This window comes from Plantactinospora sp. ZYX-F-223 (genome assembly GCF_039649625.1).
Taxonomy (GTDB): domain Bacteria; phylum Actinomycetota; class Actinomycetes; order Mycobacteriales; family Micromonosporaceae; genus Plantactinospora.
This window is the reverse complement of record NZ_JBDJAV010000007.1, coordinates 1-57,671: the sequence shown is the minus strand read 5'-3', so window position 1 is coordinate 57,671 and position 57,671 is coordinate 1. Positions and strand designations below refer to the sequence as shown.

46 protein-coding genes and 1 riboswitch (1 of these 47 running past the window's edge) are annotated in these 57,671 nt (G+C 72.4%); of the genes, 20 read left to right on the top strand and 26 right to left on the bottom strand.

Features of this window, described 5'->3' with window-relative positions; all coding sequences use genetic code 11:
- Positions 1 to 100 carry the final stretch of a polysaccharide lyase family 8 super-sandwich domain-containing protein gene (locus tag AAH979_RS09245; RefSeq protein WP_346257642.1) on the top strand. Its footprint begins 2,444 nt before the window's first position, so 100 of the gene's 2,544 nt are visible here — the last part of the coding sequence; its start codon lies off the left edge, out of view; the stop codon is at positions 98 to 100.
- A 47-nt stretch (positions 101 to 147) separates the two neighbouring features.
- On the opposite strand, the gene AAH979_RS09240 is transcribed toward AAH979_RS09245, so the two are convergent.
- The 4 genes from AAH979_RS09240 to AAH979_RS09225 all read right to left on the bottom strand — a co-directional run bounded on the left by AAH979_RS09240 (position 148) and on the right by AAH979_RS09225 (position 2,667).
- Positions 148 to 711 carry a dihydrofolate reductase family protein gene (locus AAH979_RS09240; protein ID WP_346257641.1) on the bottom strand — a complete coding sequence of 188 codons (564 nt, stop codon included), beginning with the start codon at positions 709 to 711 and terminating at the stop codon, positions 148 to 150.
- 23 nt (positions 712 to 734) lie between these two features.
- The gene (locus AAH979_RS09235; protein ID WP_346257640.1) at positions 735 to 1,199 is read right to left on the bottom strand and encodes an SRPBCC family protein; all 465 of its coding nucleotides are present in this window, start codon (positions 1,197 to 1,199) and stop codon (positions 735 to 737) included.
- Between the two features lies 1 nt (position 1,200).
- Positions 1,201 to 1,542 carry a metalloregulator ArsR/SmtB family transcription factor gene (locus AAH979_RS09230; RefSeq protein WP_346257639.1) on the bottom strand — a complete coding sequence of 114 codons (342 nt, stop codon included), beginning with the start codon at positions 1,540 to 1,542 and terminating at the stop codon, positions 1,201 to 1,203.
- Between the two features lie 195 nt (positions 1,543 to 1,737).
- Positions 1,738 to 2,667 (bottom strand): chlorophyllase, encoded by a 930-nt coding sequence (locus AAH979_RS09225; protein WP_346257638.1) that lies wholly within the window; start codon positions 2,665 to 2,667, stop codon positions 1,738 to 1,740.
- 174 nt (positions 2,668 to 2,841) lie between these two features.
- On the opposite strand from AAH979_RS09225, the gene AAH979_RS09220 reads away from it, so the two are divergent.
- Complete coding sequence (locus AAH979_RS09220) at positions 2,842 to 3,420, top strand: TetR/AcrR family transcriptional regulator (RefSeq protein WP_346257807.1); 579 nt, start codon at positions 2,842 to 2,844, stop codon at positions 3,418 to 3,420.
- A 127-nt stretch (positions 3,421 to 3,547) separates the two neighbouring features.
- Here AAH979_RS09220 and AAH979_RS09215 read toward each other — a convergent pair whose 3' ends face one another.
- Positions 3,548 to 4,597, bottom strand: a complete 1,050-nt coding sequence (locus AAH979_RS09215) for an SEC-C metal-binding domain-containing protein (RefSeq protein ID WP_346257637.1) — start codon at positions 4,595 to 4,597, stop codon at positions 3,548 to 3,550.
- A 149-nt stretch (positions 4,598 to 4,746) separates the two neighbouring features.
- Between AAH979_RS09215 and AAH979_RS09210 the strand changes: the two genes are divergently transcribed.
- From AAH979_RS09210 to AAH979_RS09200, 3 genes are all read left to right on the top strand, one after another.
- Positions 4,747 to 7,989 carry a family 78 glycoside hydrolase catalytic domain gene (locus tag AAH979_RS09210; RefSeq protein WP_346257636.1) on the top strand — a complete coding sequence of 1,081 codons (3,243 nt, stop codon included), beginning with the start codon at positions 4,747 to 4,749 and terminating at the stop codon, positions 7,987 to 7,989.
- A 102-nt stretch (positions 7,990 to 8,091) separates the two neighbouring features.
- Entirely contained in the window at positions 8,092 to 10,872 is a 2,781-nt protein-coding gene (locus AAH979_RS09205; protein WP_346257635.1) for a family 78 glycoside hydrolase catalytic domain, read from the top strand.
- 138 nt (positions 10,873 to 11,010) lie between these two features.
- The gene (locus AAH979_RS09200; RefSeq protein WP_346257634.1) at positions 11,011 to 12,471 is read left to right on the top strand and encodes an MFS transporter; all 1,461 of its coding nucleotides are present in this window, start codon (positions 11,011 to 11,013) and stop codon (positions 12,469 to 12,471) included.
- Between the two features lie 57 nt (positions 12,472 to 12,528).
- Here the strand turns inward: AAH979_RS09200 and AAH979_RS09195 are convergent, their stop codons facing one another.
- The gene (locus AAH979_RS09195) at positions 12,529 to 13,596 is read right to left on the bottom strand and encodes a TetR/AcrR family transcriptional regulator (RefSeq protein WP_346257633.1); all 1,068 of its coding nucleotides are present in this window, start codon (positions 13,594 to 13,596) and stop codon (positions 12,529 to 12,531) included.
- Positions 13,597 to 13,714: 118 nt separating this feature from the next.
- On the opposite strand from AAH979_RS09195, the gene AAH979_RS09190 reads away from it, so the two are divergent.
- Both AAH979_RS09190 and AAH979_RS09185 read left to right on the top strand, forming a co-directional pair.
- On the top strand, positions 13,715 to 14,908 hold the full coding sequence (locus tag AAH979_RS09190; RefSeq protein ID WP_346257632.1) for a cytochrome P450: 1,194 nt from the start codon (positions 13,715 to 13,717) through the stop codon (positions 14,906 to 14,908).
- A 147-nt stretch (positions 14,909 to 15,055) separates the two neighbouring features.
- A complete protein-coding gene (locus tag AAH979_RS09185; protein WP_346257631.1) occupies positions 15,056 to 19,738 on the top strand; it encodes a family 78 glycoside hydrolase catalytic domain in 4,683 nt (1,560 codons plus the stop codon).
- Positions 19,739 to 19,796: 58 nt separating this feature from the next.
- On the opposite strand, the gene AAH979_RS09180 is transcribed toward AAH979_RS09185, so the two are convergent.
- Positions 19,797 to 20,840: a LacI family DNA-binding transcriptional regulator gene (locus tag AAH979_RS09180; RefSeq protein WP_346257630.1), complete on the bottom strand. Its 1,044-nt coding sequence runs from the start codon at positions 20,838 to 20,840 to the stop codon at positions 19,797 to 19,799.
- A gap of 298 nt (positions 20,841 to 21,138) precedes the next feature.
- Between AAH979_RS09180 and AAH979_RS09175 the strand changes: the two genes are divergently transcribed.
- The 5 genes from AAH979_RS09175 to AAH979_RS09155 all read left to right on the top strand — a co-directional run bounded on the left by AAH979_RS09175 (position 21,139) and on the right by AAH979_RS09155 (position 26,437).
- A complete protein-coding gene (locus AAH979_RS09175) occupies positions 21,139 to 22,656 on the top strand; it encodes a sugar ABC transporter ATP-binding protein (RefSeq protein ID WP_346257629.1) in 1,518 nt (505 codons plus the stop codon).
- A 76-nt stretch (positions 22,657 to 22,732) separates the two neighbouring features.
- Positions 22,733 to 23,794: an ABC transporter permease gene (locus AAH979_RS09170; RefSeq protein WP_346257628.1), complete on the top strand. Its 1,062-nt coding sequence runs from the start codon at positions 22,733 to 22,735 to the stop codon at positions 23,792 to 23,794.
- Entirely contained in the window at positions 23,784 to 24,812 is a 1,029-nt protein-coding gene (locus AAH979_RS09165) for an ABC transporter permease (RefSeq protein ID WP_346257627.1), read from the top strand. The genes AAH979_RS09170 and AAH979_RS09165 overlap by 11 nt, the downstream gene beginning before the upstream one ends.
- Positions 24,813 to 24,891: 79 nt before the next feature.
- Positions 24,892 to 25,953, top strand: coding sequence for a rhamnose ABC transporter substrate-binding protein (gene rhaS / locus AAH979_RS09160; protein ID WP_346257626.1), 1,062 nt, complete (start codon positions 24,892 to 24,894; stop codon positions 25,951 to 25,953).
- Between the two features lie 268 nt (positions 25,954 to 26,221).
- Positions 26,222 to 26,437, top strand: a complete 216-nt coding sequence (locus AAH979_RS09155) for a LuxR C-terminal-related transcriptional regulator (RefSeq protein WP_199853049.1) — start codon at positions 26,222 to 26,224, stop codon at positions 26,435 to 26,437.
- 50 nt (positions 26,438 to 26,487) lie between these two features.
- On the opposite strand, the gene AAH979_RS09150 is transcribed toward AAH979_RS09155, so the two are convergent.
- The gene (locus AAH979_RS09150) at positions 26,488 to 27,846 is read right to left on the bottom strand and encodes an aldehyde dehydrogenase family protein (protein WP_346257625.1); all 1,359 of its coding nucleotides are present in this window, start codon (positions 27,844 to 27,846) and stop codon (positions 26,488 to 26,490) included.
- 187 nt (positions 27,847 to 28,033) lie between these two features.
- Positions 28,034 to 29,491: an MFS transporter gene (locus AAH979_RS09145; protein WP_346257624.1), complete on the bottom strand. Its 1,458-nt coding sequence runs from the start codon at positions 29,489 to 29,491 to the stop codon at positions 28,034 to 28,036.
- A gap of 193 nt (positions 29,492 to 29,684) precedes the next feature.
- On the opposite strand from AAH979_RS09145, the gene AAH979_RS09140 reads away from it, so the two are divergent.
- A complete protein-coding gene (locus tag AAH979_RS09140) occupies positions 29,685 to 30,524 on the top strand; it encodes a hypothetical protein (RefSeq protein ID WP_346257623.1) in 840 nt (279 codons plus the stop codon).
- Positions 30,525 to 30,601: 77 nt separating this feature from the next.
- Here the strand turns inward: AAH979_RS09140 and AAH979_RS09135 are convergent, their stop codons facing one another.
- Positions 30,602 to 32,506, bottom strand: a complete 1,905-nt coding sequence (locus AAH979_RS09135; RefSeq protein ID WP_346257622.1) for a hypothetical protein — start codon at positions 32,504 to 32,506, stop codon at positions 30,602 to 30,604.
- 329 nt (positions 32,507 to 32,835) lie between these two features.
- Complete coding sequence (locus AAH979_RS09130) at positions 32,836 to 33,888, bottom strand: LLM class flavin-dependent oxidoreductase (RefSeq protein ID WP_346257621.1); 1,053 nt, start codon at positions 33,886 to 33,888, stop codon at positions 32,836 to 32,838.
- A 300-nt stretch (positions 33,889 to 34,188) separates the two neighbouring features.
- Between AAH979_RS09130 and AAH979_RS09125 the strand changes: the two genes are divergently transcribed.
- From AAH979_RS09125 to AAH979_RS09115, 3 genes are all read left to right on the top strand, one after another.
- Positions 34,189 to 35,613 carry a hypothetical protein gene (locus AAH979_RS09125; protein WP_346257620.1) on the top strand — a complete coding sequence of 475 codons (1,425 nt, stop codon included), beginning with the start codon at positions 34,189 to 34,191 and terminating at the stop codon, positions 35,611 to 35,613.
- A gap of 34 nt (positions 35,614 to 35,647) precedes the next feature.
- Positions 35,648 to 36,865: a hypothetical protein gene (locus tag AAH979_RS09120; protein ID WP_346257806.1), complete on the top strand. Its 1,218-nt coding sequence runs from the start codon at positions 35,648 to 35,650 to the stop codon at positions 36,863 to 36,865.
- A gap of 77 nt (positions 36,866 to 36,942) precedes the next feature.
- Complete coding sequence (locus tag AAH979_RS09115) at positions 36,943 to 38,208, top strand: hypothetical protein (RefSeq protein WP_346257619.1); 1,266 nt, start codon at positions 36,943 to 36,945, stop codon at positions 38,206 to 38,208.
- A gap of 78 nt (positions 38,209 to 38,286) precedes the next feature.
- On the opposite strand, the gene AAH979_RS09110 is transcribed toward AAH979_RS09115, so the two are convergent.
- Positions 38,287 to 39,432: a DUF5685 family protein gene (locus AAH979_RS09110; RefSeq protein WP_346257618.1), complete on the bottom strand. Its 1,146-nt coding sequence runs from the start codon at positions 39,430 to 39,432 to the stop codon at positions 38,287 to 38,289.
- Between the two features lie 61 nt (positions 39,433 to 39,493).
- The gene (locus AAH979_RS09105; RefSeq protein WP_346257617.1) at positions 39,494 to 40,672 is read right to left on the bottom strand and encodes a low temperature requirement protein A; all 1,179 of its coding nucleotides are present in this window, start codon (positions 40,670 to 40,672) and stop codon (positions 39,494 to 39,496) included.
- 178 nt (positions 40,673 to 40,850) lie between these two features.
- Between AAH979_RS09105 and AAH979_RS09100 the strand changes: the two genes are divergently transcribed.
- Positions 40,851 to 41,984, top strand: coding sequence for a serpin family protein (locus tag AAH979_RS09100; RefSeq protein WP_346257616.1), 1,134 nt, complete (start codon positions 40,851 to 40,853; stop codon positions 41,982 to 41,984).
- A gap of 35 nt (positions 41,985 to 42,019) precedes the next feature.
- Here the strand turns inward: AAH979_RS09100 and AAH979_RS09095 are convergent, their stop codons facing one another.
- The 6 genes from AAH979_RS09095 to AAH979_RS09070 all read right to left on the bottom strand — a co-directional run bounded on the left by AAH979_RS09095 (position 42,020) and on the right by AAH979_RS09070 (position 48,032).
- A complete protein-coding gene (locus AAH979_RS09095; protein WP_346257615.1) occupies positions 42,020 to 42,598 on the bottom strand; it encodes a gluconokinase in 579 nt (192 codons plus the stop codon).
- Positions 42,588 to 43,817 (bottom strand): D-mannonate dehydratase ManD, encoded by a 1,230-nt coding sequence (gene manD, locus AAH979_RS09090; RefSeq protein WP_346257614.1) that lies wholly within the window; start codon positions 43,815 to 43,817, stop codon positions 42,588 to 42,590. Before manD ends, AAH979_RS09095 begins: the two co-directional genes overlap by 11 nt.
- A gap of 55 nt (positions 43,818 to 43,872) precedes the next feature.
- Complete coding sequence (gene dgoD, locus AAH979_RS09085; protein ID WP_346257613.1) at positions 43,873 to 45,021, bottom strand: galactonate dehydratase; 1,149 nt, start codon at positions 45,019 to 45,021, stop codon at positions 43,873 to 43,875.
- 11 nt (positions 45,022 to 45,032) lie between these two features.
- Entirely contained in the window at positions 45,033 to 45,857 is an 825-nt protein-coding gene (locus AAH979_RS09080) for a carbohydrate ABC transporter permease (RefSeq protein ID WP_346257612.1), read from the bottom strand.
- Complete coding sequence (locus AAH979_RS09075; RefSeq protein WP_346257611.1) at positions 45,857 to 46,783, bottom strand: sugar ABC transporter permease; 927 nt, start codon at positions 46,781 to 46,783, stop codon at positions 45,857 to 45,859. The genes AAH979_RS09080 and AAH979_RS09075 overlap by 1 nt, the downstream gene beginning before the upstream one ends.
- A 70-nt stretch (positions 46,784 to 46,853) precedes the next feature.
- Entirely contained in the window at positions 46,854 to 48,032 is a 1,179-nt protein-coding gene (locus AAH979_RS09070; protein WP_346257610.1) for a sugar ABC transporter substrate-binding protein, read from the bottom strand.
- Between the two features lie 243 nt (positions 48,033 to 48,275).
- Between AAH979_RS09070 and AAH979_RS09065 the strand changes: the two genes are divergently transcribed.
- Complete coding sequence (locus AAH979_RS09065; RefSeq protein WP_346257609.1) at positions 48,276 to 49,037, top strand: FCD domain-containing protein; 762 nt, start codon at positions 48,276 to 48,278, stop codon at positions 49,035 to 49,037.
- Between the two features lie 162 nt (positions 49,038 to 49,199).
- A complete protein-coding gene (locus tag AAH979_RS09060; RefSeq protein WP_346257608.1) occupies positions 49,200 to 50,324 on the top strand; it encodes a 5-methyltetrahydropteroyltriglutamate--homocysteine S-methyltransferase in 1,125 nt (374 codons plus the stop codon).
- A 36-nt stretch (positions 50,325 to 50,360) separates the two neighbouring features.
- Here the strand turns inward: AAH979_RS09060 and AAH979_RS09055 are convergent, their stop codons facing one another.
- Positions 50,361 to 50,630, bottom strand: a complete 270-nt coding sequence (locus AAH979_RS09055; RefSeq protein WP_346257607.1) for a hypothetical protein — start codon at positions 50,628 to 50,630, stop codon at positions 50,361 to 50,363.
- Between the two features lie 76 nt (positions 50,631 to 50,706).
- Entirely contained in the window at positions 50,707 to 50,988 is a 282-nt protein-coding gene (locus AAH979_RS09050; protein WP_346257606.1) for a hypothetical protein, read from the bottom strand.
- Positions 50,989 to 50,995: 7 nt separating this feature from the next.
- A riboswitch (guanidine-III (ykkC-III) riboswitch) is annotated at positions 50,996 to 51,055 on the bottom strand.
- 153 nt (positions 51,056 to 51,208) lie between these two features.
- On the opposite strand from AAH979_RS09050, the gene AAH979_RS09045 reads away from it, so the two are divergent.
- A complete protein-coding gene (locus tag AAH979_RS09045) occupies positions 51,209 to 52,339 on the top strand; it encodes a magnesium and cobalt transport protein CorA (RefSeq protein ID WP_346257605.1) in 1,131 nt (376 codons plus the stop codon).
- Between the two features lie 30 nt (positions 52,340 to 52,369).
- Here AAH979_RS09045 and AAH979_RS09040 read toward each other — a convergent pair whose 3' ends face one another.
- The 5 genes from AAH979_RS09040 to AAH979_RS09020 all read right to left on the bottom strand — a co-directional run bounded on the left by AAH979_RS09040 (position 52,370) and on the right by AAH979_RS09020 (position 57,409).
- On the bottom strand, positions 52,370 to 53,530 hold the full coding sequence (locus AAH979_RS09040; protein ID WP_346257604.1) for a magnesium and cobalt transport protein CorA: 1,161 nt from the start codon (positions 53,528 to 53,530) through the stop codon (positions 52,370 to 52,372).
- Between the two features lie 272 nt (positions 53,531 to 53,802).
- Positions 53,803 to 54,078 (bottom strand): ubiquitin-like small modifier protein 1, encoded by a 276-nt coding sequence (locus AAH979_RS09035; protein ID WP_318397787.1) that lies wholly within the window; start codon positions 54,076 to 54,078, stop codon positions 53,803 to 53,805.
- Between the two features lie 3 nt (positions 54,079 to 54,081).
- The gene (locus AAH979_RS09030) at positions 54,082 to 55,167 is read right to left on the bottom strand and encodes an exo-alpha-sialidase (protein WP_346257603.1); all 1,086 of its coding nucleotides are present in this window, start codon (positions 55,165 to 55,167) and stop codon (positions 54,082 to 54,084) included.
- 109 nt (positions 55,168 to 55,276) lie between these two features.
- Positions 55,277 to 56,107 (bottom strand): isocitrate lyase/phosphoenolpyruvate mutase family protein, encoded by an 831-nt coding sequence (locus AAH979_RS09025; RefSeq protein WP_346257602.1) that lies wholly within the window; start codon positions 56,105 to 56,107, stop codon positions 55,277 to 55,279.
- Between the two features lie 60 nt (positions 56,108 to 56,167).
- Positions 56,168 to 57,409, bottom strand: a complete 1,242-nt coding sequence (locus tag AAH979_RS09020) for a sialidase family protein (RefSeq protein ID WP_346257601.1) — start codon at positions 57,407 to 57,409, stop codon at positions 56,168 to 56,170.
- Positions 57,410 to 57,671 lie beyond the last annotated feature (262 nt).

The following is a 57,671-nucleotide window of genomic DNA, read 5'->3' as shown; positions in this document are numbered from 1 at the left end:
CGACGACGGGATCCGGGTCCGCCGGATTCCCGGCAGCACCCGGATCGAGGCCCGCACCCGGCAGGCGTACGGTCGCAGCTTCCAGGTGACCCTGCGCTGACCTACCCCAACCGGACGGTGGTGCGGCTCCGTCGAGTGATCTTCGTGCTACCCGACCGATGTCGGAGTCTTGTCCAGCGTGTAGTCGAGCAGGACGAGCCGTCGGTCGAGCACCTCGGTGGCGGCGAGCCGCAGATTGAGGTCGGGCAGGCCGACCAGCATCCGTTGCTCGCCGGTCTCGCCGAGTACCTGCGGGAACACCAACAGGCGCAGCCGGTCCACCAGGCCGAGCCGGAACAGGCTGCGGACCAGCGAGATGCTGCCGATCACCCGCAGCGGGTCGCCGGGAGCGGCCTTCATGGCGGGTACGGCCACCTCGACGCCCTCGGCCACCACCGAGGTGTTGCGCCAGCTCAGCGGCGACCGCAACGACGTGGAGAAGACCACCTTGGGCAACTCCGCCATCCGCTTGGCCGACGGGTCGTCGCCACCGCTGTATTCCGCCAACGCCCGGTAGGTGTTGGCGCCCATCAGCATCACCTGCGGGCGGGCCGACTGCTCGTCGATCCACGCTTGCAGGTCGGGACCGTCGTAGCCGAAGTAGGCGGGGGAGTCGCGCCCCCGCAGCCAGCCGTCGACGGTGCTGAACAGGTCCACTGTCAGTTCTCGCATCGGGTTTCCCCGTTCCGTCCGCGTCAGGAGAGCTTCGTCAGGTACGCGGCCAGGGCGTCGTACGACTCGCGGGCACCGTCGGCCATCCCGGAGGCGGCCATGCCGTCGCGCTCCTCCTTCGTGTCGAACCGGGTGACGCTGGTGACCGTCGTCCTGCCGTCCTGCTCGGTCAACTCCAGCGTCTCCACGCAGACCTTCCCGGGCATGCCCTCGAACTCGAAGGTCTGCACGATCCGCTCCGGCGCCTGGATCTCCCGGTATTCGCCGCGGAACGCGTACTGCCCGTCCGGGGCGTGCTCGACGAAGCGGTAGCTGCCGCCCGGCCGGAAGTCCATCTCGCAGTCGAGCGGGTTGCCCCGCCCCCACCAGTGCTTGACGTGCTCGCACTTCGCGTGCGCCTCGAAGACGAGCGCGCGCGGCGCCTCGAACACGCGCACCATCTTGATCTCCAGGTCGGACGGCAGGGTCACCGTCAGGTTCTCGCTCATCTCACTCCTCCGTCGGTCGTTTTCTGTTGCTCTGTAGCTGTCGCAGGTACTCGCCGAGCTGGTCGTAGCGCTGCTCCCAGAACCGCTGGTAGCCGGCTACCCAGTCGGCGACCTCGTGCAGCGGCTCCGCGTCGAGCCGGCACGGCCGCCACTGCGCCTCCCGGCCCCGCGTGATCAGCCCGGCCCGCTCCAGCACCTTCAGGTGCTTGGAGACGGCCTGGAGGCTGATCGGGAACGGTTCGGCGATCTGGTTGACCGTCGCCTCGCCCTCGGCCAGTCGGGCCAGGATGGCCCGTCGGGTCGGGTCGGCGAGGGCGCTGAACACCTCGCTCAGCCGGTCCACTGTCTCCGCCCTTCTCAACCGCTCGGTTAATCAACTCGTAGGTTGAATATGCCGCCTGCGGCGGCCGGTGTCAAGCCCCGTGGGCGGCTGGATCGAGCGGAGTGCGGGTCGCAACCGATCTCGGTGGCCCGGCGGTACGCCGCGGCGGACGGCGGCCGCCCGCCCCGGAGGGGACGGGCAGCCTCGTCCGGAGCGTTACTTGGCCTCGACGCGGCCCAGCGGGTCGGTGCCCTCCGTCAGTTCGGCGCTCGCCACGGCCCAGCCGGTGTCCGTGGGGTAGAGCGCACTGCGGAGGAAAGCCCAGGTGAGTCGTTGGATCAGGGCGACCCGTTCGGGGCTCTCGTCCGTCGTCTCGGTGGAGGCGTACCCGGAGATCCCGCCCAGCGAGTGCTCGGCGCCGAACAGGGTGAGCAGGCTCTTGGCCCCCGGGCTCAGGAAGTACGGATCCGTGAACCACTCCGGCCCCCGGACGGTGAGGGCGGACTGGTCCTTGTCGCCCGCGACCACCAGGGCCGGTGTCGTCATCCCGGTGAAGTCCGGGTTCATGAAGGAGAGGTGCGCGGCGGCGAACGGCGTCAGGTCGGCGCCGCCGGTGCCCGGCAGGGCAAGCAGCACGCCGGCCCTGATCCTCGGATCGGACAGGTCAACGCCGGGCACGCCTCGGGCGTCGAGGACCCGCGCGCCCAACAACATGCTGGCCGTCTGGGCGCCCCAGGAGTGGCCGGCGGCGGCGATGCGGCTGTGGTCGAGACGCCCGGCGAGGCCGGGAACGCCGGCTTCGATCCGGTCCAGTTGGTCGACGATGCGGGTCAGGTCCTCGACCCGGAAGCGCCAGATCTCCGGGTAACGCGGGTCGTCGGGCGTGACGTTCAGGGTCCGTGAGTCGAGGTGGGTGGGCTGAATGACCGCGAAACCGTGCGCGGTCCAGAAGTCGACCAGCGGGGCGTAGCTGTCCAGTGACCCGCCGAAGCCGTGTGAGAAGACGATGATGGGCAATCCGTCGCCGGTCACCGGAGCCGACACCCGCACCTGGAGGTCCTCGTCCCGGCCCGGGGCCGGTAGCAGCACCGGGCGTACCGAGACGACGGGGACGGGCCTGCTGACGACTTCGTCGGGGTGGCGCATGAGCTTCTCCTTGCGGGTGACGGACGGGAAAGTGGCGTGCGGGGCGGTGCGTGGCCTGGTCACGGGGCGCCCGCTCTGGCACCATGAATACCGGATCCATGTTCCGTTTCAACAATACGGAACCGCGTTCCGGTTAGCAAGACGAGTGACGGAGGCAACGGCGCAGTGACTGAGATCGGCAGCGGACCAGCATCGTCGGCCCGCCGGAAGCGGGCCGACGCCCGGCGCAACGAGGAGACCCTGCTCGAAGCGGCCGCCGCGGCCTTCGTCGCCTCCGGCGTCGACGCGCCCGTGCGGGACATCGCGGCCAAGGCCGGCGTCGGGGTGGCGACGATCTACCGCCATTTCCCGACCCGGGCCGATCTCGTCGTCGCCGTCTACCGGCACCAGGTCGAGGCATGCGTCGAGGCGGGCCCGGCGCTGCTGGCGAGTGGCGACTCAGCGCACGGCGCCCTGGCCCGGTGGATCGATCTCTTCGTCGACTTCCTGGTCACCAAGCACGGCCTCGCCGAGGCGCTGCAGTCCGACGACGCCACCTTCGCGACCCTGCACGACTATTTCCTCGACCGACTCGTGCCGGTCTGCGCCGAGCTGCTCGACGCCGCGGTCAGGGCGGGTGAGATCCGGCCCGACATCGAGGCCCTCGAACTGATGCGGGGCGTCGGCAACCTCTGTATCGGCGCGGACAAGGACCCCCGGTACGACGCCCGTCGCATGGTGGAGGTTCTCCTCGCCGGACTACGCCTGCACTGAACCTTTTTCAACCTCCCCTTGCGGTCCGGCGGACCGCAAGGTCGGACGCAGTGCGTGAGCGCCGCGCGGTCCAGGTTGAAAAAGGTTCACTGATCGACCAGGTCGATCCACCGGCCCGGCCGGAGAGCTAGGCGCGGGTACGCGGCAGGCAGCACTTCTTGTACTTGCTGCCCGAACCGCACCAGCACGCCTCGTTCCGCTCCGGCGGCCAGGAAAGCTGCCCGCCCCGCTCGGCCAACTCCGCCGCGTAGCCGGACCGGGCCGACTCGTCGGTCGGAGCCGCGCCGGTGCGCGCGGCGTAACCGGACAGCCCCTCGGTCGAGCCGCGCAGTGGGCCGAGCCCGACCCGACCCAGGTCGGTCAGCCGGACCAGTTCCCGCTGGACCCCGGCCCGGTGCTCGGCCCAGTTCCGGCCGACCGCCTCGGCCAGGTCTGGCCAGCGCGACAGCAGCGCATCGAACTCGTCCTGCGGCAGGAACAGCCGTGCCTCCGGCCCCGGCTCGGCCGCCGCCGTGGTCGCGCTGCGGAACAGTTCGTTCTCCAGCCGGTCGGCCAGGTTGTCGTTCTGGTCGTGCGGCAGGTCGAGTTCGCGGCGTACCCGGTGTCGCTGTTGCAACAGGAAGAAGAGCAGCCCGGAGGCTTCCTGCACGGTCGGTTCGGCGGTCACCGTGGCGTCCGTAGTGTCCTCCGCGGGGCCCTCCGCCGGGGTGGTCCGGTTGCGCAGGGCGGTCTCGACCGCCTCGGTCAGCCACTGCTCGGCCAGGTCGGTCCGGCCACCGACGTCCAGTGCGGCACTGAGGTACGCGGCGGCGTCGGGCTGGGAGTCGAGGAGCGGGCGCAGCGCGGTGAGCTCGGCGAGCGCCTCGTCGGCGCGGCCGGCCCGGAACAGGATCCGGGCGTGCAGGGCCCGGGCGAAGCCGGCGTCCGGCTCGGTGCTGTCCCGGTACGCCCCGACGGCGCGGTCCGCGTACCGCTGCGCGGCGTCGAGTTTCGCCCTGGTCTCGGCGATCTCGGCGGCCAGCGTCAGGGCCCGGCCGGCGTCGGCCGGATCGGCGAGCCGCCCCTGCTCGACCGCCTCGGCCAGCTCGGCGGCGATGCCCAGCGGGTCGGCCGCGCCGAGCGCGGACTGTCGTAGCTCGGTCAGGTCTGCGCTGGTGAGAACGTCTTTCGTCGGCACGGCTTCACCGTACTGCGGTGGCCGGGCGGAACCCGCCTGGTCAGGGGTGTAACCCGCCACACGTGGCCGGATCCGGCCAACCGCCGCGTCTTCCGGTGGAGCGGCCAGCGGCGTTAACCTGCCTGAAACGATTCAGGCAGGAGGCACGGGTGAGCCAGCCCAGCGCCGAGCACACCGCCGATCCGGGTCCCGAACTGTCCCGCCGAGGGCTGCTCGGCAGCGGGGGTGCCCTCGCCCTCGGCGCCACTGCCATCGCCTCCGGAGCCGGCCTCGTCGGCACCGCCGCCCCGGCGGCCGGCAAGCCGACCGGAACCCTGGCCCCGACCGGACTGCTCACCTCCCTGCTGGACGATCCACTGGGGATCGCCGCCGCGCACCCCCGGCTGAGCTGGATCGTGCCGGCACTCGGCCGGGCGCCCCGGCAGTACGCCTACCAGGTGCAGGTCGCGCACACCACGACCGAACTGTCCCGCCGGGGCGGGGTGGTCTGGGACAGCGGCCGGGTCGTCTCGGCCGACTCCACCGCCGTGCCGTACGCCGGGCCCCCGCTGCGGCCCGGCTCGGTCTACCACTGGCGGGTGCGTACCTGGGCGGGTCCGACGCGGGTCTCGCACTGGTCCGCGCCGCAGCGGGTGGTCACCGCCGCCGGGGACACCTGGGTGGCCGAGCCGGTCTGGGCGCCGGACGACACCGTCCGGCTCGGCGACGGCAGCTTCGAGGTGTCGGTCACCATCACCTCGGTCGCCGCCAGCCTCTGGTTCCGGGCCCAGAGCACCGCCAACAACTATCTCTGGCAGCTCCGGGCCGGCACCCCGGGGGTGCTGCGTACGCACGTGCAGCGCAACGGCAGCTACACCGTGCTGGCGGACCGGCCGCTCACCGCGCCGGTCCCGGTGGGCACCCCGGTGCGGCTGCGGGTCGAACTCGCCGGCCCGACGATCCGGACCTACCTCGACGACGTGCTGATCGACACCACTGTGGACGAAACGTACGCCGCTGGGAGCATCGGGTTCCGCAACGGGAGTACCGAATCCCAGCGGTTCCACTCCGCCAGGTTCACCGATCCGACCGGCGCGGTCCTGGTCGACGAGGACTTCTCGACCGGAGCGGGGGTGTTCGGCCCGACGGGCACGGTCGTCGGCGGTGACCTGGTGATCGACCGGGGCCAGTCGGTACTGGCGACGCTGGGCGAGAGCAACGACTGGGCGCTGCTGCGTACCGAGGTGGTGTTGCCGGGCAGGCGGATCGCCGCCGGCTACGTCTACGCGACCGGCCAGTCGCCCGAGCCCACCCGGCAGTACGTCTACCAGCTCCGGCTCAACGACGAGATCGTCGGGGTCGGTCCGGTCCGGGCGATGGCCGGCGAGGCCCGCTACGCCACCCACGACGTGACCGACCTGCTCCGGCCGGGCCGCAACGCGCTCGCCGCGCTCTGCTACTCCACTCAGGAGCGCAGCTTCCTCGCCCAGCTCGTCGTGGTCTACACCGACGGCACCCGGCAGGTCTTCGGCACCGGCGCCGGCTGGCGGGCCCGCCGGGCCGGGGCGTGGCGGCCACCGGCCGGGCACACCGGCGGCGGCTTCTACCAGGCGCCGCAGGAGTATCTGGACGCCCGTCGCGAGCCGGTCGGCTGGACACGCGCCGGGTTCGACGACTCCGGCTGGCAGCCGGCGGTCGCCGCCCCGCTGACCCGGCCGCTGGCACCGGCCTGGGTCGGCAACATGGAATACCGCTACCTGCGGCCGGTCGCGGTGCACCGGCTCGAACCGGGCCGTTGGCTCTTCGACCTCGGGCGGGAGGTGGTCGGCGGACTCCGGCTCTCGGTGCGCGGGGTCGACGGGCAGACCGTCGAGGTCCGGCTCGGCGAGGAGCGCACCGAGACCGGCGCCCGGTACCACCTGCGGGCCGGGCAGACCTATCGCGAGGTCTGGACCCTGCGGGACGGCTGGCAGCGGCTCGAACACTGGGGGTACCGGGGATTCCGCTGGATCGAACTGGTCGCCGACCCGGCGCTGGAGCTGTCCCGGGCGGTCGAGGCGGCGGTGCTGAAGCTGCCCTGGCGGGACGGGGACGCGGCGTTCTCCAGTTCCGATCCCGATCTCGACCGGGTCTGGGCGATGTGCCGGTACTCGATCGAGGCGACCCGGCAGGACCTCTACCAGGACACCCCGACCCGGGAACGCGGCCCGTACGAGGGCGACGCCATCATCAACCAGCTCTCCGAGTACGCCACCCAGCGGTCGTACGCGCTGGCCCGGTACTCCACCTCCTATCTGGTCCGGCGGCCGACCTGGCCGGCCGAGTACCGGTTGCAGACCGTACTCACCGCCTGGCAGGACTATCTGGCCACCGGTGACCCGTCGAACCTGGCCGCCGACTACGACCTCTTCGTGCAACGGCAGCTCGACGAGGCGCTGAACGCCGCCGGGCTGGTGGAGAAGAATCCGGGCGGCTCCAGCCAGTCCAACGCCGACCTGGTCGACTGGCCGGCGAGCAACCGGGACGGGTACGTCTTCACCCGGGTCAACACCGTGATCAACGCGTGGCAGTACGCCGCCTTCGAGGCGCTGTCCCGGATCGCCGGGGTGCTCGACCGCCCCGCCGACCAGCGGCGGTACGCCGAGCTGGCCGCCCGGCTGCGCGCCGCGCTGAACGCCCAACTGCTCGACCCGGTCGCCGGTGCCTACCGGGACGGGCTCGGCACCGACCACCGGGCACAGCACGCCACGGCGTTTCCGCTGGCCCTCGGGGTGGCGGCGGAGCCGCACGTCCGGGCCCTGGGGGAGGGGCTGGCGGCCGGGGGGATGCGGGTCAGCGTCTACGGTGCGCAGTTCCTGCTGGAGGCGCTCTACCGGGCCGGCCTGGCCGACGCCGCGCATGCGCTGCTGACCAGCCGTGGACAGTCCTCCTGGCTGCACATGATGGACGACCTCGGCGCCACCGTCGTGATGGAGGCGTGGGACCCGTCGATCAAGCCGAACACCACGTTCTCGCACGCCTGGGGCTCGGCGCCGGCCAACATCGTGCCCCGGTTCGTCGCCGGGGTCCGCCCACTCGCCCCCGGTGCCCGGGAGGTGCTGGTCGCCCCGCAACCCGGCCCGCTGCGCTGGCTGCGCGCGACCGTCCCGACGGTACGTGGCCCGGTCCAGGTGCGGCTCGACCGGGGATCCGGGCCGCATCCGACCGGCACGCCGTACCTGTCCGTCACGCTGCCGCCGAACGTCACCGGGCGGATCGAACTCGACCTGGCCCAGTTCGGCGTCTCCGAGGCCCGGAGGGTGCGGGTGCGCTCCGAGGGGCGGGCGCCGGAGCGTGCGGTGGTCGCCGGCCGGCTCGTGCTGACCGGGGTCGAGCCGGGCACGACCGTGCTCGGCTGGCCGGGCCGGCACTGACCATTTCCCGCCTGGACAGCGCGGCGCGTCCGCCCCGTCCTTCGGCTACGGCGCCAGCCAGCCGTCCCGGCAGAAACCGTCCACCGCAAAGAGGAGCGCCACATGTCACGACGCCGACGATCCGCCCGGCTGAGGACCGCCCTGGTCGTCACCGCCGTACTCGTGCCGGGGAGTGTGCTCGCCGGAGCCCCACCGGCGCTGGCGACCCGGGGACACGCGCCGGCCACCCCCACCGGCCTGACCGTCGACGACCGGGTACGGCCGTTGAACGTCGAGGGCACGCCCCGGTTCGGTTGGCTGCCCCGGGACAACGACCCGGGTGAGACCCAGACCGCGTACCGGTTGACGGTCTCGGCGGCCGACGGTGACCTGCTCTGGGACTCCGGCAAGGTCCGCTCCGCACAGCAGTCCTACGTCCCGTACGCCGGACCGGCGCTGGCGCCCGGCGCGGCGTACCGGTGGACGGTGCGGACCTGGGACCGGACCGGGCGCAGCTCGCCGGCCGGCAGCGGCAGCTTCGAGACCGGCATCTCCGACGCCCAGTGGGAGGGGGCGAACTGGATCCGCCGGGTCACCGGGGACGCCGACGACTACACGCTGGCCCGCACCGAGGTCCCGATCGGGCACAGCCGGGTGGTCCGGGCCCGCGCCTACACCGCCGCCGACCACACCTACGAGCTCTACCTGAACGGCCGCCGGGCCGACCGGGGCACCTCGTTCGGCTATCCGGGTGAGGACTACTACCAGGCCGCCGACGTCACCGACCTGGTCCGGGCGGGCAAGCCGCTCGCGGTCGGGGTCCGCTACCACTGGTACGGCAGCGGCCAGGGCCGCCCCGCCGGGGCCCCCGGGCTGCTGCTGAAACTGGTCGTCGAGCACGCCGACGGCACCCGGCAGGTGATCGTCACCGACGGGTCGTGGCGGGTGGCCCGGGACAGCTTCTTCCCGGCCGGCTCCGCCCGGCGCAACGGCGAGGGTGACCGGATCGAGCGGCAGGACGCCCGCGCCGAGATCCCCGGCTGGACCGCGCCCGGTTACGACGACTCCGCCGCGCCCTGGGCGCCGGCCGTGGTCGTCGGGGCGCACCCGACGGCGGAGTACCCGCGGCTGATCGGCCAGGAGACCCGACTTGCCGAGCGGACCGTCCGGCCGGTCGCGCTGACCACCGCCGCCGACGGCACGGTGGTCGCGGACTTCGGCGTGGTCGTCCCGGCCCGTCCGGCGGTACGGTTCGACGCCGGGGTCGCCGGCCGGACCGTACCGATCCGGGCCGGCTACAACCTGAACCCGACCACCGGCCGGGTGGAGACCTCCACCCTGCTCTCCCAGGGCACCGACATGAGCTTCCCCTACACGCAGAAGGACGGGAAGCAGGAGTTCCGGGCCTTCACCCACCTCGGCTTCCGCTATCTGGAGATTCCGGACGCGGGCGAGCGGATCGACCGGGACGACGTCTCGGCGGTGCTGGTGCACACCGACACCCCGGCCGGCCGGGAGGCCCGCTTCCGCAGCTCCGACCGCACCCTGAACGAGGTGTGGGAGATGCTGAAGCGGTCGGCGATCTATTCGGTGCAGGAGGCGTTCGTCGACACCCCGACCCGGGAGAAGGGCCAGTTCCTCGGCGACGCGGCCGACATCTCGTACGCCACCATGGGCGCCTTCGGCGAGCGCGACGCCACTCAGCAGGCGATCCGCGAGTTCCTCTACTCCGCCACGCGCTTCTGGAACACCGGCAACGACCTGGGCCGCTACAACGCGGTCTATCCGAACGGCGACGGCAAGCGGGACATCCCCGACTACTCGCTGATGTTCGTGGACTGGGTCTGGCGCTACTACTCCGAGACCGGGGACGCGGGCCTGCTCGCCGAGGCGTACCCGTCGATCCGGAACACCGCCGACTACGTGCTCCGGCACATCCCGGCCGACGGTCCGACCGCCGGCCTGGTCACCCGGCTCTCCGGCGGCAGCGGCGCCTACCAGTACGGCATCGTCGACTGGCCCGAGCCGGGCCGGTTCGGCTACGACATGACCGCCGCCGCCCGGACCACCATCAACGCGCAGGGCGTGGACGTGCTGCGTACCGCCGGGTGGATGGCTGAGGCACTGGGCCGGCCGGCCGAGGAGGCAGCCGGTTACCAGGCCCGGGCCGACGCGCTGGTCGACACGATGAACGCCAAGCTGCGCCGCCCCGACGGCGTCTACGTCGACGGCCTCGCCGCCACCGGCGAGCAGAGCGCGCACGCCGGCCAGCACAGCACCTCGTACGCGATCGCGCACGGGGTGGCGCCGGAGGCGGACCGTCCGGGGCTGGCCGCCCACCTGGCGTCGATGGGCATGAAGCAGGGGCCGATGACGGCGCACTGGCTGCTGGCCGCGCTCGGCGAGGCGGGCCGGGCGGATGCCGTACTCGACCTGCTGACCAACCCGGACGACCTGGGCTGGGCGAACATCCTCGCCCAGGGCGGCACCTTCACCTGGGAGGCCTGGACCCTCGACCCGGGCACCAACTTCAGCCAGTCGCACGGCTGGGGTGCGCAGGCCGTCGTCGACGTCCAGGAGACCCTGCTCGGGGTGCGTACCGCGAGCCCGGGCGCCGGGCGGGTCGAGATCGCGCCTCCGGCGACCGGCCTGGCGTACGCCGCCGGCACCGTGCACACCCAGCGCGGTCCGGTGGCCGTGGACTGGCGCCGCACCGCTGCCGGGCTGCGGGTCGAGCTGGAGGTACCGGTCAACGTGACGGCCCGGGTGGCGCTGCCGGTGGTGCCCGGCAGGTCGTACCGGGCGGCCGGGCCGAGCCGGGCGACCTTCGTCGGCATCGAGGAGGGTCGGGCCGTCTTCGAGGTCGGCTCCGGCCGCTCCGTCTTCCAACCGTCCGGCCGCTGATCGCGTCTCCCGCCGTGGCCCGACCCAGCATGTCCTGGGCCGGGCCACCGGGTGGGTGGCGCGGCCGTCGGACCCCGCGCCCGAGCGCTGGCGAAACTGCTCGACATCAACCTTGGTTCAGGTCATAGGGTCATGGGCATGAGCGTGATCCGGGGGGATCGGAAGACCTTCTACCAGCTACTCGCCAACACCCTGTTGGTGTCGGTCATCAACTTCACCGTGTGGTTCGCGATCACCTTCTACGTCTACCTGCAGACGCGGTCGGTCTTCGCCACCGGGGTGATCTCCGGAATCTTCCTGGTGCTGACGGCGTTGACCGGCATCTGGTTCGGCAGCCTCGTCGACCACCACTCGAAGAAGACGGTGATGCAGGCGTCCGCGCTGGTGTCGCTGGTGCTGTACGCGCTGGCTTTCGCCGTCTACCAGGTGACGCCGGAGGAGTCGTTCGCCGACCCGACCAGCGTTGCGCTGTGGGTGATGGTCGTGCTGCTGATGTTCGGGGTCATCGCCGGCAACATCCGGACCATCGCGTTGCCGACCCTGGTGACCGTGCTCATCGAGGAGGAGACCCGGGACCGGGCCAACGGGTTGGTCGGCACCGTCTCGGGGGTCACCTTCCTGGTGACGTCGGTGATCAGCGGCATCCTGGTGGCGATCGGCGGGATGCTCTGGGTGCTGGCCCTGGCGTTGGTGGTGCTGGCGGCGGCCCTGCTGCACCTGGCCCTGGTGCCGGTGCCGGACCGCCCGGCGGCACCGGCCGGCACCGTCGGGCCGGCGCCGACGGGTGAGCCGCCGCTGACCGGCGAGCCGCCGCTCACCACCGGTCCGGCGCTCACCGCCGAGCCGGCGGTCGCGGCGAAGCGCAAGGTGGACCTGCGCGGCACCATCCGGGTGGTCGGCGAGGTGCCGGGGCTGACCGCGCTGATCCTCTTCTCGGCGTTCAACAACTTCCTGGGCGGCGTCTTCATGGCGCTGATGGACGCGTACGGGCTGTCGCTGGTGTCGGTGCAGACCTGGGGACTGCTCTGGGGACTGTTGAGCACGGGCTTCATCGTCGGCGGGCTGCTCATCGCCCGTACCGGTCTGGGTAAGAACCCCGTCCGGCTGCTGCTGCTGGTCAACCTGCTGCTCTGGACGGTCACCCTGCTGTTCCCGCTCCGCGCGTCGATCGTCCTGCTGACCGTCGGGCTGTACGTCTACATGCTGGTCGTGCCGTACGCGGAGGCCGCCGAGCAGACGGTGCTGCAGAAGGTGGTGCCGTACGAGCGGCAGGGCCGGGTCTTCGGCTTCGCGCAGAGTGTCGAGCAGGCCGCCTCGCCGCTGACCGCGTTCCTGATCTCGCCGATCGCGCAGTTCGTCTTCATCCCGTTCATGACGGACGGGGCGGGTGCCCGGACGATCGGCGGCTGGTTCGGTACGGGCGCCGCCCGCGGGCTCGCCCTGGTGTTCGTGCTGACCGGGATCGTCGGCCTGATCGCCACGGGGCTGGCGCTGCGCAGCCGGCCGTACCGCCGACTGAGCCGGCGGTTCATGGCCGGGCCGACGACCGGGCCGGAGCCGAACGAGCCGGAGCTGAGCCCGTCCGGCGTCAGCCAGTAGCGCCGACCACCAGCCTGGCGGCTTGTCCGGCGCGGGCAGTGCCGGGATTCCCCGCCGTCAGCCGGCGGCCACCGCATGGCAGGCGCCGTAGCCGTCGGCCCGGGCGACGATCCGGCCGGCTTCGACGCGTACCGCGCTCTCGGTAGCGTCGCTGCACGCGGCGACTCCGGCGGCGGCGGCCAGCGCGCCCGACTCGTCGTGCACGACCTGGAGCCGAGGCCAGACGGATGCCGGAACGGCGGCCCGGAGGCAGCCGCGTAGCTCGGTCACGGTGAGCCGGGCCAGCGGGCCGAGCTCGCCGGGGTTGCCGGTGACCAGCACGGCCGTCACGTCGGCTTCGGCCGGCGCGGCACGGCGTGCTTCCTCGACGGCGGTCAGGCGGTGCAGGCCGAGGATCGCGATCACGCCGTCCCCGGTCAGCCGGGCCGGCTCGTCCCGTAGGGCGTCGGTCCCGGCCGGCGGGGTCCATGGTTGGTCCGCCGGACGGGCGGGGGAGACGTGCGGCAGGTGCGGCGGCGCCCACTCGTCGGCCAGGTCCAGGTCGGCGAGTTGTTCACAGGCGCGGACGACCGTGAACGGCTCGCCGAAGCCCGGTGCGGCGGCGGCGAGCTGGCCCGCGCCGTGCAGGGTGGTCAGCGCGGTTTCGGCGGCCCGGACCATCCGGGCCGACGCCCGGCCCGGCCCGAGTTGCTCCAGGGCCAGGCCGAGCACGATCGCGCTCAGCCCGGTCAGTTGGGCGAACGGAAGGCTGGTCCGTTCGTCGGCCAGGATCTCGGGGACGAGGTCGCGGCCGAGCCGGGAGGCGCTGTGCCGGTCCTCGGTGGCCAGCGGTAGCCGGGCCAGCCAGGCCCGCGCGAAGTCGCCCAGCGCCGCGCCGGCCGTCCGGGCGGTCGGCCGGTACTCCGGTGCGCCCGCCGCCTCGGCGGCCTCGGCCAGTACGGCGAAGTAGAGGGCGCGCTTGCTGGGGAAGTTGGAGTAGACGGCACCCCGGGTCAGGTCGGCCCGCTCGGCGATCTGATCGATCTTGGCGTCCCGGAAACCGCGCTCGGTGAACTCGTCGCGCGCCGCGGCCAGCACCCTGGCGCGGTTGTGCTCCTGCATCTCGATCCTGTTGCGCCGGACCATCGTCCCCTCATCCGTTCCGCCTCGTCGCCGGCCGTTGCCCACCGGGCGTGGGTAGGATACCGTCGCCATCCAGATGGTAAGAACATCTGACATCAACATCTGAATTGAGGAGTGCGGCATGGCAGAGATTCCGGAACTCAGGCTCGCCGACCCGGCCACCCTGGCCGACCCGTTCGGGGCGTACGCGCGGGCCAGGGAGCAAGGCCCGCTGGCCCGGCTGGTGACGCCCGGGTTCGGCACCATGTGGGCGGTCACCCGGTACGCGGACGTGAAGGCGATGCTCACCGATCCCCGGTTCGAGCTGAACTCCTCCAGCTACCAGCGCCTCGACGTCCCCGAGCACTGCCGCAGATACCTGCGGACCATGCAGGAGATGGAGGGGGAGGAGCACGCCCGGCTGCGCCGGCTGGTCTCACCCGCCTTCACCGCGCGCCGGGCTGCCGAGTTCAGGCCGAGGATCGTCCCCATCGTGGACAACCTGCTCGACGAGCTGGCCGGCCGGGCCGACGACGGCGTGGTCGACCTGCTGCCCGGGTTCGCCGGGCCGCTGCCGATGGACGTGATCTGCGAACTGGTCGGCATCCCGGCGGCCGACCGGGGCCGGTGGCGCGAGTACGGCGCCGCGGTCGCTGCCGGGCACGGCCCGGCGTTCGTCGCCGCCGTTCCGGCGATCATGCGCGACGCGGCGAACGCCGTCGCCGGGCGTACCGGCGGGCCCGGTGTCGACCTGCTCGCCGAGTTGATCGGCATCCACGCCGAGGACTCCGACCGGCTCAGCGAGACCGAGCTGGTCACCCTGGTCTGGCATCTCGTGCTCGCCGGACAGACCCCGACCAACGTGATCACCAACGCCGTCGAGGCGCTGCTCCGGCATCCCGACCAGCTCGCGGCGCTCCGCGCCGACCCGGGCCTGCTGCCCGGCGCGGTCGAGGAGCTGACCCGCTGGTGCGGCCCGCAACTGCTGAGCCTGCCCCGCTACCCCCGGGAGGACGTCGAGATCGCCGGTGTGCCGATCGGCAAGGGCGAGCCGGTCACCGCGATGCTCGCCGGCGCCAACCGGGACCCCCGGGCGTTCGCCGAGCCGGACCGGCTCGACCTGCGTCGCCCCGCCGGCCGGCCCGCACACCTGGGGTACGGGCACGGGCCGCACTTCTGCCTCGGCGCGGCGCTGGCCCGGGTGCAGATCGAGGTCGCGCTCGGCGCACTGCTGCGCCGATTCCCGGGACTCGCGCTGGTCGAGGGCGGAGCCCGCCGGGTGCCCGATCCCGGGACCTGGCGGCTGACCGAGCTGCGGGTGGCACTGCGCCCCTAGCGGCCCGGCATCGCCGGTCTGGGCGGGAAGGCTGGCCGGATGTGGCCACCGCCAGCCATTGAGTCCGGCCGGGGCGGCTGGTCAGGATCGTCTCAGTGTCCGTCCATTGAGACGTCTCATCAGCCATGCGGGAGTGGGGAGTCGGCGATGTTGCTCACCAGGTTGCCCCGGTCGGGCTTGTCGGCGGTGCTCGCGCTGCTGCTGGCGCTGCCGCTGGCGGCGGTCGCCGGGCCGGCGCCGGCCACCGCGGGGACTTCGGGCCCGGAGGTGACGGTGGCCGGTCTGACGACCGAGCGGGCGACGGATCCGATCGGAATCGACGTCGAGCGCCCCCGGCTGGGCTGGACGATCGACTCCAGCCGGCGTGGTGTGGTCCAGCAGGCGTACCAGGTGCGGGTGGCCAGCAGTGCGAGCCGGCTCGACCGGCCCGACGTCTGGGACAGCGGCCGGGTCACGTCCCGGAACAGCACCCTCGTCCCGTACGCCGGGCCGGCGCCGCAGCCGCGCACCCGGTACGCCTGGCAGGTGCGGATCTGGGACGAGACCGGCCACGCCTCCGGCTGGAGCGAGCCGGCGTACTGGGAGACCGGGGTCGGCGGGCCGGACGGCTGGCAGGGCGACTGGATCGGGCTGGCACCGCCGACCGAGTCCTGGGTGGACTACACGGTGCAGACGACCGTGCGGGTGGAACGGGACGCGGCCGGGATCTTCTTCCGGGCCAGCGGGGCGGGCAACGCGTACATGTGGCAGTTCTCCACCACCAATGGCAGCGCGAAGCTGCGCCCGCACGTCCGGGTGAACGGGGCGTGGACGGTGCTCAAGGAGGTGTCGCTGGCTGCCGTCGTACCCCCGGAGAAGCTGACCGCGCCGCACACGCTGCGGATCGGCGCGGCGGGTGACACCTTCACCACCTGGGTCGACGGGGTGCAGGTCGACGTCACCCGGCACACCGCACACCGGTCCGGCTCGGTCGGGCTGCGCACCTCCACCCAGGAGTCGGCGGTCTTCGCCGACTTCTCGGTGACCAGCGGCGACCAAACCCGCTACGCCGCACCGCTGACCGACGGCGAGAATCCGTTCGGCGCCGGTACGCCGACCGCCGACGGCCTGCGGATCAGCGGCGACACCGAGACGATGCTCGCCGCGCTGGACGCGAACCCGCTGCTGCGGCGCGGCTTCCGGGTGGCCGGCGAGGTGACCCGGGCCCGGGTCTACGCCAGCGCGCTCGGCGTCTACGAACTCTCCCTCAACGGCGAACGGGTCGGCGACCACGAGCTGGCCCCCGGCTGGACCGACTACGCCAAGCGGGTGCAGTACCAGAGCTACGACGTGACCGGCCAGCTCCGGCCCGGCGACAACGCGTTCGGGGCGATGCTCGGCGACGGCTGGTACTCCGGCAGCATCGCCTGGTTCGGCACCGACAACTACGGCCCCCGGCCGCTGCTCAGCGCGGCGCTGGTGATCGACTACGCGGACGGCCGCACCGAGACGGTCCGCACCGACGGTTCGTGGCGGGCTACCCCGGGGCCGTTCCTGCTGACCGACCTGATCCACGGCGAGACCTACGATGCCCGGCGGTTGCCGGCCGGCTGGGACCGGCCCGGCTTCGACGACTCCGGCTGGTCGGCGGCGACGGTGGGCGGCGACGGCGGGGCGACCGGCCGGCTGGTCGCCCAGGTCGACCCGCCGGTCCGGGTGACCCAGGAACTGAAGGCGTCGGCGCTGACCCAGCCCACCCCGGGCACCTGGATCTTCGACCTCGGGCAGAACATGGTGGGCAAGGTCCGGCTGAAGGTGGCCGGCCCGGCCGGTACGACGGTACGGATCCGGCACGCCGAGGTGCTCAACCCGGACGGTACGGCGTACACGGCGAACCTGCGGACCGCCCGGGCCACCGACCTCTACCGGCTGCGCGGCGGCGGCCCGGAGGTGTACGAGCCGACCTTCACCTTCCACGGCTTCCGCTACGTCGAGCTGACCGGCTTCCCCGGCACTCCCGACCTGGGCACCGTGACCGGCCTGGTGATGCACACCGACGGCGAGCTGACCAGCACGTTCTCCACGTCGAACCCGATGGTGAACCAGTTGCACAGCAACATCACCTGGGGGCAGCGCGGCAACTTCCTCTCCATCCCGACCGACACCCCGGCCCGGGACGAGCGGCTCGGCTGGACCGGCGACATCAACGTCTTCGCCGAGACCGCGACGTTCAACATGGACAGTCTCACCTTCCTGACCAAGTGGCTGGCGGACCTGCGGGATGCCCAGTCGGCGAACGGGGCGTACCCGGACGTGGCGCCGAGGGCCTGCTGCGGCGACGGCGCCACCGGCTGGGCCGACGCCGGCATCACCGTCCCGCACACGCTCTGGCAGCGCTACGGCGACACCCGGGTGATCGAGGAGCACTACGACTCGATGGTCCGCTACGCGGCCTGGCTGGAGAGCACCAGTTCGGGAGACCGGCGGACCAACGCCGGCCCGTACCTGGACTGGCTGAACCTGGACGACCCGACCCCGGCCGGGGTGATCGGCACCGCGTACTACGCGTACAGCATCCGGCTGCTCGGCGAGATGGCCGGCGTGATCGGCCGGAGCGCCGACGCGCAACGGTACGCCGCGCTGTCGGAGCGGATCGCTGCGGCGTTCACCTCGGCGTACGTCGGCGCCGACGGCACCGTGCAGGGCGACAGCCAGACCGGGTACGTGCTGGCGATCGGCATGGACCTGCTGCCCGACGCGTTGCGCGGCAAGGCCGCCGACCGGCTGGTCGCCAACCTGGAACGGCACGACTGGCACCTGGCCACCGGCTTCCTCGGCACCCCGGACCTGTTGCCGGCGCTGGCCGACACCGGGCACCTCGACGTGGCCTACCGGCTGCTGCTGAACGACACCTACCCGTCCTGGGGCTACGAGATCGGCAAGGGTGCCACCACGATCTGGGAACGGTGGAACTCGATCATGCCGGACGGCAGCTTCGGTGACGTCTCGATGAACTCCTTCAACCACTACGCCTACGGCGCGGTGGGGGACTGGATGTACCGCACCGTCGCCGGCATCCAGCCGGACCCGGCGCAGCCGGGCTACGCGCACATGACCATCGCACCGCGACCCGGCGGCGACATCCGGTCGGCGAAGGCGTCGTACCGGTCGATCTACGGGACCGTCGGCACCGACTGGCATCTCGACGGCGGGCAACTCCGGCTGGCGGTCACCGTGCCGGGCAACACCACCGCGACGGTACGCATTCCGGCAGCCAGCCGGCACGTGGTCACCGAGGGCGGCCGGCCGGCGGAGCGGGCCGAGGGCGTACGGTTCGTCCGGCTGGACGGCGGGGACGCGGTCTTCGAGATCGGCTCCGGCAGGTACGCCTTCGCGGTCGACCGGGTGCTCGGCGACCTGGGCGAGGCGGCGGACGCGGTCGCCGCGGCGGCAACCGTCGCCGACCAGGTCGCCGGTGAGCTGCGCTGGCCGCTCGCGATCCAGGTGCGGCTCCGGCTCGCCCGGTTGACCGTCGAGGCGGCGGCGGCCGGGCTGGCGTACCGGTACGGCGAGGGTGACCCGCGGGCCACCGCCGGTGCCGTACACCGGGCTCTGGCGACCGGGTCCGACCTGGAGCGCTGGCTGGAGACCCAGGTGCGGGCCGGGCGGCTGTCGAGGGCGGTCGCGGACCGGTTCGCCGCCCCGCTGACCCGATTCGACAAGCGGTTCTCCGCCGCCTCGTCGGCCCTGGTCGGCGCGGTGGCCCGGCTCGACCTGCCGGCCGGGGAGGTGCTGCCCGGTGGTGTCATCCGGGCGGTGGTGATGCTGGAGAACCACGGGGACGCCACCCTCGGCGCGGTGGAGTCCACCTTGGACGGCGGCGACGGCGTGACGGTACGCCCGGTCGGCGCCCGGCCGGGCAGCGTCCCGCCGGGCCGGACGGTACGGCACGAGTACGAGCTGCGGGTCCCGGCCGGCCAGGCGGTCGGGACGGTCTCGATGACCGGGTCGGCGGGCTACCGCTACCGATCCGGCACCGCGACGCTGCCGCTGGCGGGCTCGCTGCCGGTGGCGCCGGCCGTCATCGTCGTCTCGACCACCGCCGAGCCGGCCTCGGTGGCACCCGGCGGCACCGCCACCCTGCACACCGTGCTCCGCAACCGCTCCACCGTGCCGGTGACGGGCGAGGTGACCGGCACCGCCCCGGACGGCTGGCGGGTCGAGCCCGGCAGCCGGCCGTTCACCCTGGCTCCGGGTGCCGAGGTCACGCTGGAGGGCACCGTCACCGCGCCGCTGGCGGTGACCGAGGGCGCGGCCGGGATCACCGTCGCCACCGGGCCGACCGAGGCGGAACGCCGGACGGTCGACCTGCCGGTCCGGTTCGACAACCCGCCGGGCACGGTGCTCGACCACGTCGATCTCGGCGCGGCAGCGTCCGAGCAGGCGCACCGGCTGGCCGCCTCGGAACACTCCGGCACCAACGTGGAGGCCGGGCTGACCCGCCGCTACACCAACGTCACCCACCCGGGCGGCTGGTTCGAGTTCGATCTCGCCGTCGAGCCGGGACGGCCATTCCTGCTCCGAGCCGTGGAGACGTACGACAACCCGCAGTCGAAGGACTACGACGTACTGGTCGACGGGGTGGTGGTGCACGCGCGGGCGTACCGGCGTACGGCCGGCGGGGTCGGCACGGTGGGCTACCAGTTCGTGGTGGACCGGCCGGAGTCGACCGCCGACGGCGTGGTCCGGGTGCGGTTCCAGGACACCGGCGAGGGTTACGACCCGTCCATCGCCGACGTCTGGGCGATGCCGCTACCGGCTCCGCCGCCGGCTTCGCCGGCCGGTCGCTGACGCGGCCGGCCTGTGGCGGTGACGGCTGGGAGGTCCGGCCGGCCGGGCTGCGGTGGGTTCACCCGGCGGTCCGGCCGGCCGGGCGGCGGCTGGATTCCCGGACGACCAGTTCGGGCTCGAAGACCACCTGCCGGTGACGGTGTTCGGCCGGCTCGTTGACCTCGCCGAGCAGTAGTGCGGCGGCGGTCTGGCCGAGCCGCTGCCGGGGCTGGCGTACCGAGGTGAGCGGCACGGCGGCCGCGGCGGCGAAGTCGATGTCGTCGTAGCCGACCAGGGCGATGTCCTCGGGTACCCGGACCCGCTGCTGGGTCAGCCCCTGGAGGACGCCGAGCGCCAGCAGGTCGTTGGCGCAGAACACGGCGGTGGCCCGGTTCTCCCCGGGTGCACCGAGCAGCCGGGCCGCGGCGTCCCGGCCGGCGGACACGGTCGAGGCCGAGGTGTCGAGCCAGAGCAGGCTGTCGTGGTCGAGCCCGGCGTCGGTCATCGCCTGGACGGCGCCGGCGTGCCGGTCGCGTACCTGTCCCAGCCCGACCGGGCCGCCGACGAAGGCGATCCGCCGGTGCCCCGCCTCCAACAGGTGGCGTACCGCCAGTTCACCGCCGAGCCGGTCGTCCACGGAGACGGAGCAGAGGTCGGGATCGCGGGACCGCCGGTCCAGCAGTACGACGTGGATGCCCCGGTCGCGCAGCCGGAGCAGCCGGGCGCTGGCGTCGTCGACCGGGGTGATGAGTACGCCCTGCACCCGCTGCTCCTTGAGCAGGTCGAGGTAGGCGTCCTCCCGGGCCTGGTCGCCGTCGCTGTTGCAGAAGATCAGCGCCATCCCGGCGGTGCCGATGGTGTCCTCGACGCCCTTGGCGAGGTCGGTGAAGAACGGGTTGGCCACGTCCAGCACGACGAGACCGAGGGTCCGGCTCCGGCCCCGGCGCAGTTGCCGGGCGGCGTGGTTGGGCACGAAGCCGAGTTCGTCGATCGCCGCGAGGACCCGGGCCCGGGTCGCGCTCGACACCAGGTCGGGTTGGTTGAGCACGTTGGAGACCGTGCCCATCGAGACTCCCGCGTGACTGGCGACGTCGCGGATGCTCACCACGGAGGTCTCTCGCACGCTGTCCCTCCTCCGCGCCGACCCTGAACTGAATCGTGTCAAGAATGCCTGGCGGCTCGGGCGGCGGGGGGTACCTGACCGGATCTGGCCAGCGCGGCACGGGTTGACGGCGACGACAGCCGGGCTGTTGTCGACAATCATGGCACCGACCCTGCTCAACGCCGGGTTCGGGGGCGAGGAAAGGGCTTACCCCTGAGTAACGATTCGGTAACCGCCCCGAAATGCTTGACCTGCCGGGAAGCCGGCCTCTAGCGTCTTCATCACATTGGGCTGAAACGTTTCATGGCTGGAGGGCCGGATGCCCGAGCGTGCAGATCCGGGTACGGCGCGACTGGCCCTGTCCGGCGTACGGAAGTCGTTCGGCGCGGTGCACGCGCTCGCCGACGTACGCCTCGAGCTGCGGGCCGGTGAGGTGCACGCGCTGGTCGGGGAGAACGGCGCGGGCAAGTCGACCCTGGTGAAAATCCTGGCCGGGGTGCACGCCCCGGACGCCGGAGAGTTGACTATGGACGGTGCGCCGCTGGCCCTGACCGGTCCGGCCGACGCCCGGGCGGCCGGGATCGCGGTGATCTACCAGGAGCCGACGCTCTTTCCGGACCTGTCGGTCGCGGAGAACATCTTCATGGGCCGGCAACCGCTGCGCGGCCTGCGCCGGATCGACACCGCGACGATGCGTCGGCGTGCCGACGAGCTGTTCGCGCGGCTCGGCGTACCGCTGGATCCGGACCGGCCGGCGCGCGGTCTCTCCATCGCCGACCAGCAGCTCGTGGAGATCGCCAAGGCGCTCTCCTTCGAAGCCCGGGTGCTGGTGATGGACGAGCCGACGGCGGCGCTTTCCGGCGTCGAGGTGGAGCGGCTCTTCGCGGTCGTCCGGTCGTTGCGGGAGGCCGGCGCGGCGGTCCTGTTCATCTCGCACCGCTTCGACGAGGTCTTCGCGCTCAGCCAGCGGATCACGGTGATGCGGGACGGGCGGTGGGTCTCCACCGATCCGGCCGAGGACCTCGACGTGGCCCAGGTGGTGCGCCGGATGGTCGGCCGGGAGGTCTCCCAGCTCTATCCGAAGCAGCAGACCGAGGCCGGCGAGGTCATCCTCCAGGTACGCGGCCTGACCCGGCGCGGCGTCTTCGCCGACGTCGGCTTCGAGGTGCGCCGGGGCGAGATCGTGGCGCTCGCCGGCCTGGTCGGCGCGGGCCGCAGCGAGGTGGTCCGGGCGGTCTTCGGCGTCGACCCGTACGACGCGGGCGAGGTGCTGGTCGACGGCGTACGGCTGCCCCGGAGCCGGCCGGCGGCGGCGATGGCCGCCGGAATGGCGCTGGTGCCGGAGGACCGCCGGCAGCAGGGGCTGGTGATGGAGCTGTCGATCGAACGCAACGCCACGCTGACCCGGCGCTGGCCGCTGGCCCGGTTCGGCCTGCTCGGCCGGGGCGCGGAGCGGACGGCCGCGCAGACCTGGACCCAGCGGTTGCAGGTGAAGGCGGGCCGGCTCGACGATCCGGTCTCGACGCTCTCCGGCGGCAACCAGCAGAAGGTGGTGCTGGCGAAGTGGCTCTCCACCACACCGAAGGTGCTGATCGTCGACGAGCCGACCCGGGGGATCGACGTCGGCACCAAGGCGGAGGTGCACCGGTTGATGTCGCAGCTCGCGAGCGAGGGGGTCGGGGTGCTGATGGTCTCCAGCGAGCTGCCCGAGGTGCTGGGCATGGCCGACCGGGTGCTGGTGATGCACGAGGGCCGGCTGGTCAGCGAGATAGCCCGGGACGCGGCGACCGAGGAGTCGGTGATGCTGGCCGCCACCGGACAGGGAGGAAAGCCGTGACCGGGCAGCGACGGACGGCGGTCGGGCGGGAAACCGTGGCCGGGCGGCGAGCGGCGGCCGACCGGGGAGGTAGGGCGTGACGACCACGACCCGCCCGGAGCCGGCGCCGGACGCCGCCGAGGCCCGGGCCCGCAGCGGGGCCGCCGGCATCCGGCTCGGCCACCGGCTCTTCGTGGCCCGCGAGGTCGGCATCGGACTCGCGCTGGTCCTGCTGATCGCGGTGACCACGGTGGTGAACCCGAGGTTCCTCTCCGGACAGGGCCGGCGGGACCTGATGCTCGGCGCGACCATCCTGGTGGTGCTCGCGGTCGGCCAGGCGATCGTCATCATCACCCGCAACGTCGACCTCTCGGTCGGCTCGGTACTCGGCCTGGCCGCGTTCGCGACCGGAAAGCTGTTCCTGGCGATGCCGGACGCACCGATCGTGCTCGCCCTGCTGGTCGGGGTCGGCCTCGGCGTGCTCTGCGGCGTGGTGAACGGGGCCCTGATCGCGGTGGCCCGGGTACCGGCCCTGGTGGTCACCCTCGGCACCCTCTACGTCTTCCGGGGCGTCGACTACTCGTGGGCGGCGGGACAGCAGATCAACGCCGCCGACATGCCCAGCGGCTTCAAGAGCATGGGCACCGCCGACCTGCTCGGGATCCCCCTGCTCGCCCTCTTCGCGGTGGCGGTGCTGCTGGTCGCCGGCTTCTATCTGAAGTCGTACCGCAGCGGCCGGGAGCTGTACGCGATCGGCTCCGACCCGGCGGCGGCCCGGCTGTCCGGGATCCCGGTCGGCCGGCGGGTCTTCGGGGCACTGGTCGTCAGCGGTGGACTCGCCGGCCTGGCCGGGGTGCTCTACGCCGCCCGGTTCGGCACCCTCGACGCGGCGGCCGGCAGCGGAATCGAGCTGAACGTGGTCGCGGCGGTGGTGGTCGGCGGTGTTGCGATCTTCGGCGGCAGCGGCTCGGTGTACGGGGCGGCGCTCGGCGCCGTACTGCTGAGCACCATCGGCAGCGCCCTGCCGGTGCTGAAGGTGAACCCGTTCTGGCAGCAGGCGGTGGTCGGGGCGCTGATCCTGGCCGCGATCGGATTGGACCGGGCGCTGGCCGCGCGGGTGGCCCACCGGCTTCGAGGAAGGAAGGCCCGTGGCGCCTGACAGGACGGGCCGGCCGGCCCGCTGGGTTTCCACCTTCGGCACCTGGGACGTGCTGGTGATCGTCGTCCTGGCCCTGGTGGTGGTCGGCGCGTCGGTCCTGGTCGAGGGCTTCGCCACCGCCCGGTTCTGGGGTTTCCTGCTGCTGGACATCGTCCCGATCGCGCTGATCGCGCTGCCGATGACGCTGATCGTGATCACCGGGGAGATCGACCTGTCGGTGGCGAGCATGCTCGGCCTGGCCAGCGCGGTACTCGGCCAGCTCTGGGTGACCGGCCTGCCGCTGGTGCTGGCCGTACCGCTGGTGGTGCTGCTCGGTGCCCTGCTGGGCGCGGTCAACGGGCTCTTCATCGCCGGGTTCGGCCTGCCCTCCCTGGCGGTGACGATCGGCACCCTCGCGCTGTACCGCGGACTGGCCTACGTGGTGCTCGGCGACCGGGCGGTCGCGGACTTCCCGATCGGCTGGACCGGCAACTCGATCGAGGCGCTGCCCGGCACCACGGTGCCGTGGGTGGTGGTGCCACTCGCCGTCCTCGCGATCGGGTTCGGAGTGCTGCTGCACGCCACCCCGATCGGTCGCGGCCTCTACGCGATGGGCAACAACGACCAGGCCGCCACCTTCGCCGGCATCGCGGTGGCCCGGACCAAGTTCTGGCTCTACGTCGTCACCGGCGCGGTCGCCGCCCTCGCCGGGGTCTTCTGGACGATGCGGTACGCCAGCGCCCGCGCCGACAACGGGGCCGGGCTGGAGCTGTCGGTGGTGGCGGCGGTGCTGCTCGGCGGCGTCTCCATCTTCGGCGGCCGGGGCACCCTGGTCGGCGTCCTGGCCGGCGTACTGCTGCTGATGACCCTGCGCAACGCACTGCAACTCGCCGACGTGCCGGCCGACACCCTGACCGTGGTCACCGGCACCCTGCTCATCATCTCCGTCGTCGGGCCGAACGCGGCCGGCATGCTCCGGGCGCGGGTGCGACGGCGACGACCTGCCGCACCGCCGGTGGCGGGCACCGAGGGTGCCTGACCACTGAACCCTTTCTGTAACCACCTCCGATTTCCACCGGCCCGAGAGATGGGCAGTTGTATCCAAGGAAGGACCGGACATGACCGTCATGCGATCCAGAGGCGTACGGATGGGCGCCGCCGTGGCCACCCTGGCGGCGTTGCTGTTCAGCGCGGGCTGCGCGAGCGACGACGAGGGCACCCCGTCCGGCGGTTCCTCCGCCGGTGGCGGCGGCTCCATCAAGGAGGGGCTGAGCGTCGCCTTCCTGCCCAAGCAGGTGAACAACCCGTACTTCACCGTGTCGGACAACGGTGGAAAGGCGGCGGTGGAGGAGTTCAAGGGCGAGTACAAGGAGGTCGGTCCCTCCGAGGCGAGCGCGTCCTCGCAGGTCAGCTACCTCAACACGCTGACTCAGCAGGGCAGCGACGTGATCGTCGTGTCGGCGAACGACCCGAACGCGATCTGCGGGGCGGTCAACCAGGCCCGGCAGGGTGGCGCGAAGGTGGTCACCTTCGACTCCGACACCAACAAGGACTGCCGGGACCTCTTCGTCAACCAGGTGACCGCGCAGGGCATCGCGGAGAACCAGGTGAAGCTGATCTCCGACGCGATCGGCGGGCAGGGCAAGATCGCGATCCTCTCGGCGACCGCGAACGCGACCAACCAGAACGCCTGGATCGAGCTGATGAAGACCGAGCTGAAGAAGCCGGAGTACAGCGGGGTCCAGTTGGTGACGACGGTCTACGGCGACGACAAGGACGAGAAGTCGTTCCAGGAGACCCAGGGCCTGCTCTCCGCCCATCCCGACCTGAAGGGCATCATCTCGCCGACCACCGTCGGTGTCGCGGCGGCCGCCCGCTACCTCTCCGGCTCGCAGTACAAGGGCAAGGTGGCGCTGACCGGGCTGGGTACCCCGAACCAGATGCGCGAGTTCGTCAAGAACGGCACGGTGAAGAACTTCGCGCTCTGGAACCCGGCCGACCTCGGCTACCTGGCCGCGTACGCCGGTGCCGCCCTCGCCTCCGGCATGATCACCGGCAAGGAGGGTGACAAGTTCACCGCCGGCAAGCTGGGTGAGTACACCGTCGGTGCCGACGGCGTCGTGGTGCTTGGCCCGCCGACCGTCTTCGACGCCTCCAACATCGACCAGTTCAACTTCTAGCCGCACCGTCGTCCCGGCACCGCCACCGGCGGGTCCACCCGCCGACCGGTCCGGTGGCGGTCCCGGGCTTCGGCACCACCGGAACCCGTGCGGTGCCGGAGCCCCGCATGTGCCGCGGGACCGGGATGCGGCGCCAGGACCCGCGTCCGGCCCCGGGACCGAGGCGCGGGTGCCGGGAGGCGCGACGCCCCGGTCGGAGCGGCGTCCGGCCGGAGCGCGGATCGGAGCAGGAACGGGCAACACCGCGCGGTGAGGAGGGAGTGGCGCCGTGACCGTACCGATCGTGCAACGCCATCCACTGGACGACGAGGAACTGGCCCTGCTGCGACTGCTCGCCCAGGGGCTTCCGGTCGACGCGGTCGCCCGCCGGCTGGAGATGTCGGAGCGGACCGTCCGGCGGCGTACCCGGGCGATCTGCGACCGCCTCGGCGTGCCGGCGCCGATCTCCGCCGTGGTCTGGGCGGTCCGGCACGGACTGCTCTGAGGAAACGGTCCGCGCCGCGCTGTCGACACGGCCCGCGCCGGGCCGGCGGGTCAGCCGGGGACGCCGGGTGCGTCCTCCGGTACGACCACGTACTGCCGCAGGTAGAGATCCTGGAAGGTGACCGGGCCGCGCGGGCCCGGCACGTGGTCCACGTTGATCCCGGTCTCCGGTACGCCGTGCAGCTTGAAGCCGTCCAGCAGCCGGGTCGAGGCGTTCCAGAAGACCCCGGTGCCGACGGCGGAGGCGATGAACCGCTCGGCCGCGGCCCGGTCCTCGGTCACGATCGTCGCCGCGAGCCCCGAGGTCTCGGTGTTGGCGATCGTCACCGCCTCGGCCAGGTCGGTCACCTCGGCGATGGTCACGGTCGCCTCCCGGCCGCTGTCCAGGGCCCACTCGTAGCCGACCGGGTGGTCGTACGGCGGCAGCGAGGCGCGGACGCCCAGCTCTGTCAGGGCCGCCTCGAAGCGGGGCAGTGCCGCTCCGGCGACGTCCCGGTGCACCAGCAGCAGGTTGACCCGGTTGCAGACGCCGAGCCGGTCCAGGCCGGTGACCAGCAGCTCGGTCGCCCGGTCGAGGTCGGCGGCCGCATCGACGTAGAGCACCCCGCCGCCGTCGGCGTGCGCCAGCGTACGGACGCCGTGCCGGGCCGCCTCGGCGCCGAGCGAGCGGGTGGCGTCACCACTGCCCCGGAGGATCACCAGCGGAATCAGGTCGGTCTGCCGGACCAGGGCCACCGCGCTCGCCCGGCTCGCGTCCGGCAGCAGTTGGATCGCGTCCGGATCGAGGCCGACGTCGCGCAGCCCGGCGGCGATGACGTGCTGGTGGAGCGCGTTCGCCGAGGTGAGTGCGGCGGACCCGGTACGCAGCACGCCCGCGTTGCGGGACTTCACGAGTTGGGAGGCCACGTCGACGGTCACGTTCGGCCGGGCCTCGAAGTTCGCCCCGATCACCCCGACCGGCCGGCGGCGCTCGGAGAGCCGCAACCCGCCCGGCAGCGACCGCAACGGCGTTTCCCGGGCCGGGAACGGCGCCTCGGCGAGCAGCCGCAACTGGTCGGCCATTCCCTTCAGCCGGGCCGCGTCGAGCCGGAGCCGGTCCTGTAGCGCCGGGCTCATCCCGGCGGACCTGGCCGTCTCGACGTCCCGCTGGTTGGCGGCGAGGATCTCGCTCTCGGCCGCGACCAGGCGGTCGGCCATCGCCGTCAGTGCAGAGTCGATCACCGAGTCCGGTGCCTCGGTCAACCCGGCCGACCCGGCCCGGGCCCGCCGGCCGCACTCGGCGACCAGGGCGTGCACGCGGTCGTCCGCTCCGCCCGGGGCTCCGTCGGTCCCCTCGATCGAAACCATCTGCCGGTCTCCTTCGCCGTCCTCGTCCGCCGCCATGCTGTGCCGCAGGCTGGTGGCAGCCACCGAGTCTGACACGTTTGTTCAACGAGAGAGCAATGGTGTCCGCTATTCAGGACCGTCCGGGCCCGGGTACCGGGGTCCGACCAGTCGGAGTACCTCCAGCCACCGGCCGCGGCTGGCGCACCCTCGGCCGTGGGCATGGTGATCAGGAGCGGTTGCCGCTGTTCCGCCTGCCCGCGTCGCGCGGCCGTTACCGGCGCGCCGCGTCGCTCGCACCCGGACGACACGCGACGGGTCGACGGGCGTCGTCGCGCATCTGGCGGTAGGCGATCGTGCCGGCCACCACGGCCAGTAGGCCGCCGCCGAGGATCACCGGCCGGGTGGCGTCGATGAGGAGATCGTTGCCCCACAGGAGGACCTGGCGTTGCCCGATCAGGGTCACCAGCAGCGGTGACAGGGCCACGGAGCACCCCAGGACGACCTTCAGCAGCGACTGGTAGAGCGCGTTGACCCGACCGCGTATCGCGTCATCGACGCGGGAGCCGATGATCGTGACACCAGCCAGGAACGCGGTGCCGGCGCAGGCACCCACTACCACCACGGTCGGTAGCGAGACGGCCAGGTGCGGGGAGAGCGCCAACAGGACGAGCATGCTTCCGGCGGCGACGACGGCGATGCCGAACAGTCGCTCGTGCGTCATCCGGCCCGCCAGTCTGGGCGTGGCGACGATGCCGATGACCAGCCCGAGAAAGGCGGCAAGTAGCAACAGCCCGAAGGCGGCCTGACCGCCGAGCAGGCTCAGGGCGTACGGCTGAGCCGAGCCGACGACAGCGCCACCGGCGGCGAGCGCGCCCGCCATGCCAACCAACAAACCACGGACGAGGGGGGTACGCCGCAGGTAGCTGACACTGTCGCGCAGCATCCCGGCCACTCCCGGGCCGGGTGCGGTGGCGGCCACGGGGGTGGAGGCGTCGGGGGTCGGCGGCGTCGCCTGGGCGAACCGCCCGGAGAGCTCAGGCACGAGGGCGGTGATCGATGCCGCGCTGGCCAGGTAGAGCAGTGCGGCGAGGACGATCGCGAGCCGGGTCAGGCCGTTCATGGCGATGACCTCGGTGGGCAGGCCGAAGACGGTTCCGGCACCGGTGATTAGGGTGTACAGGGCGCCGGCGACCACGATGGTGATGCCGTATGTCATGACCAGGCCCAGTTGGGCCGCTGACGAGACCTGGTCCGGTCGACGGAGCAGTCGGGGCAGTGCGGCGTCCTTGGCCGGAATCCACATGGTCGTGGCGATCTGGACGAGAAAGCCGCCCGCGAGGATCCACCAGTAGGTGTTCACGACCGCGATCGACAGCAGTAGTGCGCAGCGGGCGAGGTCGGCGGCGGCCATCACGGTACGTCGATCGAACCGGTCCGCGATCAGCCCGGCGATCGGCGCGAACAGCAGGCCGGGCAGCAGATTGGCGAACAGGACGCCGCTGAACGCGAAGTTCAGCCCCGCTGCGCTGGTGGCCAGGGTGCTGGCCAGCGCGGCGAGCCCGGCCAGAGCCAGCCAGTCCGCCGTACTGCACAGTCCCGTCACGACCCACAGCCGGCGGAACGCACGCAGCCCCAGCACGTCACGCGCCTGGGCCAGCGAGGAGTTTCCACGGCTATCCGAGCGGGTCTCTTCGTCGGTTGACGGTTCCGCCTCCTCGCTGATCCGCATCAACGCACGGTAGACGTGGCTGGGTACGGGGCAACGAGCAGGTCTCCGCCGTGGTCCGCGAGCGGTTCCGGTCGGCTTTGCGCGACGACGGCGTGAACCATCGCTTCGGACGGACCGGACGATCGGCGCCGGCGGGGCGGGGGCCGAGGGGCACCGGCCGGAGCATGATCGGCGTACGGATAGGGTCCCCGCCATGTTGAAAAAGCTGGTGCGGGTCGCCTTCCTCGATGCCGACACCGGAGCCCAGATCGGTCACAGCGAACTGCCGCTCGGACAACTGCCGGAGAGCTTCCAGGCGGCGACCACGCTGGAACTGGCCGGCGCCACCTGGTCGGTCGAACGGGCCGAGCCGCCGATGTCGGCACAGTTCGGCGCGACCGGGACCCTCACCCTGACGCTGCGCCGGATCGAGTCGGTCCCGCCCGGCGGCATCCTCTATTCGCTGCCTACGCTCTGCGCCGCCCTGCCGGCGGTCGCCGGGGCACCGGCCGGTGCCGACCGCCTCGAACTGCACGAGGACGACTGGCGGCAGGTGGAGTTGGTCAGCGCCGATCTCGGTGACGAGGTCCAGACCGAGTTGCGGGCGGTACGCCAGAGCTTCGAGCAGCACGCCCGCCGCGACGAGCAGGGTCGGATCTACGGCTTCCAGGGCATCCACATCCGCAGCCAGCCGGTCCGGCCGCTGTCCGGGACGGTGTCCCGGAGCCGGCTGCTGAGCCTGCTGCCGCCCGGCGCCCGGAGCCGGGGCGGTATCGGCTTCCGTGGGCAGCCGGGGATCGTGCCCAGCTCGTTCGCGGTCTCCGTCGGGCGGGTGCTGCTGTACGGGCTCGCCGACGGCGACTCGCTCGCCGTACTGGCCGTGCACGCCGAGCCGGGGCCGGCGGCGGAACCACAGCCGGAGCTGGTCGCCGCGCTGGAGCGGTCGATGCGCGAGGCCGACCTGCTGCTCGTCGACTGGTGCCGGGTCGCTCTCGTCCCGCCGGCCTCGATCGGCGACTACCTGGCAGCCACCGGGGTGGTCGGCCGGAGCTGACCGGCCCGGCGTCCCGGGTCCAGCGCGGGCGCTCCCGGTCAGGCCGGGCGGGTCAGGAGCGGGTCAGGCCGGGCGGGTCAGGCCGAGTCGGTCTGCCGGGCCGACGCCCGGGACAGTGCGGTGTCCAGCAGCCCGGTCAACCGGTCCGGCGCGACGTCCCGGCCGGGCTGGAGCAGCACCACCACGTCGCCCCGGCGACCGACCAGCCGATCGGCGCCGAGGTACGCCTCGTCGCCGGTTCCGGCCAGCGGCCGGCCGACCGCCCGGACCAGGGTCAGCAACACCCGACCGGACCTGCCCCGGGCGACGGTGACGGTCAGCGCCGGCCGGCCGTGCAGATCGGTGAACTCGGCGGACCACGGCCGGTCGTCCGGATATCCCGCCGTCGATGCGGACCTGACCGGCCGGCCCAGCGCCCAGCCGATCTCCTCGGCACTGAGCAGTCCGTCGGACCCGATCCGGTCGCCGTCATCGACTCCGGGATCGGGCCCGAACCGGTCGGCGGCGGCGGTGCCACCCGGTGCGGACCGGGCCGGCCGGTGGACGGTGACTCCCCGTACCCGGCGGGTCCACGGCCGGACCCGCGCGGTCACCACCTCGCCCAGCCGGCACTGGCCGGAGATCTCCTCCGGCAGCACCCAGGCCCGGGTCCGGTCGGACCGGCCGTCGTCGATCACCAGGTAGTGGTTCACCGGTACGTACTCCCGGGCGCTGCCCTCCACGACCTTCCGCTGCCAGACCTGTTGCCAGAGCACCTCGCCGGTGACGCTGCCGGGCGCCACCAGGTCGATCAGCACCCGCAGGGCGAGGTAGCCGGCGTAGCCGAGCGCGACGAGCCCGGTCAGCAGGAAACCGAGCGTGATCGGGTCGCTGGAGAGCCGCACCCAGAGTTCGCCGACCGCGTCCAGGGGGCCCTCGGCCGCCCCCGGCTCGGCGCTGCCCAGCCAGAGTGAGCCGAGTACGCCGGTGAACGTACCGCCGACCAGGGCGGCGAGAATCGCCCGGAAGGTGATCCAGCCCAGCGACTGCCCGTACCGGAGACGGCCGCTCGGATAGCTGACCCGGATCTGCCGCCAGGTCCCGCCGTACGAGGACCAGAGCAGGTCACGGTTGGCCAGTCCGAGTTGGACCACCCCGGCGACGACCCGGGTGAGCCCGAACGCGGTGCCGTACCCGAGCCGGCGGCCCCAGGTGGCGACGGCCGACGGCGGCAGGTCGGCGAACCCGGCCTGCCCACCCAGCCACGCGCGCAACCCGGCCCAGCGCGCGGCGGCGCTACGGCCGGCGGGCGTGTCCCGCTCGCCGTGGTCCCGCCGGGCGATGCCGCCGAGCACGGTCGCGGTGACCACGAGCAGCGCGATGGCGCCGAAGATGCCGTCCCCGTCCTCGTTCTCCAGCCCTCCGGTGCGGACCAGGTAGTGCCAGGCGCCCGCCGCCACCCCCAGCGCGGCGCCGCAGCCGGCGGCCACCAGCGCGGTGACCAGGGTGGCCGGAAACCGCCGGCGGGAGAGGCCGAGGCGCCGGGCGTCCGCGACGACCAGCCGCCGGAACGACTTCGTCCACGACCTCGTCCGCTGCTCGTCGTGCAGGCCGAGCGCGGTCAGCGGGACCACGCCGTCGACCGCCCGTTCGACCACCCGGGACAGCACCAGCCGTTCGTAGCGGTTGAGGTCGTCGGCGGGACGGCCGGTGGGATGCACCGTCGTCCCGGCCGGATCCGGACCGCTCTGCCGGAGTGCGAGATGTCCCCGCGCGGCGAGGTCGAGCAGGGTGGCGCGGGCGGCGTCCGGGGTGATCCGCCACCGGTTCGCCAGCAGGCTGACCACGGCCGGTGACTCCGGACCGGGCGGCTCCGCCGTCGGCGCGGCGGGTGTGGTGCCCCGGGGCCGAGTGGCCAGCCGGGCGATCCCGTAGGCGGCGCTCCAGAGGGCGAGGCTGACCACCGGCAGGCCGGCCTCGACGGCCAGGTCGGCGAGGCTCATCGCCGGCCCGGGCCGGGCCGCTCGTCCACTGTCGTCGCGGCACCGCCCGGACGGTGTCGGGTCCGCGCCGGTCGGGGTCGGGGCGGATACCGGACGGGGTGAGTCGGCAGCGGACCCCGGCCCACGGGTCATCACCTTCCGTTCGCGCGGCTGCGCCACCGCCCGGCGGCGGTCGTCAAGTTGATGTTGCAAGATGCCGTCAAGCCCGCACATCAGCCGTCCGGCCGGGGCAACTGGAGCGCCGGTCGCCACCGGCCGGTGGACAGCCGGATTCCGTCCTGCGGTCGCCCCGGCGGCGGAGGCATCGAGGCATCACTGGGGTGCCCGGGTCAGGACGCCGGGCGGCCGTCCGCGGCGAGGAGTTCCCGGACCCGGGGGACAACCTGGGTGCCGTACCGCTCGATCGTCCCCATCAGGCGCTCGTGCGGCAACGTGCCGGCCGAGTACTTCAGGTCGAAGCGCTGCACCCCGAGGACCTGCACCGTCCGGGCGATCTTGCGGGCCACGGTCTCGGCCGAGCCGACGTGCCAGGCGCCGCCGGCGATGTCGGCGTCGAAGCGGCTCCGGGTCATCGGCGGCCAGCCGCGTTCGGCGCCGATCCGGTTGAACAGCACCCGGACGTGCGGCCAGAGCAGGTCCGCCGCCTCCTGGTCGGTCTCGCCGACGAAGCCGGGCGCGTGCACCGCGACCGGCAGCGGCTCCCGGCCGAACTCGGCGAGCGCGCGGTGGTAGAGCTGCACGTACGGAGCGAACCGGGCCGGGTCGCCGCCGATCACGGCCAGCACCAGCGGGAAGCCGTACCGGGCGGCCCGGACCACCGACTCCGGGCTGCCGCCGACACCGATCCAGGTACGGATCCGGCCCGACTCCGTCTTCGGATAGACGTGCTGCTTCGTAAGCGACGCGCGTACGGTGCCCTGCCAGCTCACCGCGTCCTCGGTGAGGAGCTGCGACATCAGCTCGGTCTTCTCCTCGAAGAGCCGGTCGTAGTCGGTCAGGTCGTATCCGAAGAGCGGGAACGACTCGGTGAACGAGCCACGACCGAGGGTGATCTCCGCCCGGCCCCGGGCGAGCGCGTCGAGGGTGGCGAACCGCTCGTAGACGCGTACCGGATCGTCGGAGCTGAGCACCGTGACCGCGGTGCCGAGCCGGATCCGCTCGGTCCGGGCGGCGATCGCGGCCAGCACGATCTCGGGGGCCGAAACCGCGTAGTCGTCCCGGTGGTGCTCGCCGAGCCCGAAGGCGTCGACGCCGAGCCGGTCGGCCAGGACGGCCTCCTCGACCACGTTGCGGATCACCTGGGCGTACGGCACCGGGTTGCCCTCGGCGTCGGCGGTCACGTCGCCGAAGCTGTCCAGACCGAATTCCACGGCCGTCGCCATGTCGTCCTCCTTCACCGGTTGCCGGTCGTACCCGTGCGGCCGGCTCTCCGGGCGGTGTAACGGCGCTGCCGACGGTCGCATTCCCGCCCGAGCGGGTGCGAAACACCCCCGTTGACCGGTACGCCGGGCCGGCCGCGCGGGGCTAATCGTCTCGCCCGCGCACCGCGGCACCGGGTACGGTGACCCGGCCGGCCGCGGGACTCAGGTGCGACTTCCGGAACCCGCCTCTGCAGCGATGATTCGCAGTTCGTGCCCTCATTCCCCGGCCGGCTTCCCCTTACCTGCCGGATGGAGGTCGCCGTGCTGTCGCTGTCGGACCGGGTCGCGTGCGAGGACGTGGTCATGTTCGTCAACGCTGCGGTCACCTCGACCGGGCAGCGCGAGTTCCGTTCGGAGGCCGCCGAGCAGCGGATGTCGCTGTCGTTCCTGCACGAGTACGTGCTCGGCAACTACCGCGACCTGTACGCCGCGACCCTGGCGCTGGACGTCAACGACTTCAACGCCGCGCTGGTGGTGACGAACCTGCTCCGTACGGCACGGCTCGCCGACCCGGCCCGCCGGGCGGTGGAGGGGCGGCTGATCGCGGCCCGGTTGCGGCTGCTGCCGCCGCAGCGGGCCTACCGGGTGTTCGGGGAGCTGCGCCGGCTGGGCGTGAACAACAGGCGTACCCGGGCGATCGTCCGGGACTGGCTGGCGGCCCGGCCCGATCCGGCGCTCGACGCGGTCAAGTACCGGCGTGGACTCGCCGTCGCCGCCCGGCACGCGCATCTGGCGCTGCCCGGGGAGTTGGGCACGGTGCTCTTCGACTGGCGCCGTCCGAAGCGGTACGAGACGCCGATCCTGGAGACCTGGCGCCGGGCACACTACGAGCAGCGGGCGCTCTACGGGCTGCCGTACACCGCCGCCGAGGGGCTGGCCACGCTGCACGGCATCGGGCGGGCCCGGTTCCTGACCGGCATCGCCCCGAAGCTGACCGGTGCCGAGCGGCTCCGGCTCCAGTCCTCGGCCCGCCGGCTCGGCGTCGAGGCGGTCCGGATGGAGCTGTCCCGGGCCCCGCTGACCCGGCTCGCGAGTTACGTGCTGTCGCTGCCTCGGGTCGAGCGGGTCGCACGGCGCGCCGAACTGACCGAGGCGTTGCACGCCGCCGCTCGTCGTGCCGCCGGCCGGCAGGCCGGAAGCTGGGGTCGGGTGGTGGCGGTGCTGGACGACAGCTACTCGTCGTCCGGCTCCGGTGTCAAGCGACGCCGGCCGCTGGCGGTGGCGCTGGCCACCCACTATCTGCTCGACGTGCTCGCCGCCGACTACACCGGACTCTGGCTGCACCATCGGGACGACCCGCTGCTGGTCCGGGCGACCGGACCGACCGGGCTGGGGGAGCGGCTGCTGGACGGGCTGGCGCACCGACCGGACCGACTGGTGGTGGTCTCGGACGGCTGGGACAACGCGCCGCCCGGCCAGGCGGCGGAGGTGCTGCGGATCTGGCGTACCCGGCTCGACCCGGAGCGGCGGACCTCCGTCGTGCACCTGAATCCGGTGTACGACAGTGACGCCTTCGACGTGCGCCGGCTCGCGCCCGGGGTGGCGACCGTCGGGGTACGCGACGCCGAGGACGCCGCCGCACTGGTCGAACTCGCCCGCTTCGCCACCGGTACGGCGAGCTTCGCCGACCTGCGCCGGCACCTCGACGACCGGGTCGACCAGTTCCTCGCCGGGCAGTCAGTGTGACCACAGTGGACGGGAAGGAGGCGGCGGGGTGAGCATGGCACAGGGGAGCGGTGGTGGTGCCCGCGTAGTCCGGCCGGAGCGGCACGAGCTGGAGGTGACCGGCCTGCACGCCGGCCCGGACCAGGTCTGGGGCGCCGTCCGGCTGCAACCGCTGCTGCGCGCCGAACCCCTCACCGAGCTGCGGCTGCACCCCCGGCTGCACGACCCGGACGAGCTGTCGGTGGTGGCCGTGGGCCCGCGCACCGGGTACGTCGCCTACATCCCGCACGCCTTCGTGGCGACCTGGACCGACGACGGCGGCCCGGCCGCCGCGTACGGCACCCAGTTGGTCGACCCGGCGGCGGGCGGCCCGCCCCGGGGCATCGGGCTGCACTTCCACCGCCGGATGGCCCGGCGCGAGGAGAGGCGCCGGCTGCGCTTCCTGCCGCTGCACCTGGCCCTGGAGGGCTATCTCGCCCTCCAGTTCGGCGGGCCGCCGATCGCCTGGCAGGAGTGGACCCGCCGGGCCGTCACCCGTGGCCTGTCGCCCCGGGCCGAGGCCGCGTACGCCGGCACCGAGATCCCCGGCCTCGGCGACGCGCTGCGGATCTTCGAGATCCACCCCGACCAGTGCGGCATGCTGCTCTACGTCGCGGACGCGCTCGCCGCCGCCCTGGTGGTGCCGCATCCCGAGGACTACCGTGCCCTGCACCCCACGCTGCTGGGCGACCTCTACGGCGAGCTGGTCCACCAGTACGCGCAGCTCTATCCGGCGGTACCCGAGTTCCCGGCCCGGCTGGACGAGTCCCGGGTGCACAGCGTGGCCGACCTCCGGGCCGAGCTGGCGCGCGGCCGGGCCGCCTGGGAGGAGGTGCGCCACCTGATGGCCGACGGGCTCTTCGGTGCGCAGCACCGCACGGTCGAGTCGGTGTACCGGATGGGCCGGTTCACGCTCTCCCGGTTCCTGCCGCCGTTCCACCCGGACCGGGAGAACCACGTCGGCGAGACCATCACCGACGCCGACGGCCGGCTGGCGTACCTGAAGTCCTTCCGGCTCTCCGCCGCGCAGGCCCGTCGGGGGCACCTGCTCGGCCGGCTCGCCGCGTACGACTGGGAGCTGGACGCCACCGCCGCCGCGCTCGGCACCGATCGGGCCGGGTTGGTGCTCCGCCTGGACCGGGCCGGCTTCGGGCACCTGCTGCGGCCGGACGTCCTGCACGCCTGCCGGGCAGCCGTCCGGCGGTCGCCGGCCGGGATCCGTGCCATTCGTTGACCCCTGTCCGGGTGCGTGATCTGATGCCCGGACGCGAAGAAGCTTCGATATGTCGATCAGACCTTTGGGGGTCGGAGATGTTCGGGTTCCGTCGACCCGCGTTCGCCGCGGCGCTGGCGTTCACGCTCGCCGCGACCGGCACGCTGTCGGGCATCGCCACCGCACCGGGTACGGCCACGGCGGCGCTGCCCACGGCCGCGGTCGCGCTCGGGGACAGTTTCGTCAGCGGCGAGGGGGCCGGCGGCTACCAGCCGGTGGTGGACGTGAACGGTACCCCGCAGAGCTTCCCCGGCTGGTCCGCGCCGAACAGCAACGCCTTCTTCTGCCACCGGTCCGCGAACGCCTCGCTGCACCAGGCGAACCTGCCCGGCATCTCGGCCCGGTTCAACCTCGCCTGCTCGGGCGGCCAGCCGTACGACATCGCCAACGCCTCCGCCGGCCGCACCAAGGGGCGTACGGTGGCGGCGCAGCTCGACCAGCTCCGGGCGGTGGCGCAGACCCACGACATCGACCTGGTGCTGCTCGGCCTCGGCTCCAACAACAGCTCGTTCACCTTCGGCGACGTCGCCTCGGACTGCGCCAACCGGTTCATCGCGGACGCCTGGACCGGCTGGTGGGAGTTCTGGGCGTACCTCGGCGGGCCGGTCGAGCAGGCGCCGTGTGCCGGCGACGACCTCGGCACCCCGGCCGAGTTCGCGGCGGCGACCGCCGAGACCACCAACGCGGTCCGGCACCTGCTGGCCACGCTGGACCAGGTCGACGCCGACGGGCAGCACCGGATCGTCTTCCAGGACTACACCAACCCGTTGCCGTTCGACTTCGAGTCGCGGTTCCACGAGGAGGACAGCCGGGACGACAGCCGGGACAAGTTCCGGGCCCTGGGCGCCGAGCGGTACGCGGCCGGCTGTCCCGTGCACCGGGCCAGCCTGGCCGCCGGGCATCTCTTCTCCACCGGTCTCGGCACCCTGGTCCAGTCGGTGCACGGCACCATGCGGGCCGAGTTCCCCGGCGACGACCTGGTCTATCTGAACGTGCAGCGGGCCTTCGACGGCGCCCGGCTCTGCGAGACCGGGTCCAGCCCGACCGGTGCGCTCGCCACCCCGATCCGGTTGCAGGACGGCCCGACCGGGGTCCCGGTGACCAGCCTCTCCGGCTACGACAAGATCGCCATCCAGCGGATCGCCAACGCCTGCGTCACGTACTTCCAGACCTGCCAGGAGTCCTGGCACCCGAACGCGGCCGGGCACGCGGTGCTCGGGCAGTGCCTCGCCGGTGCGGCGGCCACCCCGAACCGGGCCGTGGCCTGCGTCCGCTCCGGCACCGGGGCGATCAGCGTGGGCTGAGCCGCTCCGGCCCGTCCGACCGGTCGGGTCCGCACCGGCGCCGGGATCCCGGTGCGGCCCCGACCTCAGCTCCCCGGCTCAACAGCAGTCGCAGCAGTCGCAGCAACTGCCGCAATTGCTGCAACTGCCGCAGTCGCAGTGCCTCGTGCACCAGCACCGGTCGCCGCAGTTGCTGCGGCGGTGCTTGCTCCAGCGCGGCTGCCACAGCCCGCAGGTGCAGGTGGTGAGCACGCAGGCGCCCCCTCTCACCAGCGGTGCGCCGCAGCCGTCCGGCCTCGGCTCCGGGCGCCCGACCGGATGTCCCGCCGGCTGTGCCGACCGGCCGTGCGGGACGAGCGGCAACCCGTGGTCGGCGCCGGGACGGCCCGCCAGCGCGAAGGTCCGCTCGATGGCGTCGGCGACCTCGCGGTCGAGCAGTGCCCGGACCAGCCTCCGGTCCCGCAGCTCCAGGTCGGCCAGGGCCAGCCGCAGGCCGTGGTGCGCGTCCTCGCACAACCGGCGCGCCTGCGCCAGGTCGGTGCCGCTGGCCCGCAGCGGGTTGAACGCGCCCCGCACGGCGTCGTCGGCGTGGTCCTCGACCGCGTCGAGCAGGTGTGCGATCCGGCCGAAGTACCGGCCCACCTCGGCCAGCCCGGCGGCGTTGCCCGGCCGGCCGGCCAGCGTCGCGGTGTGCGCGAAAGCGGCCGCCACGGCGGTCTCGGTCGGCTCGGTGGCGACCAGCACCGGCACACCCGGGACGACCCTCGACTCCAGTTCGGCCTGCCGGGCCAGCGCGGCGAAGAGCACGCCGGTGTCGAAGCCCACCCCGCTGCCGGTCCGGGCACCGGCCTCGGCCCACCCGTCGGCCAGCCGGCCGGCGACCCCGGCGAGAGCGGGGACCCGCAACGCGCCGTCCCGGTCGGCGACGTGGTCGCGGGTCTTCCCGGCGGCGAGGACCAGCGATACGGCGGCGGCCAACCGGGCGCCGGGATCGGCCGAGGAGAGCACCGAGGCACGCTGGAAGCCGCGCAGTGCGCACGGCGCCGCCGGACGGTACGGGGCAGGTGCCGCGCGCTGCGCCTCCAGGAGTACGGAGATCAGCAGGCCGTCGTAGTTGGTGGCCAGCCGGGCCCGGTGCCCGTGTTCGTCCCGCAGGGTCAGGCAGAGCCCGCAGAGGTGGCCGAGCCAGGCGGTGTGCAGCTTTCCACACATCCGGTGCCGGCACGGCCGTACGACCCCGAACATGGCGCCTCCCAGATCGATCCGGCTGCTGCGGCAGCGTAGCGACCCGGCGCACCTCGCAGGATCAGGACCGGGTGGACCTGCGACCCGGCCAGCGCCAACTCCTCGACCGGGCGGCGTCGGAGAGCGCCACGCCGACCAGGACAGCGCCGGTGAAGCCGGCCACCGCGACCGGGGCCAGCGGCAGGAACGCCGGTGCCGTGCCGACCAGCACCACCAACCAGACCAGCCGGGACCAGGAGAACTTGCCGAACAGCTCGTACTCGAAGACGGTGCGGCCGATCAGGAACAGGGTGGGTCCGCCGACGATCACGGCGACCACGCCGAGCCCGGCCCGGGTGCGGGACTGGCCGGTCAGCAGCTCGAATCCGGTGGCGGTGGCGACGATGCCGGCCACCATGCACAGGTGGGTGTACGGCGCCCACCGGGTGGCCCGGCGCGGCCCCTTGTCGATCGCCACCTGGAGGAGCACTCCCGCCCGGTAGACGTAGATCTGCCAGAGCAGCAGCATGGTGACGAAGGCCAGCAGCAGGATGCCCATCCGTCCGGCGTTGGGCCCGCTCCGGCCGCTGAGCAGCAGCGGCACCAGGATGATGTCGCCGAGCGCCAGGATGACGAACTGCTGGTAACGCTCGCCGAGGTGCTCGCTCGCCTTGTCGTACTGGTCCAGCGGGACCCGGCCGAGCCACGGTGTCGGATAGCGCAGCGCGCCGCCGACGGCGTCGATCAGCAGGGCGACGGCCCAGAGCGCGAGGCGGGTCGAGGCCGGCAGGAAGGCGCCGGCCAGCCAGAGCGCCCCGGAGAGCACGAACCAGAAGAGGAACCGGGCCGCCCGGATCTGGGCCTGATGCCTGCGGAGGACGGCTATCAGCACGAAGCCGCGGACCAGGTGGATCGCGACGTACATCCCGGCGAAGAGCCAGCCGAGCGCCGAGAACGCCAGCGGGATGCTCGCCGTCATCACGACGCTGCCGAGCATCGCCCAGGCGACGATCACCTGGATCTTGGGCTCCTCCGGGTTGTAGAAGTCGGTGAGCAGGGCGGTGATGGACCAGATCCACCAGACCGCCATCAGCAGCACCAGTACCTCTGCCGCGGCGGTCCAGGTCACCTGCTCGGTCAGCCGCATCGAGAGCAGGGCGAGTGCCGCGACGTAGATCACGTCGAGCAGCAGTTCCAGCAGGGTGGCCCGCTTCGGTGCCTCGGGATGGCGCAGCAGTCTGCGCGTCTCGTCGCTCGCCATCGAGCTGCCGTCCCACTCCCCGCCGTCCCGACCGCTACCTTCTCCTACCAACGCGAACGATCGACGGGCGGGTTGGACGTAACCCGGCCGCACGGCACAGGCACGAAGACCGGGGGATGGGTCGGATGAGGCATCGCACCGAAGAGACGGCGACGAGTGGGCGCGGCGGGGTGCCGGGATGAGTACCGAGGCGGCGAACGCGCTCACCGCGCGCTGGGCAGCCCGGCTGGACGGCCGGCAGACGGTCTTCTCCGGCGCGGGCGTCTATCCGCTGCTGGCCCTGCTCGCGCCGTACGCCGACGGCCCGGCCCGGGCGGAGCTGCACGCCGTCGCCGGCACCCCGACCCGGTACGCCCTCACCGGCTCGCCGACCACCTCGCTGGCGATGGCCGTCTGGTCCCGCCACGACCTGCCGTTGACCGACCGGTGGCTCGCCGCCGTGCCGGAGTCGATGCGCGGGCAGCTCACCGGCGACCCCGGCACCGACCAGTCGGTCCTGGACGGCTGGGCGGCCCGGCACACCGACGGACTGATCCCGGCGATGCCGGTGCGGGTCAGCCAGGAGACCCGACTCCTGCTCGCCAGCGCCCTGCTGGTGCTGACCACCTGGGCGGAACCGTTCGCGGAGGGCCGGATCCGGCCGCAGGCCGGCCCGTGGCAGGACCGCGACCTCACCGGCCTGCACCGGAGCACCCGGGACCTGGCCGTGCTGCGGGTCGCCGGCACCGAGGCCGGGCCGGTGACGTTGCTGACCGTACGCGGCAGCGAGGACGTCGACGTGGTGCTCGTGCTCGGCGGGCCGGACCGGACGGCGGCACAGGTGCTGCCGGCCGCGGTCACCGCGCTCCGGCCCGGCCCGTCGCTCGCCGTCACCGCCGGCCCGGGGGTCACCGAGGAGGTGGTGACCGCCCTCGACGACCAGCCCGAGCTGTGGGTCTCCACCGTCCGGTTCACCGTCGCGGGCGACCACGACCTGCTGGAGCACGCCGAGTTGTTCGGGCTGCGCAGCGCCACGGACTCCGGCCGGGGCCACTTCCCGGGCATCAGCCCGGAGCCGCTGGCGGTCTCGGCGGCCCAGCAGAGCGCGGTGGCGACGTTCGGTCCGCAGGGCTTCAAGGCGGCCGCCGTCACCGCCGTCGGGATGAGGGCCGGCTCGGTGCCACCGCAGCCGACCAGCCGGAAGCGCCGGGTACGGGCAACCTTCGACCGGCCGTTCGGCTTCCTCGCCGTGCACCGGGGCAGCGGCCTGGTGCTGGTCGCCGGCTGGGTCACCGACCCCGACCTCTACCAGCGCCCCACCTGGGGCTACTGACCACGCCCGGCCTCGGTCGGGCGTGGCGTGGTTGGTCAGCCGCTCGGGCGACCGGCCCGGCGGGGCAGGTCGAGGCCCTCGACCGCGGCCTCGACCAGTTCCTCCGGCGTCGCGGCGACGTCGAGGGTGAGGACCCGCTCGTCCGGTCCCGGCCGTTCCAGCGTGGCGATCTGCGAGTCGAGCAGGCTGGCCGGCATGTAGTGCCCGGCCCGCCGGGAGATCCGTTCCCGGATCACCTCCGCCGACCCGTCCAGGAAGACGAAGTCGACGCTCGGCGGCCCCTGCCGGAGTACGTCCCGGTAGGAGCGCCGCAGCGCCGAACAGGCCAGCACCGTGGAGACACCCTCGGCGGCGCGTTGGGCCATCCAGCCGGCGAGCTCGCGCAGCCAGGGCCAGCGGTGGCCGTCGTCGAGCGGTACCCCGGCCCGCATCAGCTCCACATTGGACTCGGGATGGAACTCGTCCGCCTCGGCGAAGGTCAGCCCGGTCACCGCGCTGATCCCCTCGGCCACGGTGGTCTTGCCCGACCCGGAGACGCCCATCACCACCACGTGCCGGGTGGACCAGACCGGCCCGCCGCCGTGCGACGGGCCGGAGCCGCCGTCACCAGTCATGGACGGTGCCGTCCTTGAGCCGGTTGAACGGCAGGTACGCCGGCTGGTACGGGAAGCGGGCCGCCGCCTCCTCGTCGAGTTCCACCCCCAGGCCGGGTTGCTCACCGGGGTGCAGGTATCCGTCGGTGAAGGTGAACGACTGCCGGAACACCTCGTCGGTCAACGGACCGTGCCGCATGTACTCCTGGATGCCGAAGTTGTGGATCGCCAGGTCCAGGTGGAGCGCGGCGGCCATCCCGACCGGGGAGATGTCGGTCGGCCCGTGAATCCCGGACTTGATCTGGTATTGCGCGGCGAAGTCGAGCAGCTTGCGCATCGCGGTGATCCCGCCGGTGTGCGTGACGGCGGACCGGACGTAGTCGATCAACTGCTCGCGGATCAGCGTCTGGTAGTCCCAGACCGTGTTGAAGACCTCGCCGATCGCCAGCGGGGTGGTGGTGTGCTGCCGGACCAGCCGCAGTGCCTCCTGGTTCTCCGCCGGGGTGCAGTCCTCCAGCCAGAACAGGTCGTACGGCTCCAGCGCCTTGCCCAGCTTGGCGGCCTGGATCGGGGTCATCCGGTGGTGACCGTCGTGCAGCAGCGGCAGCTCCGGGCCGAACTCGTTGCGGACCGCCTCGAAGACCGTCGGCAGGTGCCGCAGGTAGGCCCGGGTGTCCCAGTCCTCCTCGGCCGGCAGCGGGATGCGCTGCGCCGGCTCGTAGTCGTAGCGTTTGCCGTCGACGCTGGGCTGGGCGGCGACCCCGTAGACCGCGTTGATGCCGGGGACCGCGGTCTGCACCCGGATCGACCTGAAGCCGAGTTCCAGGTGGTGCCGGATCGAGTCGAACAGCTCCGGGATGTCCCGGCCGGAGGCGTGCCCGTACGCCATGATCCCGGTCCGGGACGCCCCGCCGAGGAGCTGGTAGAGCGGCATCCCGGCGGCCTTCGCCAAGATGTCCCAGAGCGCCACGTCGACGGCGGCGATCGCGGCCATGGTGACCGGCCCGCGCCGCCAGTACGCCGAGCGGTAGAGGAACTGCCAGGTGTCCTCGATCCGGTGCGGGTCCCGCCCGATCAGCAGCGGTACGACGTGGTCGGCCAGGTAGGAGGCGACGGAGAGCTCCCGCCCGTTCAGGGTGCCGTCGCCCAGCCCGGTGATCCCCTCGTCAGTGGTGATCTTCAGCGTGACGAAGTTGCGGTCCGGACTGGAGACGATCACGTCCGCGGCGACGATCTTCACGACATGCCTTTCTGCGCTGGGGTGGTGGACGGGAGCGGCGGGCCGACGGGTCGGCTCACCACTCCGCGAAGGAGCCGTCGGGGTGCCGCCAGACGGGACCGCGCCAGCTGTGCCCGCGCTGGTCCGCCCGGCGTACCGCATTCTCGTCGATCTGGATGCCGAGACCGGGACCGGTGAGCCGGGCGATGTGCCCGTCGGCGAACCCGAACGGCGTCCGGTCCACCAGGTAGTCCAGCACCTCGGCGTCGGCGTTGTAGTGGATCCCGATGCTCTGCTCCTGGATCAGGTAGTTCGGGGTCGCGAAGCCGACCTGGAGGCAGGCGGCCAGCGCGATCGGCCCGAGCGGGCAGTGCGGGGCGAGCTGCACGTCGTACACCTCGGCCAATGCGGCGATCTTACGGACCTCGGTGATCCCGCCGGCATGCGACAGGTCCGGCTGGGCGACCGCGATGCCGGCCTGGAGCGCCGGCAGGAACTCCTGCCGGCTGTAGAGCCGCTCTCCGGTGGAGACCGGGGTGCTGGTCGACCGGACGAACTCGCCGAGCAGGTGCGAGTTCTCCGGTACGACCGGCTCCTCCAGGAAGAACGGCCGGAACGGCTCCAGCAGCGGGGCGACCCGGCGGGCGTTGGCCAGGGTGAACCGGCCGTGGAAGTCGACCGCGACGTCCCGGTGCTCGCCGAGCACCTCCCGGGCGGCGGCCACCCGGCGGACCACCCCGTCGAGTTCGGCCACCGAGGCGACCGGGCCCATCCGGCCGGACGCGTTCATCTTGACCGCGGTCAGCCCCGCCGCCACCTGCGCGGCGATGTGCTCGGCGACCTCGCCCGGCTCGTCACCGCCGACCCAGCCGTACACCCGGATCCGGTCCCGGACCGGGCCGCCGAGCAACTGGTGCACCGGAGCATCGAAGTGCTTGCCGGCGATGTCCCAGAGCGCCTGGTCGAGTCCGGAGACCGCGCTGGCCAGGATCGGGCCGCCCCGGTAGAACGACCCCTTGGTCATCACCTGCCAGTGGTCCTCGATCCGCAGCGCGTCCTGGCCGATCAGCAGCTCGCTGAGCTGGTGCACGGCGGTGCGTACCGTCTCGGACCGGCCCTCGCAGGTCGCCTCGCCCCACCCGACGGTGCCGTCGGCGGTCTCGATGCGGACGAAGAGCCACCGGGGCGGGACGAGGAAGGTCTCCACCCGCTCGATCTTTGTCACGGCGTCCGCCCTCAGCCCTTGGTGGCCCCGGCGGTGAGGCCGGAGACGACGTACTTCTGCACGAAGAGCGCGATCAGCATGATCGGCAGGGTGACCACCGTGGACGCGGCCATCAGGCCGCCCCAGTCGATGCTCGCGTAGCCGACGAAGTCGAAGATCGCCACCGGCAGGGTCTTGGTGTCGGCGCCGGAGAGCACCAGGGCGAACATGAAGTTGTTCCAGGAGAAGATGAAGGACAGGATGCCGGCGGTCGCGATGCCCGGCGCGGAGAGCGGCAGCGTGATCCGCCGGAACGCCCCGATCGGGGTGAGCCCGTCCACCTGCGCCGACTCCTCCAGCTCCAGCGGCAGGCCGTCGAAGAAGCCCATCAGGATGTAGACCACCAGCGGCAGCGAGACGAACATGTGGCTGAGGATCAGCACGGTGAAGCCGCCGACCAGCCGCAGGTTGGAGAAGACGTAATACCACGGCACCAGCAGCGAGACGCCGGGGATGACCCGGGCCATCAGCACCACCAGGGCCGACTTCTTCATGTTGAACCGGCTCATGGCATAGGCGGCCGGCACGCCCAGGATCAGCGACAGCACGGTGGCCGCGAACGCCACCCAGAGGCTGTTGCCGATGAACTGGAGGTAGTTCGCCTGATCCAGGACCTTGGTGTAGTTGTCCAGCACCGGCGTGAACGCGAACGCCTTGCTGGAGTCGTAGATGTCGACGTTGGTCTTGAACGAGGCGGCGACCATCCAGAGCAGCGGGGCGATCAGCGAGACCACCACCACGGCCAGGGCCATCGCCCGGAAGACCTGGTACGGGGTACGACGCTTGCGGCGGGCCATCAGAGTGCGCCCTTCTTGCGACGGGACGTCAGCGCCCACATCGAACCGATGATGATCAGGAAGAAGATGATGAGCACGGTCGACGAGATGCCGTACTCGTTGTAGTCGAAGCTCAGCCCGTACGCGTACACGTTCAGCGTCTCGACCTCGTGGAACGAGCCGCCGCCACGCCCCTTGGTGGCGTACAGGATGTCGAAGGTCTTCAGCGCGTCGATGCCGCGCAGCAGGATCGCCACGATCACCGTCGGCATCAGCAGCGGCAGGGTGACGTGCCGGAACCGCTGCCAGGCGCTCGCCCCGTCCACCCGGGCCGCCTCGTCCGGCTCGTTGGACAGCGAGGTCAGCCCGGCCAGCAGGATCAGCACCACCATCGGGGTCCACTGCCAGATGTCGATGAAGATGGTGGTCGGCAGCGCGCTGTGCTGGCCGGCCAGCCAGGGCTGCGGGCCGATCCCGACCCAGCCGAGGATCTGGTTGGCCATCCCGATGTTCGGGTCGAAGATGAGCCGCCACATCATGCCGACCGCGACCGGGGTGGCGACCAGCGGCAGCAGGATCGCCACCCGGACCCACCGCTCACCGCGGAACGGCCGCCACAGCAGCAGCGCGACCGCCATGCCGAGGACGATCTCGAAGGTCAGCGCGACCCCGGTGAAGCCGACCGTACGCAGCACGGCGGGCCAGAACCGGTCGGTGTCCGAGAGCACCTCGAGGTAGTTCGCGAACCCGATGAACTCGGACTCGGCCCGTACCGACCCCTCGGCGTCGGTGAGGCTGAGGTAGATCGTCCAGGCCAACGGGAAGATGATCAGCGCACCGACGAACGTCATGGCCGGTGCCGCGAAGAGCCACTTGCGGTGGTTGTTCGCCCAGCGGGTCCAGCCGGTCAGTTCGCCGGACGGCTGGGGGGATGCCAGAGATGCCATGGGGTGGTCTTTCCGGGTCGGCGGATCCAGGGGCGGGGTGACGGATCGCTCCGCCACCCCGCGCGATGGCCTACTTCTCGTCGTCGAGGAGCTTCTGGAACGCCTCGTTCGCGGTGGCGGCCGAGCCGGCCACGTCCTTGCCGGTGATCGCGTCCACGATCGGCTGGCCGACCAGTTCCCGAGCCTCGGCCACCTTCACGACCAGCGGCCGGTCGTGACCAACGCCGTTCTCGGTGCTGATCTTGATGGCGTCCGCCAGGTCCTTCGGGTAGGTCGCGATGCCCTCCGGGTTGGCCCAGACCGAGGCACGGGCCCCCGGCACGCCACCCTTCTGCTGCGCCAGCGTCTGGTCCTTGCCGGCCGCCCACTGGATGAACTTCCAGGCGTTGCTCTGGTTCTCCGAGCCCTCGTTGATGCCGAGCGCCCAGGACGGGATGTTGTACGGCTTGGAGCCGGCCGGACCGGCCGGGAACGGCGCGAACCCGACGGTGTCGGAGACCTTGGACTTGGCCGGGTCGGTGGCGTTCTTGTAGAGCGAGTTCGCCTCGGTGTAGAAGGCCGCCTTGCCCTGGGTGAAGATGGCCATCGCCTCGGACCAGCTCATGTCGGTGCTGATGTTCGCCGGCCCATGGTCCTTGAGCAGCCCGCCGTAGTACGCGTACGCCTGCTTGGCCTGCTCGGTGTTGACGCTGGCCTTGCCGCTGGCGTCGACGAAGTCGCCGCCGAAGCTGAACAGGAAGCTGGAGAACTGGGTGACCGCGGCGGCCTTGCCGGTCCGGGCCACGAAGCCGGCGGTACCCGGGTTGTCGGCCTCGACCTTGGCCGCCATCGTCTTCAGCTCGTCCAGCGTCTTCGGCGGTGCGGTGAAGCCGGACTTCTGCAGCAGGTCCTTGCGGTAGTAGAGGACCTCCTGCTCGGTGATGATCGGGATACCGACCAGCTTCTCCTCGTAGGTGGTGGCCTGCACCGGCGGGGCCTGGAAGTCGGCGAAGTCGAACGCCGAGTCCCCCTTGGCCTTGTCGGTCAGGTCGGTCAGGTAGCCGTTCTTGGCGAAGAGCTTCCCCTCCTGGAGGGGCCGGTACATCATCACGTCGATGTCGCTGGAGCCGGCGTTCAGCTTCACGTTGTACTGATCGGAGAGCTGGTCCTCGCCGAGCTGGGTGACCTCGACCTTCAGTCCGGACTGCTGCTCGAACTCCGGTAGCGCCTTCTTTATGTTTTCCGTCCAGACGTGGTTCACCAGCGTCACGCGCAGCGTGTTCGACCCGCCACTGTCATCGCCGCCGCCTCCGCAGGCGGACAGGCCGAGGGCAGCCACCACGGCCAGAGATGTTCCGATTACCGAGCGACGTAACACGTCCATCTCCCCTTCCCTCGCGGCGACCCGCCGTTGGGGCGCCGCCCGCGGACTCCTACGTCCGCCTAATGCCGGATGCTAGGCCGATAAACCTGACTTAAGCAATACCAGGGTGCTCACTGATAGGCTTTATTTATGGCCACGCCGTCACCAGAGGTCGCGTCTGTCCGGCTCGACCCCGCCGAGCCCGGGCTGCACGCCCGGCTGCTCGATCAACTAGGTACGGCCGTCTGCGCCGGCCAGCTCGCCCCCGGCTCCGTGCTCTACATCGACGATCTGGTCGAGCAGTACGCCGTCTCCCGGTCGGTGGTCCGGGAAGTGCTGCGGGTGCTGGCCTCGATGGGGCTGGTGGAGTCCCGCCGCCGGGTCGGCACCCTGATCCGGGCCGCGCGCGACTGGAACGTCTTCGACCCCCAGGTGATCCGCTGGCGGCTCGCCTCGGCCGGCCGGATCGCCCAGCTCCGCTCCATCACCGAGCTGCGTACCGCGGTCGAGCCGCAGGCCGCCTCGCTCGCCGCGCTGCGGGCGACCCCGCAGGAGGCCAGCGAGCTGGTCGGGCTCGCCGCGAAGATGTGGGCGGCGGGCAAGGCCGGGGACGAGGCCGAGTTCCTCCGGCTCGACATCGAGTTCCACCGGCAGGTGCTGGTCGACTCCGGCAACGAGATGTTCGTCAAGCTGCACGAGCTGGTCGCCGAGGTGCTGGCCGGCCGCCACCACTACGACCTGATGCCGCACTATCCGCACGAGGAGGCGCTGCAACTGCACGCCGACGTCGCCCAGGCGATCCAGCGGCACGACGGCGAGCGGGCCAAGACCGCGATGGTGCACATCATGGAGCAGGCCATGACGGAGATGAGTGCCATCTGGGCGCAGAGCGGGCCCGATCCCGTCTCCTGAACCGCTTTCCGCCGGCCGGCGAGCGGGCCCGCGCGGAGGTACGGTCTCTAGATCATCAATGCCGGCGCGGCGGACTATGGTTGGCCGGATCGTGCCGTCGCGGTACGTGGCGCCGGCGTGTGCCGACCGAGAGCCCGCGTACCAGGAACAGAGGGGACCACCATGGACGCATCCTCCCGCCCGCCGTTCCGCGCCGACCACGTCGGCAGCCTGCTGCGACCCGCGCGGCTGCTGACCGCCCGGGCCGACCGGGCCGCCGGGAAGATCTCCGCCGCCCAGTTGCGCGCCGTCGAGGACGACGCGATCCGCGAGGTGGTACGCCTCCAGGAGAGCATCGGGCTGCGTACCGCCACCGACGGCGAGTTCCGGCGTACCTCCTGGCACATGGACTTCATCTACCAGCTCGGCGGTATCGACCCGGCCGACGAGAAGCTGACCGTGCAGTTCTTCAACGAATCCGGAAAGCTGGAGTTCCAGTCGGCGGCGCTGCGGGTGCACGACCGGGTGAGGTTGACCGACACCATCTTCGGCGACGCGTTCACCTTCCTGAAGCAGCAGGTCACGACGGGCACCCCGAAGCTCACCATCCCGTCGCCGAGCATGGTGCACTACCGGGGCGGCCGGGCCGCCATCGACACCGCCGTCTATCCGGACCTGGACCAGTTCTGGGCCGACCTGAGCGCCGCCTACGCCGAGCAGGTGCGCCGGCTTGCCGACCTCGGCTGCAGCTACCTCCAGTTCGACGACACCAGCCTGGCGTACCTGAACGACCCCCGGCAGCGGGAGATGGTGGCCGCCCAGGGTGGCGACCCGGAGCACCAGCACGAGCGCTACATCCGGCAGATCAACGCCTCGCTGGCCGGGCGGCCGGCGGGCCTGTCGGTGACCACCCACATGTGCCGGGGCAACTTCCGGTCCTCCTGGGCCGCCGAGGGCGGCTACGACTTCGTCGCCGAGGCGCTCTTCAGCCAGCTCGACGTCGACGGCTTCTTCCTGGAGTACGACGACGAGCGCTCCGGCGACTTCGCGCCGCTGCGGTTCGTCCCGCCGGGCAAGAAGGTGGTGCTCGGCCTGGTCACCACCAAGCGGGGTGAGCTGGAGAGCAAGGATGCCCTCAAGCGCCGGATCGACGAGGCGGCCCGCTACGTCCCGCTGGAGCAGCTCTGCCTCTCGCCGCAGTGCGGCTTCTCCTCGACGGTGGAGGGGAACGCGCTGACCCAGGAGGAGCAGGTGGCGAAGCTGCGGCTGATCGTGGAGACCGCCCAGGAGGTCTGGGGCGGCAACTGAGCCCCCGCCGTACCGCCCGCCCGGCCGGGCCGCTGGTCAGCCCGGCCGGGCGAACCCGCCCCGCGGGGCGATGATTTCCAGGTTGGTGCCGTCCGGGTCGGTGAAGTACGCGACCTCGGTGCCGGCCACGTCGGGCGGCGACACCTCCTCGGTGCGGAACGTGTACGCCGGGCCGAGGAAGTCGAGCCCGGCCGGCGCCCGGTAGAAGGCGACCGAGCGGTCCAGGTCGGAGACGGACATCCCGACGTGCGCGGCGGTGTCGAGCCCGATCGTCCCGGCCGACGGATCCGGTACGGCGTTGGCCATCGCGCCTCCTCCCGACGAACCGGCACCCCGGGGTGGCTCTTCCCGGCCCGGCGGGGCGCAAACCGGGCCGGCACGATCAGGGGTGCAGGCCGGGCCGGTCCGCAGGCTGCCCGCCGGGCCGGTCCCGGGCGGGCAGCCGGGCCAGCGAGACGGCGGAGATGATTGCCCAGCTCGCCTCCAGGAGCAGGAAGCCCCACGATCGGTGCAGCAGGGCGATCACCGCCAGCACGGTCGAGCCGGCGACGTTCAGCAGCAGATAGCGGGCGGAATGCGGGGAGAGTCGGCGGGTCTGGGCGGCGGTGAAGGCCGACAGGATCAGCAACGAACCGACGATTTCGATGACATCGACAGCAGTCATGGGTTTCTGCGCGCCGTCTTTGCGGGGCCGGGTACGGCAGCGCTCTCGTCCGGGGCGGTCGCATGATGGCGCCGCCTGATGATCGAGAATAGCTCGGCGGCGCGCCGGACCGGCCGGGAGGTGCGGAACCTCACCGGCGGGCGGCACCCGGGACCGGCCGGGTGGCCGGCGGATGGTTCGATGCACGCCAGCGACCGCACGCGGGAAGGGGCACACGCCGATGGCGGGGTACGAACGGGACGCGGCTGCGGCCGGCACCCGGGCCAGGTGGGTGGCGCCGGTCCGCCGGGCAATCGCCCGGATGCTCAACCCCGACGGCCTCTCCGCCGGGTACGTCCCGGCGCAGCGCGGCCAGGAGACCGACCGGATCGTGGACTGCGCGGCGTACCTCGACGGTCGCCGGTTGCCGGGCCGGCCCGACTACCGGGCGGCGTTGGCGGCGGCGCGCCGGGGGCGCGGGTTCGTCTGGCTGGGGCTGCACGACCCGGACGAGGCGGACTTCGCGCCGATCGCCCAGGCGTTCGGCCTCGACGAGCTGGTCGCCGGGCACGCGCTCAACCGGGAGCACCGGCCGGCGGTGGAGCGCTACGACCAGGTGACGGTGATCGTGCTGCGCACGACCCGGTACGTCGAGCACACCGAGCTGACCGAGACCTCCGAGGTGGTGGAGACCGGGGCGGTGACGGTGTTCGTCGGTCCCCGATTCGTGATCACCGTCCGGCATGGCGCACCCGGTGCGCTCCGGCCGGTCCGGGCCGACCTGGAGGCCCGGCCCACCCTGCTGGCGCTCGGCCCGTGGGCGGTCGCCTACGCGGTCTGCGACCAGCTCGTCGGCTCGTACGTCCAGGTGGCCACCGCCGTGGAGGCCGACGTCGACGCGGTGGAGGAGCAGGTCTTCGCCCCGCGTACGGCCCGGGACCGGATCGCGCACATCTACCAGCTCAAACGGGAGCTGATGGAGTTCAAGCGGGCGGTCGCACCGTTGCAGCGGCCGTTCGCCGCGCTGCTCGACGACCGGGAACTGCCCCGGCCCGTGGTCCGCTACTTCCGGGACGTGCACGGCGTACTGTCCCGCACGGTGGAGCGGGTGACCGCCTACGACGACCTGCTGAACTCGGTCCTCCAGGCCCGGCTGGCCCAGGTCTCGGTGGACCAGAACAACGACATGCGCAAGATCGCGGCATGGGCGGCGATCTTCGCGGTGCAGACCTTCATCGCCGGCATCTACGGGATGAACTTCGAGTTCATCCCGGGGCTGAAAGCGGCGAACGGCTTCTGGGTGGTGCTGCTGGTGATGCTGGTCCTGGCGGTCTTGATGCACCGGGGCTTCCGGCGCAACAACTGGCTGTGAGCGAGGCGGCGCCGCGGCGGCCCGGGCCGGTCAGAGCCAGTCGCGGCGCTTGAAGATCACGAAGAGGGTGGTGCAGACCACCAGCATCAGGAAGAGCGCGAACGGGTAGCCGAGCGTCCAGTGCAGCTCGGGAATGTGGTCGAAGTTCATCCCGTAGACCGTGCCGATCACCGTCGGCGCGAAGAGGATCGCGGCCCAGGCGGAGATCCGCTTGATCTCCTCGTTCTGCGTGTAGCTGGCCACGGTCAGGTTCTTGACCTCCTCGTTCTGCGACTGTGACACCAGCGTGGCGTTCAGGGTGAGGATGTCCGCCAGGATCTGCCGGAACTCGTTGACCCGCTCGGAGGCGGTGGTGGCGTGGTCGGCCACGTCGCCCAGGTAACGCCGCAACTCCTCGTCGGTGCCGTACTTCTCGAAGCCTGCGGTGAGCCCCTGGAGGATGTCCAGCAGCGGCCGGGTGGCCCGCTGGAACTCGATCACCTCACGGGACAGCTCGTAGATCCGCCGGCTCACCCGGGGATCACCGCCGAAGACCTCGGTCTCGATCTCGTCGATGTCGTTCTGCAGCCCGCCGACCACCGGGGCGTACCCGTCGACCACGCTGTCCAGGATCGCGTACAGCACCGCCTCCGGGCCGCGCCGCAGCAGGTCGGGGTCGTTCTCCATCCGGCGGCGTACGGCGGTCAGGTCGGGTGCCTGCCCGTGCCGTACGGTCAGCACGAAGTTGGCCCCGACGAAGATGTGCACCTCGCCGAAGTCCACCTCCTCGCGCTCGTCGAGGTAGCGGGCGGCCCGGAGCACCACGAAGAGGGTGTCGCCGTAGCGTTCGAGCTTCGGCCGCTGGTGCGCGACGATGGCGTCCTCGACGGCGAGCTCGTGCAGCCCGAACTCCTCGGCGACGGTGAGCAACTGCCCCTCGGTCGGCCGGTACAGGCCGATCCACGCCATCGTCCCGGGATGCTCCCGCAGCCGCTGGCAGGTCTCGGCGAGGTTCGGCGGGCCGTCGACCCGGTGACCGTCCCGGTAGATCGCGGAGGTGACCACACTCTCCTCCGCGGGAGGCGCCTCGGTGCCCTCCTCGGCCGCCCGCGGATCCATCGACAGCTCCGGGGGCGACTGCGGATATCGGTCCTGCGAGCGGCGCAGTGCCCGCTTCGCGGGACGGAGGGCGCGCGAACGCCAGTCGGACATGGGCAGCCTCCACAACGAAGACGTCGAGCGACACGTGCGGGGACCCCACGAAAGAGTGGATCACGTAACCGGTCGACGGCCCACGCCGGGCCGCTGTCCCATCCCACGCCCGCCCCTGGCCGAGGACGACCAACCGCCGGCCAACAGCACGGAAACGTTGACCAACCCCCACCGTAGGCGGCGCCGCGCACCTTCGCACCCCGAGTCGCGGACAACGCCGGCCCGGTGGTCCCGGTCGGCTGCCGACCGGAACCACCCGGGGGCGGGGCCGGTCAGCCCCCGGCGACGGAGGGGATGACCTGGATCTCCGCGCCGTCCGGGACCGCCGTGTCGAGGCCGCCGGTCTGCCGGCAGTCCTCGCCGTCGACGTACACGTTGACGTATCGGCGCAGTTGGCCCTGCTCGTCCCGGATCCGCCGGATCAGCCGCGGCCACTCGGCGCCCACCTCGTCGAGCACGGCGCGGAGGGTGCCCGCCGCGGCGACGTCGAGCCGGCCCGCGCCGGCCGTCTCCCCGCGCAGTGCGGCGGGCACGACGACGGTGACCATCGCTCAGACCTCCGCGGCCCGGACGCAGAGCACGTCGGGCAGGTGGGCGGCGACCAGCGACCACGAGTCGCCCTCGTCGCGGCTGGCGTAGACCTCGCCCGAGCGGGTGCCGAAGTAGACCCCGGCCGGGTCGGCGTCGTCGACGCACATGGCGTCGCGCAGCACGGCGGGGTAGTAGGGGCCGGTCGGCAGCCCGTCGGTCAGCGGCTGCCAGGTGTCACCCGCGTCGGTGGAGCGGAAGACCCGGCAGCGCCGGTCGACGGGGAAGCGTTCCCCGTCCGCGACCAGCGGAAAGGTGTAGATGGTGTCGCCACGGTGCGGATGGGCCACCATCGGGAAGCCGAAGTCGCTGGGCAGGCCGTCGGCGATCGACCGCCAGCTCACCCCGCCGTCGGTGGACCGGTAGACGCCGTGGTGGTTCTGTGCGTAGAGCTTTTCGGGGTCGACCGCGTCCCGGGCGACCTTGTGCACACACTGCCCGAACTCGGGCCACTCGTCCGGCATGAAGTAGGCCCGGATGCCGGTGTTCTGCGGGCGCCAGCTCGCACCCGCGTCGCCGGTGCGGTAGACGCCGCCGGTCGACATCGCGACCAGGATCTGCGCCGGATCGGCCGGGTGCGGCAGCACCGTGTGGATCGCCTGGCCGCCGAACCCGGCGTCCCACTGCTCGCGGTGCGGGTGGTCCCAGAGCGGGCGGACCATCTCGTAGGAGATGCCGCCGTCGACCGACCGGAACAGCGCCGAGGGCTGGGTGCCGGCGTAGACCACGTCGGGCTGGTCGGCCGGGCCAGGGGTGAGCTGCCAGACCCGCTCCAGGCTGGCTCCGGTGCCGTCCGGGAACGCGACGGGCGGCTCCGCCGGCTCCTGCCAGGAGGCGCCGAGGTCGTCGCTGGTCGCGACGCTGGGGCCGAAGTGTGAACTGGTCACCCCGGCGAGCAGCCGGGGGGTGGCCCGCCGCTTGTCCACGGCGACCGAGTAGACCCCGGTCATCGCGAAGTGCGGCCCGCTGACCTGCCAACTCTTGCGGTCGTCGCTGCTGGTGGCGAGGAAGAGGCCCTTGCCGGTGCCGATCGCCAACAAGGCGGTCATGGTCATCCCTCCGATCGGACGTGCGCCGTCGATGTCCGCCGGCCAGTATGCCGAGCGGCACCGACAAAAAGGCAGCTCGGACGCCCGTGGCGTGGGATCCGCGACCCCGTTACGGCCAGAGCGCGTTGACCCGGGGGTAGCTGAGTACCTCCGTGCCGAAGCCGAAGGTGCCGGTCTCCCGGATCTCCCGGGCCGCGTCCACGAAGGCGGTCAGCGCCGCCCGGGCCAGGGTCGAGCCGACGCTGACCCGGCGTACGCCGCAGTCGGCGAGCATCGCGACCGTCACCCCGGGGGCGCCGCCGGCCAGCGCGTTGACCGGTTTGTCCACCGCCGCGCAGACCGAGCGGACGGCGTCCAGGTCCGGCAGCCCCGGTGCGTAGAGCACGTCGGCGCCGGCGGCGGCGTAGGCCCGGAGCCGGCGGATGGTGTCGGGCAGGTCGGCCCGGCCGTAGAGGAAGTTCTCCGCCCGAGCGGCCAGGGTGAACGGAAACGGGAGAGTCCGGGCCGCTGCCACCGCCGCCTCGACCCGGCGTACCGCCTCGTCCAGGGGGCGGATCGGATCGGCGGGATCGCCGGTGGCGTCCTCGATCGACCCGCCGACGGCACCCGCCTCGGCGGCGAGCCGGATAGTCTCGGCCACCTCGGCCGGGCTGTCGCCGAATCCGCTCTCCAGGTCGGCCGCCACCGGCAGCGGGGTGGCCTCGGCGATCATCCGGACGTTCCGCAACGTCTCCGCCCGGCTGACCAGGTTGGCGCCGTCGCGCTGGCCGAGCGCGAAGGCCAGCCCGCCGCTGGTGGTGGCGAGCGCGGGAAAGCCGAGCTGGGCGAGTACCCGGGCACTGCCGGCGTCCCACGGATTGGGGAGTACGAAGGTCGGCCCCTCGTGCAGCCGGCGGAAGGTGACCGCCCGGCGGTACTGGTCGGCGGCGTCCAGAGTCATCGGATCATCCTCTCCGCCGGCCAGTCTAGGTACCCCGTCCTCCCCGCGCCCCTCCCGCCGTCACTCCGGTGTGCCGTTGAGCATCCACGGCAGGTTGAACTTGCGGAACACGATCGACCGCCGCGAGGTGTCGCTGGCGGCGGTGTTCTCGTTCACCTCGACCAGTGCCCCGACGAAGTAGTCGGCGGTCTTGGCCATGCTCGAATAGCCACCCTCGGCGACGCTGCCGCCGCCCAGCCCCGGCCAGGACGGCAGCGGCGCGTCGGCGAGCCGGCGGTAGACCGGCCAGGTCCGGGCCTCGTCGTAGCTGATCCGCACGGTCATCCTGGTGCGGGTCTCGGTGCTCGCCGAGTTGAGGAAGACGATCCGGGTCGGCGAGTCGAGGTTGTACCGCAGGATGGAGCCCTGGGCGCGCGGATCCAGCAACGTCTGGTCCGGCGCGAAGGTGCCGAAGCCGCCCTCGATCGTCCCGCGCGCCACCCAGCGGCGCTTCGCGCCCTCCCAGACCGCGCCGACGGCCCGGTCGTTGCGCATCAGCCGGCCGTCGGTCAGCTCCAGCACGGTGCCCTCGCTGGTGCCCTCCTGGGCGGCGCCGGTGCTGGTGGTGATGCGCTGCACCTTCCAGGTGGCCCCGTGGTCGTCGCTGTAGATGTTGCGGTGCAACGCGGGAATCACCAACCGGCCGGTGGAGGTCTGCACGCCGACGCCCGGACCCATCGCGTCCCACGCCCAGGTTCCGCCGCCGGCGAGCGTCCTCGGCTTGAGCGTGGCGGTCAGGTCCACCGGATCGGTCCAGTTCCGGCCGTCGTCGGCGCTGCTGCTGACGTACACCTTGCGGTGTTCCCAGGCGGTGATCCGGGTGGTGCCGTCGTCGCCGTTCTGGCTGTAGCCCGCCGGGTTCCAGGACATGAAGAGCCAGATCCTGCCGTTGCTGGAGTCGACGACGGCGGTCGGGTTGCCCCAGGTGCCCTGTCCAGCCCCGACCACCTCGTCCAGCGCCGACCAGGTGGCGCCGTTGTCCGTCGAACGCTTGTAGACCAGGTTGATGTTGCCCCAGTCCCGGTTGTTCGACGCCCGGCCCTCGGCGAACGCGATCAGGGTGTTCGCCTTCGTCCGCACCAGCGACGGGATCCGGAAGGAGTGGTAGGTGATGCCGTTGAGGGACTCGCCGCCGCCGTCGAAGAGCAGCCGCTCGCTGTGCGCGGCCGGTGCGGCCGCGGCGGGTCCGCCGGCCGGCGCCACCGACAGGCCGAGCAGCAGCCCACCGACCAGTACTCCGGCCGTCCTCGCTCGCCAGGACATCGGTACCTCCTCGCCGCCGGTCCGCGTCAGACCAGCAGGTCCTCGTCGTAGATGCTGGCCAGCCGGTTCGGCGCGCCCTGGGAGGCGAAGCCGAAGCAGAGCCGGGCCGTGTTCAGCTCCGCCGCACCGGCCATGCCCGCACCTCCGTGCGTAGTTAAATACCTACATCTATCGCTTGGTTTGAGAAAGAAACTGCCATACCGTCTCGGTCACCGCAAGGTCTCCGTACGGCATCGGTCGATCTTCCGCTCGGGCCGGGCTG

Coding starts and splice junctions, on each gene's coding strand:
- AAH979_RS09075 (WP_346257611.1), bottom strand. CDS start 46,783: ATGGCATCTCTGGCATCCCCCCAGCCGTCCGGCGAACTGACCGGCTGG.
- AAH979_RS09115 (WP_346257619.1), top strand. CDS start 36,943: ATGTTCGGGTTCCGTCGACCCGCGTTCGCCGCGGCGCTGGCGTTCACG.
- AAH979_RS09105 (WP_346257617.1), bottom strand. CDS start 40,672: ATGGCGAGCGACGAGACGCGCAGACTGCTGCGCCATCCCGAGGCACCG.
- AAH979_RS09030 (WP_346257603.1), bottom strand. CDS start 55,167: ATGACCGCCTTGTTGGCGATCGGCACCGGCAAGGGCCTCTTCCTCGCC.
- AAH979_RS09130 (WP_346257621.1), bottom strand. CDS start 33,888: ATGGCGACGGCCGTGGAATTCGGTCTGGACAGCTTCGGCGACGTGACC.
- AAH979_RS09100 (WP_346257616.1), top strand. CDS start 40,851: ATGAGTACCGAGGCGGCGAACGCGCTCACCGCGCGCTGGGCAGCCCGG.
- AAH979_RS09110 (WP_346257618.1), bottom strand. CDS start 39,432: ATGTTCGGGGTCGTACGGCCGTGCCGGCACCGGATGTGTGGAAAGCTG.
- AAH979_RS09190 (WP_346257632.1), top strand. CDS start 13,715: ATGGCAGAGATTCCGGAACTCAGGCTCGCCGACCCGGCCACCCTGGCC.
- AAH979_RS09205 (WP_346257635.1), top strand. CDS start 8,092: ATGTCACGACGCCGACGATCCGCCCGGCTGAGGACCGCCCTGGTCGTC.
- AAH979_RS09140 (WP_346257623.1), top strand. CDS start 29,685: ATGTTGAAAAAGCTGGTGCGGGTCGCCTTCCTCGATGCCGACACCGGA.
- AAH979_RS09025 (WP_346257602.1), bottom strand. CDS start 56,107: ATGACTCTGGACGCCGCCGACCAGTACCGCCGGGCGGTCACCTTCCGC.
- AAH979_RS09240 (WP_346257641.1), bottom strand. CDS start 711: ATGCGAGAACTGACAGTGGACCTGTTCAGCACCGTCGACGGCTGGCTG.
- AAH979_RS09020 (WP_346257601.1), bottom strand. CDS start 57,409: ATGTCCTGGCGAGCGAGGACGGCCGGAGTACTGGTCGGTGGGCTGCTG.
- AAH979_RS09195 (WP_346257633.1), bottom strand. CDS start 13,596: ATGGTCCGGCGCAACAGGATCGAGATGCAGGAGCACAACCGCGCCAGG.
- AAH979_RS09135 (WP_346257622.1), bottom strand. CDS start 32,506: ATGAGCCTCGCCGACCTGGCCGTCGAGGCCGGCCTGCCGGTGGTCAGC.
- AAH979_RS09095 (WP_346257615.1), bottom strand. CDS start 42,598: ATGACTGGTGACGGCGGCTCCGGCCCGTCGCACGGCGGCGGGCCGGTC.
- AAH979_RS09055 (WP_346257607.1), bottom strand. CDS start 50,630: ATGGCCAACGCCGTACCGGATCCGTCGGCCGGGACGATCGGGCTCGAC.
- AAH979_RS09065 (WP_346257609.1), top strand. CDS start 48,276: ATGGCCACGCCGTCACCAGAGGTCGCGTCTGTCCGGCTCGACCCCGCC.
- rhaS (WP_346257626.1), top strand. CDS start 24,892: ATGACCGTCATGCGATCCAGAGGCGTACGGATGGGCGCCGCCGTGGCC.
- AAH979_RS09235 (WP_346257640.1), bottom strand. CDS start 1,199: ATGAGCGAGAACCTGACGGTGACCCTGCCGTCCGACCTGGAGATCAAG.
- AAH979_RS09080 (WP_346257612.1), bottom strand. CDS start 45,857: ATGGCCCGCCGCAAGCGTCGTACCCCGTACCAGGTCTTCCGGGCGATG.
- AAH979_RS09040 (WP_346257604.1), bottom strand. CDS start 53,530: ATGTCCGACTGGCGTTCGCGCGCCCTCCGTCCCGCGAAGCGGGCACTG.
- AAH979_RS09060 (WP_346257608.1), top strand. CDS start 49,200: ATGGACGCATCCTCCCGCCCGCCGTTCCGCGCCGACCACGTCGGCAGC.
- AAH979_RS09225 (WP_346257638.1), bottom strand. CDS start 2,667: ATGCGCCACCCCGACGAAGTCGTCAGCAGGCCCGTCCCCGTCGTCTCG.
- AAH979_RS09120 (WP_346257806.1), top strand. CDS start 35,648: ATGGCACAGGGGAGCGGTGGTGGTGCCCGCGTAGTCCGGCCGGAGCGG.
- AAH979_RS09145 (WP_346257624.1), bottom strand. CDS start 29,491: ATGCGGATCAGCGAGGAGGCGGAACCGTCAACCGACGAAGAGACCCGC.
- AAH979_RS09050 (WP_346257606.1), bottom strand. CDS start 50,988: ATGACTGCTGTCGATGTCATCGAAATCGTCGGTTCGTTGCTGATCCTG.
- AAH979_RS09045 (WP_346257605.1), top strand. CDS start 51,209: ATGGCGGGGTACGAACGGGACGCGGCTGCGGCCGGCACCCGGGCCAGG.
- AAH979_RS09185 (WP_346257631.1), top strand. CDS start 15,056: ATGTTGCTCACCAGGTTGCCCCGGTCGGGCTTGTCGGCGGTGCTCGCG.
- AAH979_RS09200 (WP_346257634.1), top strand. CDS start 11,011: ATGAGCGTGATCCGGGGGGATCGGAAGACCTTCTACCAGCTACTCGCC.
- AAH979_RS09035 (WP_318397787.1), bottom strand. CDS start 54,078: ATGGTCACCGTCGTCGTGCCCGCCGCACTGCGCGGGGAGACGGCCGGC.
- AAH979_RS09175 (WP_346257629.1), top strand. CDS start 21,139: ATGCCCGAGCGTGCAGATCCGGGTACGGCGCGACTGGCCCTGTCCGGC.